At 40.7% G+C, this 55,383-nt stretch carries 71 protein-coding genes and 1 riboswitch (1 of these 72 only partly in view); of the genes, 8 read left to right on the top strand and 63 right to left on the bottom strand.

What is annotated here, in order from left to right; translation table 11 throughout:
* Positions 1–239: 239 nt before the first annotated feature.
* From C6Y06_RS20515 to C6Y06_RS03850, 36 genes are all read right to left on the bottom strand, one after another.
* Positions 240–1,550, bottom strand: coding sequence for a hypothetical protein (locus C6Y06_RS20515; protein WP_106036534.1), 1,311 nt, complete (start codon positions 1,548–1,550; stop codon positions 240–242).
* A 421-nt stretch (positions 1,551–1,971) separates the two neighbouring features.
* The gene (locus C6Y06_RS04020; RefSeq protein ID WP_106035560.1) at positions 1,972–2,772 is read right to left on the bottom strand and encodes a peptidoglycan recognition protein family protein; all 801 of its coding nucleotides are present in this window, start codon (positions 2,770–2,772) and stop codon (positions 1,972–1,974) included.
* A 59-nt stretch (positions 2,773–2,831) separates the two neighbouring features.
* On the bottom strand, positions 2,832–3,095 hold the full coding sequence (locus C6Y06_RS04015) for a phage holin (protein WP_106035561.1): 264 nt from the start codon (positions 3,093–3,095) through the stop codon (positions 2,832–2,834).
* Positions 3,096–3,114: 19 nt separating this feature from the next.
* A complete protein-coding gene (locus C6Y06_RS04010; protein WP_034324986.1) occupies positions 3,115–3,327 on the bottom strand; it encodes a BhlA/UviB family holin-like peptide in 213 nt (70 codons plus the stop codon).
* 33 nt (positions 3,328–3,360) lie between these two features.
* Positions 3,361–3,501, bottom strand: a complete 141-nt coding sequence (locus C6Y06_RS04005) for an XkdX family protein (RefSeq protein WP_073206564.1) — start codon at positions 3,499–3,501, stop codon at positions 3,361–3,363.
* The gene (locus C6Y06_RS04000; protein WP_106035562.1) at positions 3,498–3,767 is read right to left on the bottom strand and encodes a hypothetical protein; all 270 of its coding nucleotides are present in this window, start codon (positions 3,765–3,767) and stop codon (positions 3,498–3,500) included. Before C6Y06_RS04000 ends, C6Y06_RS04005 begins: the two co-directional genes overlap by 4 nt.
* A 14-nt stretch (positions 3,768–3,781) precedes the next feature.
* Positions 3,782–5,671: a BppU family phage baseplate upper protein gene (locus tag C6Y06_RS03995; protein WP_106035563.1), complete on the bottom strand. Its 1,890-nt coding sequence runs from the start codon at positions 5,669–5,671 to the stop codon at positions 3,782–3,784.
* A gap of 11 nt (positions 5,672–5,682) precedes the next feature.
* Positions 5,683–7,548 carry a right-handed parallel beta-helix repeat-containing protein gene (locus C6Y06_RS03990; protein WP_106035564.1) on the bottom strand — a complete coding sequence of 622 codons (1,866 nt, stop codon included), beginning with the start codon at positions 7,546–7,548 and terminating at the stop codon, positions 5,683–5,685.
* Positions 7,549–7,560: 12 nt separating this feature from the next.
* Positions 7,561–9,441: a phage tail spike protein gene (locus C6Y06_RS03985; protein WP_106035565.1), complete on the bottom strand. Its 1,881-nt coding sequence runs from the start codon at positions 9,439–9,441 to the stop codon at positions 7,561–7,563.
* A 2-nt stretch (positions 9,442–9,443) separates the two neighbouring features.
* Positions 9,444–10,271, bottom strand: coding sequence for a phage tail domain-containing protein (locus C6Y06_RS03980; protein WP_189282615.1), 828 nt, complete (start codon positions 10,269–10,271; stop codon positions 9,444–9,446).
* Positions 10,271–14,494 carry a phage tail tape measure protein gene (locus C6Y06_RS03975; RefSeq protein ID WP_106035567.1) on the bottom strand — a complete coding sequence of 1,408 codons (4,224 nt, stop codon included), beginning with the start codon at positions 14,492–14,494 and terminating at the stop codon, positions 10,271–10,273. Before C6Y06_RS03975 ends, C6Y06_RS03980 begins: the two co-directional genes overlap by 1 nt.
* 208 nt (positions 14,495–14,702) lie before the next feature.
* Positions 14,703–15,074, bottom strand: a complete 372-nt coding sequence (gene gpG / locus C6Y06_RS03970; protein WP_106035568.1) for a phage tail assembly chaperone G — start codon at positions 15,072–15,074, stop codon at positions 14,703–14,705.
* Positions 15,074–15,694 carry a major tail protein gene (locus tag C6Y06_RS03965; protein ID WP_106035569.1) on the bottom strand — a complete coding sequence of 207 codons (621 nt, stop codon included), beginning with the start codon at positions 15,692–15,694 and terminating at the stop codon, positions 15,074–15,076. The genes gpG and C6Y06_RS03965 overlap by 1 nt, the downstream gene beginning before the upstream one ends.
* A 13-nt stretch (positions 15,695–15,707) precedes the next feature.
* The gene (gp17, locus tag C6Y06_RS03960) at positions 15,708–16,076 is read right to left on the bottom strand and encodes a tail completion protein gp17 (protein ID WP_106035570.1); all 369 of its coding nucleotides are present in this window, start codon (positions 16,074–16,076) and stop codon (positions 15,708–15,710) included.
* Between the two features lie 2 nt (positions 16,077–16,078).
* Positions 16,079–16,489 carry an HK97-gp10 family putative phage morphogenesis protein gene (locus C6Y06_RS03955; protein WP_106035571.1) on the bottom strand — a complete coding sequence of 137 codons (411 nt, stop codon included), beginning with the start codon at positions 16,487–16,489 and terminating at the stop codon, positions 16,079–16,081.
* Complete coding sequence (locus C6Y06_RS03950; protein WP_106035572.1) at positions 16,458–16,820, bottom strand: phage head closure protein; 363 nt, start codon at positions 16,818–16,820, stop codon at positions 16,458–16,460. Before C6Y06_RS03950 ends, C6Y06_RS03955 begins: the two co-directional genes overlap by 32 nt.
* Positions 16,810–17,076, bottom strand: a complete 267-nt coding sequence (locus C6Y06_RS03945) for a head-tail connector protein (RefSeq protein ID WP_106035573.1) — start codon at positions 17,074–17,076, stop codon at positions 16,810–16,812. Before C6Y06_RS03945 ends, C6Y06_RS03950 begins: the two co-directional genes overlap by 11 nt.
* Complete coding sequence (locus tag C6Y06_RS03940) at positions 17,054–18,331, bottom strand: phage major capsid protein (RefSeq protein ID WP_106035574.1); 1,278 nt, start codon at positions 18,329–18,331, stop codon at positions 17,054–17,056. The genes C6Y06_RS03945 and C6Y06_RS03940 overlap by 23 nt, the downstream gene beginning before the upstream one ends.
* Entirely contained in the window at positions 18,331–18,918 is a 588-nt protein-coding gene (locus C6Y06_RS03935; protein ID WP_106035575.1) for an HK97 family phage prohead protease, read from the bottom strand. Before C6Y06_RS03935 ends, C6Y06_RS03940 begins: the two co-directional genes overlap by 1 nt.
* Positions 18,911–20,089 carry a phage portal protein gene (locus tag C6Y06_RS03930; protein WP_106035576.1) on the bottom strand — a complete coding sequence of 393 codons (1,179 nt, stop codon included), beginning with the start codon at positions 20,087–20,089 and terminating at the stop codon, positions 18,911–18,913. The genes C6Y06_RS03935 and C6Y06_RS03930 overlap by 8 nt, the downstream gene beginning before the upstream one ends.
* Before the next feature lie 11 nt (positions 20,090–20,100).
* Positions 20,101–21,858 carry a terminase large subunit gene (locus tag C6Y06_RS03925; protein WP_404841039.1) on the bottom strand — a complete coding sequence of 586 codons (1,758 nt, stop codon included), beginning with the start codon at positions 21,856–21,858 and terminating at the stop codon, positions 20,101–20,103.
* Positions 21,855–22,265, bottom strand: a complete 411-nt coding sequence (locus C6Y06_RS03920) for a P27 family phage terminase small subunit (RefSeq protein WP_047946330.1) — start codon at positions 22,263–22,265, stop codon at positions 21,855–21,857. Before C6Y06_RS03920 ends, C6Y06_RS03925 begins: the two co-directional genes overlap by 4 nt.
* 67 nt (positions 22,266–22,332) lie before the next feature.
* Positions 22,333–22,557, bottom strand: a complete 225-nt coding sequence (locus C6Y06_RS20545) for an HNH endonuclease (protein ID WP_404841033.1) — start codon at positions 22,555–22,557, stop codon at positions 22,333–22,335.
* 152 nt (positions 22,558–22,709) lie between these two features.
* On the bottom strand, positions 22,710–22,988 hold the full coding sequence (locus tag C6Y06_RS03910; RefSeq protein ID WP_106035579.1) for a hypothetical protein: 279 nt from the start codon (positions 22,986–22,988) through the stop codon (positions 22,710–22,712).
* On the bottom strand, positions 22,985–23,176 hold the full coding sequence (locus C6Y06_RS03905; RefSeq protein ID WP_106035580.1) for a hypothetical protein: 192 nt from the start codon (positions 23,174–23,176) through the stop codon (positions 22,985–22,987). Before C6Y06_RS03905 ends, C6Y06_RS03910 begins: the two co-directional genes overlap by 4 nt.
* 129 nt (positions 23,177–23,305) lie before the next feature.
* Positions 23,306–23,650, bottom strand: coding sequence for a structural protein (locus tag C6Y06_RS03900; RefSeq protein ID WP_106035581.1), 345 nt, complete (start codon positions 23,648–23,650; stop codon positions 23,306–23,308).
* A 174-nt stretch (positions 23,651–23,824) separates the two neighbouring features.
* A complete protein-coding gene (locus tag C6Y06_RS03895) occupies positions 23,825–24,259 on the bottom strand; it encodes an ArpU family phage packaging/lysis transcriptional regulator (protein WP_106035582.1) in 435 nt (144 codons plus the stop codon).
* A complete protein-coding gene (locus tag C6Y06_RS03890; RefSeq protein WP_106035583.1) occupies positions 24,249–24,752 on the bottom strand; it encodes a sigma factor-like helix-turn-helix DNA-binding protein in 504 nt (167 codons plus the stop codon). The genes C6Y06_RS03895 and C6Y06_RS03890 overlap by 11 nt, the downstream gene beginning before the upstream one ends.
* A gap of 14 nt (positions 24,753–24,766) precedes the next feature.
* Complete coding sequence (locus C6Y06_RS03885) at positions 24,767–24,958, bottom strand: hypothetical protein (RefSeq protein ID WP_106035584.1); 192 nt, start codon at positions 24,956–24,958, stop codon at positions 24,767–24,769.
* A 257-nt stretch (positions 24,959–25,215) separates the two neighbouring features.
* Positions 25,216–25,374, bottom strand: coding sequence for an XtrA/YqaO family protein (locus C6Y06_RS20005; protein ID WP_404841038.1), 159 nt, complete (start codon positions 25,372–25,374; stop codon positions 25,216–25,218).
* Between the two features lie 166 nt (positions 25,375–25,540).
* On the bottom strand, positions 25,541–25,699 hold the full coding sequence (locus tag C6Y06_RS20000) for a hypothetical protein (protein WP_189282613.1): 159 nt from the start codon (positions 25,697–25,699) through the stop codon (positions 25,541–25,543).
* A gap of 208 nt (positions 25,700–25,907) precedes the next feature.
* Positions 25,908–27,236 (bottom strand): replicative DNA helicase, encoded by a 1,329-nt coding sequence (gene dnaB, locus C6Y06_RS03870; protein ID WP_106035586.1) that lies wholly within the window; start codon positions 27,234–27,236, stop codon positions 25,908–25,910.
* On the bottom strand, positions 27,233–27,592 hold the full coding sequence (locus C6Y06_RS03865; protein WP_106035587.1) for a replicative helicase loader/inhibitor: 360 nt from the start codon (positions 27,590–27,592) through the stop codon (positions 27,233–27,235). Before C6Y06_RS03865 ends, dnaB begins: the two co-directional genes overlap by 4 nt.
* Complete coding sequence (locus C6Y06_RS03860) at positions 27,585–28,235, bottom strand: Replication protein O (protein ID WP_223250670.1); 651 nt, start codon at positions 28,233–28,235, stop codon at positions 27,585–27,587. The genes C6Y06_RS03865 and C6Y06_RS03860 overlap by 8 nt, the downstream gene beginning before the upstream one ends.
* Positions 28,236–28,383: 148 nt before the next feature.
* Positions 28,384–28,785, bottom strand: a complete 402-nt coding sequence (locus C6Y06_RS03855) for a hypothetical protein (protein WP_106035589.1) — start codon at positions 28,783–28,785, stop codon at positions 28,384–28,386.
* Positions 28,786–28,948: 163 nt separating this feature from the next.
* Complete coding sequence (locus C6Y06_RS03850) at positions 28,949–29,659, bottom strand: hypothetical protein (RefSeq protein WP_142394247.1); 711 nt, start codon at positions 29,657–29,659, stop codon at positions 28,949–28,951.
* 192 nt (positions 29,660–29,851) lie between these two features.
* Between C6Y06_RS03850 and C6Y06_RS03845 the strand changes: the two genes are divergently transcribed.
* The gene (locus tag C6Y06_RS03845; protein ID WP_106035591.1) at positions 29,852–30,202 is read left to right on the top strand and encodes a hypothetical protein; all 351 of its coding nucleotides are present in this window, start codon (positions 29,852–29,854) and stop codon (positions 30,200–30,202) included.
* Positions 30,203–30,206: 4 nt separating this feature from the next.
* On the opposite strand, the gene C6Y06_RS03840 is transcribed toward C6Y06_RS03845, so the two are convergent.
* From C6Y06_RS03840 to C6Y06_RS03820, 5 genes are all read right to left on the bottom strand, one after another.
* Positions 30,207–30,410, bottom strand: coding sequence for a hypothetical protein (locus C6Y06_RS03840; RefSeq protein WP_106035592.1), 204 nt, complete (start codon positions 30,408–30,410; stop codon positions 30,207–30,209).
* A complete protein-coding gene (locus tag C6Y06_RS03835) occupies positions 30,407–30,757 on the bottom strand; it encodes a hypothetical protein (RefSeq protein WP_106035593.1) in 351 nt (116 codons plus the stop codon). The genes C6Y06_RS03840 and C6Y06_RS03835 overlap by 4 nt, the downstream gene beginning before the upstream one ends.
* Before the next feature lie 53 nt (positions 30,758–30,810).
* Positions 30,811–31,461, bottom strand: a complete 651-nt coding sequence (locus C6Y06_RS03830) for a Rha family transcriptional regulator (RefSeq protein ID WP_106035594.1) — start codon at positions 31,459–31,461, stop codon at positions 30,811–30,813.
* A gap of 152 nt (positions 31,462–31,613) precedes the next feature.
* Positions 31,614–31,883, bottom strand: coding sequence for a group-specific protein (locus C6Y06_RS20540; RefSeq protein WP_106035595.1), 270 nt, complete (start codon positions 31,881–31,883; stop codon positions 31,614–31,616).
* Complete coding sequence (locus C6Y06_RS03820; protein WP_034317533.1) at positions 31,883–32,086, bottom strand: helix-turn-helix domain-containing protein; 204 nt, start codon at positions 32,084–32,086, stop codon at positions 31,883–31,885. The genes C6Y06_RS20540 and C6Y06_RS03820 overlap by 1 nt, the downstream gene beginning before the upstream one ends.
* Before the next feature lie 301 nt (positions 32,087–32,387).
* On the opposite strand from C6Y06_RS03820, the gene C6Y06_RS03815 reads away from it, so the two are divergent.
* From C6Y06_RS03815 to C6Y06_RS03805, 3 genes are read left to right on the top strand one after another with little or no spacing between them, the layout of a single operon-like run.
* Positions 32,388–32,807, top strand: a complete 420-nt coding sequence (locus tag C6Y06_RS03815; RefSeq protein ID WP_099681833.1) for a helix-turn-helix domain-containing protein — start codon at positions 32,388–32,390, stop codon at positions 32,805–32,807.
* An 18-nt stretch (positions 32,808–32,825) separates the two neighbouring features.
* Positions 32,826–33,269, top strand: coding sequence for an ImmA/IrrE family metallo-endopeptidase (locus C6Y06_RS03810; RefSeq protein WP_106035596.1), 444 nt, complete (start codon positions 32,826–32,828; stop codon positions 33,267–33,269).
* Between the two features lie 35 nt (positions 33,270–33,304).
* Positions 33,305–34,456 (top strand): site-specific integrase, encoded by a 1,152-nt coding sequence (locus C6Y06_RS03805; protein WP_106035597.1) that lies wholly within the window; start codon positions 33,305–33,307, stop codon positions 34,454–34,456.
* 78 nt (positions 34,457–34,534) lie between these two features.
* Here the strand turns inward: C6Y06_RS03805 and sufB are convergent, their stop codons facing one another.
* The 19 genes from sufB to C6Y06_RS03715 all read right to left on the bottom strand — a co-directional run bounded on the left by sufB (position 34,535) and on the right by C6Y06_RS03715 (position 51,470).
* Positions 34,535–35,932, bottom strand: a complete 1,398-nt coding sequence (gene sufB / locus C6Y06_RS03800) for a Fe-S cluster assembly protein SufB (protein WP_034659904.1) — start codon at positions 35,930–35,932, stop codon at positions 34,535–34,537.
* Between the two features lie 17 nt (positions 35,933–35,949).
* A complete protein-coding gene (sufU, locus tag C6Y06_RS03795; protein ID WP_008347017.1) occupies positions 35,950–36,396 on the bottom strand; it encodes a Fe-S cluster assembly sulfur transfer protein SufU in 447 nt (148 codons plus the stop codon).
* On the bottom strand, positions 36,386–37,606 hold the full coding sequence (locus C6Y06_RS03790; RefSeq protein ID WP_034659905.1) for a cysteine desulfurase: 1,221 nt from the start codon (positions 37,604–37,606) through the stop codon (positions 36,386–36,388). The genes sufU and C6Y06_RS03790 overlap by 11 nt, the downstream gene beginning before the upstream one ends.
* Positions 37,606–38,919: a Fe-S cluster assembly protein SufD gene (gene sufD, locus C6Y06_RS03785; protein WP_003213450.1), complete on the bottom strand. Its 1,314-nt coding sequence runs from the start codon at positions 38,917–38,919 to the stop codon at positions 37,606–37,608. Before sufD ends, C6Y06_RS03790 begins: the two co-directional genes overlap by 1 nt.
* 18 nt (positions 38,920–38,937) lie before the next feature.
* Positions 38,938–39,723, bottom strand: a complete 786-nt coding sequence (gene sufC / locus C6Y06_RS03780; protein WP_003213654.1) for a Fe-S cluster assembly ATPase SufC — start codon at positions 39,721–39,723, stop codon at positions 38,938–38,940.
* Positions 39,724–39,934: 211 nt separating this feature from the next.
* A complete protein-coding gene (locus C6Y06_RS19995; RefSeq protein ID WP_162839378.1) occupies positions 39,935–40,072 on the bottom strand; it encodes a YuzK family famiily protein in 138 nt (45 codons plus the stop codon).
* Between the two features lie 215 nt (positions 40,073–40,287).
* Entirely contained in the window at positions 40,288–40,656 is a 369-nt protein-coding gene (locus C6Y06_RS03775) for a carboxymuconolactone decarboxylase family protein (RefSeq protein WP_106036580.1), read from the bottom strand.
* 104 nt (positions 40,657–40,760) lie between these two features.
* Positions 40,761–41,582, bottom strand: coding sequence for a methionine ABC transporter substrate-binding lipoprotein MetQ (gene metQ, locus C6Y06_RS03770; RefSeq protein WP_003212678.1), 822 nt, complete (start codon positions 41,580–41,582; stop codon positions 40,761–40,763).
* Between the two features lie 14 nt (positions 41,583–41,596).
* Complete coding sequence (locus C6Y06_RS03765; protein WP_003213651.1) at positions 41,597–42,265, bottom strand: methionine ABC transporter permease; 669 nt, start codon at positions 42,263–42,265, stop codon at positions 41,597–41,599.
* Positions 42,258–43,283, bottom strand: a complete 1,026-nt coding sequence (locus C6Y06_RS03760; RefSeq protein WP_106036533.1) for a methionine ABC transporter ATP-binding protein — start codon at positions 43,281–43,283, stop codon at positions 42,258–42,260. The genes C6Y06_RS03765 and C6Y06_RS03760 overlap by 8 nt, the downstream gene beginning before the upstream one ends.
* A 155-nt stretch (positions 43,284–43,438) precedes the next feature.
* Positions 43,439–43,547, bottom strand: a riboswitch (SAM riboswitch).
* Between the two features lie 102 nt (positions 43,548–43,649).
* Positions 43,650–43,991 carry an SCP2 sterol-binding domain-containing protein gene (locus C6Y06_RS03755; RefSeq protein ID WP_003212918.1) on the bottom strand — a complete coding sequence of 114 codons (342 nt, stop codon included), beginning with the start codon at positions 43,989–43,991 and terminating at the stop codon, positions 43,650–43,652.
* A gap of 120 nt (positions 43,992–44,111) precedes the next feature.
* Positions 44,112–44,414, bottom strand: coding sequence for a thioredoxin family protein (locus C6Y06_RS03750; RefSeq protein ID WP_003213095.1), 303 nt, complete (start codon positions 44,412–44,414; stop codon positions 44,112–44,114).
* Between the two features lie 12 nt (positions 44,415–44,426).
* The gene (locus tag C6Y06_RS03745; protein ID WP_003213068.1) at positions 44,427–44,771 is read right to left on the bottom strand and encodes a toprim domain-containing protein; all 345 of its coding nucleotides are present in this window, start codon (positions 44,769–44,771) and stop codon (positions 44,427–44,429) included.
* Positions 44,772–44,899: 128 nt separating this feature from the next.
* Positions 44,900–45,136: a YusG family protein gene (locus tag C6Y06_RS03740; protein ID WP_003212882.1), complete on the bottom strand. Its 237-nt coding sequence runs from the start codon at positions 45,134–45,136 to the stop codon at positions 44,900–44,902.
* Between the two features lie 45 nt (positions 45,137–45,181).
* Entirely contained in the window at positions 45,182–45,565 is a 384-nt protein-coding gene (gcvH, locus tag C6Y06_RS03735) for a glycine cleavage system protein GcvH (RefSeq protein ID WP_003213614.1), read from the bottom strand.
* Between the two features lie 66 nt (positions 45,566–45,631).
* Positions 45,632–45,988, bottom strand: a complete 357-nt coding sequence (locus C6Y06_RS03730) for an arsenate reductase family protein (RefSeq protein ID WP_003213086.1) — start codon at positions 45,986–45,988, stop codon at positions 45,632–45,634.
* 110 nt (positions 45,989–46,098) lie between these two features.
* Positions 46,099–47,880: an acyl-CoA dehydrogenase family protein gene (locus tag C6Y06_RS03725; protein ID WP_003213312.1), complete on the bottom strand. Its 1,782-nt coding sequence runs from the start codon at positions 47,878–47,880 to the stop codon at positions 46,099–46,101.
* A 14-nt stretch (positions 47,881–47,894) separates the two neighbouring features.
* Positions 47,895–49,070, bottom strand: a complete 1,176-nt coding sequence (locus C6Y06_RS03720; protein WP_106036532.1) for an acetyl-CoA C-acetyltransferase — start codon at positions 49,068–49,070, stop codon at positions 47,895–47,897.
* Positions 49,071–49,082: 12 nt separating this feature from the next.
* Positions 49,083–51,470: a 3-hydroxyacyl-CoA dehydrogenase/enoyl-CoA hydratase family protein gene (locus tag C6Y06_RS03715; RefSeq protein ID WP_106036531.1), complete on the bottom strand. Its 2,388-nt coding sequence runs from the start codon at positions 51,468–51,470 to the stop codon at positions 49,083–49,085.
* Between the two features lie 199 nt (positions 51,471–51,669).
* Here C6Y06_RS03715 and C6Y06_RS03710 point away from each other — a divergent pair, with 199 nt between their 5' ends.
* From C6Y06_RS03710 to C6Y06_RS03695, 4 genes are all read left to right on the top strand, one after another.
* Positions 51,670–51,807 carry a YuzL family protein gene (locus C6Y06_RS03710; RefSeq protein WP_003212904.1) on the top strand — a complete coding sequence of 46 codons (138 nt, stop codon included), beginning with the start codon at positions 51,670–51,672 and terminating at the stop codon, positions 51,805–51,807.
* Positions 51,808–51,851: 44 nt separating this feature from the next.
* Entirely contained in the window at positions 51,852–52,085 is a 234-nt protein-coding gene (locus C6Y06_RS03705; RefSeq protein ID WP_223250686.1) for a hypothetical protein, read from the top strand.
* 12 nt (positions 52,086–52,097) lie between these two features.
* Positions 52,098–52,445, top strand: a complete 348-nt coding sequence (locus C6Y06_RS03700) for a spore coat protein (protein WP_060597266.1) — start codon at positions 52,098–52,100, stop codon at positions 52,443–52,445.
* A 206-nt stretch (positions 52,446–52,651) separates the two neighbouring features.
* Positions 52,652–53,515, top strand: a complete 864-nt coding sequence (locus C6Y06_RS03695) for a DUF6973 domain-containing protein (protein WP_106036530.1) — start codon at positions 52,652–52,654, stop codon at positions 53,513–53,515.
* 326 nt (positions 53,516–53,841) lie between these two features.
* On the opposite strand, the gene C6Y06_RS03685 is transcribed toward C6Y06_RS03695, so the two are convergent.
* From C6Y06_RS03685 to C6Y06_RS03675, 3 genes are all read right to left on the bottom strand, one after another.
* Positions 53,842–54,096, bottom strand: coding sequence for a YusU family protein (locus C6Y06_RS03685; RefSeq protein ID WP_106036529.1), 255 nt, complete (start codon positions 54,094–54,096; stop codon positions 53,842–53,844).
* Positions 54,097–54,167: 71 nt separating this feature from the next.
* Positions 54,168–54,998 (bottom strand): ABC transporter ATP-binding protein, encoded by an 831-nt coding sequence (locus tag C6Y06_RS03680; protein WP_008347057.1) that lies wholly within the window; start codon positions 54,996–54,998, stop codon positions 54,168–54,170.
* A gap of 147 nt (positions 54,999–55,145) precedes the next feature.
* Positions 55,146–55,383, bottom strand: partial view of a YusW family protein gene (locus C6Y06_RS03675; protein WP_170965972.1) — the 3' portion only. Its footprint extends 209 nt past the window's final position; only the last 238 of its 447 coding nucleotides appear in the window; its start codon lies beyond the right edge, outside the window; the stop codon is at positions 55,146–55,148.

Below are 55,383 nucleotides of genomic sequence, written 5' to 3'. Positions count from 1 at the left end.
ACTTAAAAATAAAAACAGGTAAGACGAACAGTCCATTAGAAAAGCCGTTAGATATCTTATGTCAAGAAATGAACTGGCGTGGGATAAGGAAAAGCAGGAATGGCGTTTCAAATAAAAAAGAAGCCCCCGAAAAGGGCTTTTTCTAATGGGTTTTTCAAAACAGATATTAGTTTTATTTATACAATTCTAAATGAATTAACTCTAAAATAATTGTTTTACATTTAATTTTTAATAGTGTTTTAAACTGATGGACCATCTGCAAATCTACATATTTGAAAACTAGCACAGCTACCACCATTAGTTAATACTAAGTCCCTAGCGGTAGCTGAGGCACTTACCAATGAGATAGTAACTGGTGATCCTTGCACTCGAATAACTGTACCACTTCCCATGTTCCCTCCACTAGTTGCTGAATTACCTATAGATGCTGCATTGGTACCATTCACAGCCACACTAAATGCACTGGCACCAGTATTTTCAGCTGTATTCACAGTGTAAATCACAAGATAAAGACCAGGTTGATTGAGAGTAAATGCATTTGTTCCATTAAACGTAATTCCATTTCCTATTAACGCTAATGCATTAAAAGAAACTAAACCACCGGGTGCAATAGTTTGAACAAGATTACTTCTTGCATCAACAGAACTAGATAAAAAAGGTCCTGTTGGTCCGATATCTCCAGTTACACCAGTGGCTCCTGTTGGGCCGATATCTCCAGTTACACCAGTGGCTCCTGTTGGGCCGATATCTCCAGTTACACCAGTGGCTCCTGTTGGACCTGTATCTCCAGTGGTGCCGGTTACTCCTGTTGGACCGATATCTCCAGTTACACCAGTGGCTCCTGTTGGGCCGATATCTCCAGTTACACCAGTGGCTCCTGTTGGACCTGTATCTCCAGTTACACCAGTGGCTCCTGTTGCTCCGATATCTCCAGTTACACCAGTGGCTCCTGTTGGTCCTGTATCTCCAGTGGTGCCGGTTACTCCTGTTGGACCGATATCTCCAGTTACACCAGTGGCTCCTGTTGCTCCGATATCTCCAGTGGTGCCGGTTACTCCTGTTGGACCGATATCTCCAGTTACACCAGTGGCTCCCGTATCTCCAGTAGCACCGGTCGCTCCCGTTTCACCTGCAGCAGCTAACAATATATAATTTGGCGACGTATCCGGCGCACCTGCTGGAGGTTCTGAAGTGACCAAATACGTGCTTCCATCATATGTCACTACCTGACCTACTCTATAGGTTGATTCTAACGCTGGATCAAATGCCACGATTCCGGTTAAACCTACACCAGTCGCTCCTGTGGCTCCAGCAGGGCCTGCTGGGCCTCTTCTTCCTCTTCCCCCTGGCGGTCCTTGAATGACACAAACACAAGGATCTTTTCCGCAGCATGGATTTTTTACTGGTTTTACTGGTTTTACTGGTTTTCCTGACCTCCCTTTCTTACAACTGTCACACTCATAATCTTCATACGAACCATACCAACTTCCTCTTTTATTATGTTCCGAATGAGATGTATAGGTTTTTCCACAATGTCTACATCTTTTCATAAGATCACCTCTAAATCATTCTATGAAAAGGATATGATATTTGTACTATCCCCTTAATACAAATGAATCAAAAATCTAGATTAATAAATCATTTTTATTTTTTGTATTATTCCCCAAAAAACATTCGTACGAAATTAAAATAAATTATTCCCCCTCCACAAGAAAAGAAATAAAGATACAAAACACAAATAGAAAAGACCTCACCCGAGGGAGATTTTTTCTAGTGTGAAAAAAACCATGAGAAATGATTAAAGACATGCGGTATATACTATATGTAAGTGGTATTGGAAACGTGATTATTTATAAATTGGAGTTATAATCAATAGACGATTTGGATTGAATATGACAGGGGAACCTCCTCTAATGCTTGTGGATAAAAAAAGACCTCGCATCATGTGAGGTCTTTTTTTCATTTTGTTACTTATTTCAATACCTTTTTAAGAGCCGCTTTCGTTTTAGGACCATAGATGCCATCGGCAGCAAGACCGTGCATGAGCTGGAACCGCTTGACTGCATCCGCTGTTTTCGGTCCGTAATAGCCATCAATCCCGTTGTTTTTTGCCTTTTTATCCGGGTAGTAGTAAACCGCCGCTAGGGCTTGTTGTACAGCTTTTACGCCTGCCCCCTTTGTAAGAGGCTTTGTAACTTTTAAAATGCCATTAGGCAGGTTGTATGACTTTTTAGCAGGCTTGGAAGCTGCTGTTTTGGATGGTGTTGCTTTTGTTGGTTTAGCAGACGGCTTTTTATTTGTGTTTGCAACTGCGATCCCGGCTTTGAAGCTGTACCAGCGATTAAGTAACCTGCGGGGACATTCTTTCCCGCTCCAATGCTTATGCGGTACAACGTTTGCCAATGGAATCCCTTGATCCTGCATTAACTGGCGAATGAGCCATTGAGCGTTTTCTACTGCCTTCTCAAAATTTTCGTCTGCATTTTCACAAATTTCAATCCCAATTGACTTCATGTTGCCCGTTCCTCTGCCGTCTCCTGCGTGCCATCCGTTTTCGTTTAACGGTAAATGCTGATAGATGACATTTTCGTCCACAGTGTAGTGCCAGCTAACGGCTGTACTAGATCGTTTAACAAAAGCTGCGTGACTTGCTGCGTCTGCGCCCTTTGACGTGTTAGACGTGTTATGAACCGTAATATATAAAGGTTTCATATAGTTGCCTGGTCTGTTGCGGTTACTCTTTGAAATATAATCTTGAATGATTTTTACCATTGTTCATCTACTCCTTAAAATTGTTTTTTAGTATTTAAAAAAGCCGCCTGGGGCAGCTCTTATTTTGTTAATCCTTTTTGTTGAAGCGCTTCTTTTTGAAGCTGACCTTTAGATGTCACATAGTTATTTTTGAACCATGCCATAAGCGTTGTCACTAATGTAAAGACCATTGAGAAGGCAAGGTACAATGTGTCAGCCAATGATGTGACTTGGTCCTCACTGATCGGCAAAACAGGTTTACCGACCATGATTAAAAATTGGTTGATTAATGCCATAAAAAGAAGCACCGTACGGATCACAGTGCCTTTGTCGAAATTTGTCATATTCAATTCCCCATTTCAGTTATTTTTGGTTTCTTTCGATTCGATCTAATTTTTCGATTACAACGTCATATTTTTCACTGAATTTTGCTAGTACGTCATTTTGTGCGTCAATTTGTTCGTTTAGCTTGTTCTCACGTTCTTTAGTTGTATTGAGGACATAAAACAGCACCCAACAAAAAAGAACCGCAAACGGTCCCTGTGTCATTAAATACTGCGCCAAATCCATTTCCATAACTCTCACCTTCTCCCGCCATAAAAAATAAGCCTATACCTTGTATGGCTCACCTGTGATCTGCTCATATTGTTCGGGGGTGATTCTCCCCGCTGCTACTGTGTTATATACCATTTCTTTTGTCCATAATTCTCTATCATAAAAACCTTTAATTCTTTCAAACCAAATATTCATGATGCTTCACCTACCGCAAGCAAATAATAAAGTTCAGCTATTTCCTTCTGCATGATCTCCATTTCTGACGGCTGCGGCTTTGGCTGCAAGCTCTCTATATACTCTTTGGATGCTGATTCACTCCATGTTTTCTTTTTCTCATCATACAGGGGAAGATATAACCCCTCTGGACGTACATCTGTAGCGTTCTTAGGCAGCTCGTCATAATCACTTATGACATCTTCGCCTATATACATGAAATTTTCGTCGTAGTAGAAAATTTGCATTGTCAATCACTCCTTTACCACAATGGAATTTCTTCGTTTATTTCAATTCGTGTCACCTTCGAATTGTCATTTGCGTTTAAACCGTCAAATTTCAACGATCCGTCTTCCGCAAGCGTCAAACGGGCTGAACCATATGATCCAACCGTAGCACCCACAAAAACGGTTGTCGCTGACGGTTTTTGAGTAAAACGCGCAATGATAGTATCGTTCGCCGGGACTCCCTCAAAAGACCCCCGAAGATGTAAAGAGTTTAGACGTATTGAGAATTGAAGTGGGTTACTAGCAAAATGTTTTGTTGTACCTGTAACAAATGTGACTTGATTCCACGTGCTACTTAAATCTTTTTCGGTTAACATTCGATCCCAACTTTTAAGTTTCCCGTCCGTATGAACCGTTCCCCACCAATGAAGGTTATCTCCACTTCTAATGATGTGGTACGTTTTACGATTGTTGCCATTGTCAATGACGTAGATATTAAACCAAGACGAATCTGTTTTGCTTGGCATGTTGACTACGTTTGTGCCTACTGCATAGTAGTAGCCGGACGGCAGCGTTAAAATGTCCGTACCATTCGGCAACAATTGACTTTGTCCGGTTTCAGACAACATAGACGGGTTAGATAACCTTGACCAACCACTCCATACATTATTATTTAAGTAGTTGGTGTAGATGTTATTGGCGTAATCCGTAGCATATACCCAACCGAAACTTGCTTTACCATTTGTTGTGTCTGTCATGTGGAAGAAACCTCTAAAAGAACGGTGATTCGGCAGGTCTTTTGATCCTGCGATAGCATAGAACGTCCCTTGACCCAATCCATTATTGATAACTTCGTCTAAGATGCTTAAAGAAGTATCCTTAATTGAGATCAATGGCATACCGTTGTCTGCGGTGATCTTAGACAATTGACCATTATTCCATTTATCTTTTTCACTCTGGGATATTTTATCTTCTTCGGTCAATGAGGACATCCAAACTGTCCAAGTTGAATCTTGATTGCGTACTCTATAGAACGATTTTTTTCCATTCGTGTCATATGCAGTCTGTAAAAGAGTGCTACCATAACTTAACACTATCATGAATGATTTATTGACCGTTGGAGGTCCATTTAAACCCTTGTTATAGATAAGATAAAAACCGGTATCGGTTATCTCGTTGTAATCTGTGGTTTCGCTTGTCCCTTTATAAATAGGCTTACCATTGTTTTGAGTCAATCTATATAATTGACCATTATTCCATTTGTTTTTTTCTGCTTCTGAAACATGGATTTCGCTATTGTTAGCATGTGCGTTTACTTTATCTTGTGCGCCTTGTTTGGTTTCAAGCGCTTCGAGATCGTCAAGTTTCTCTTTCATCCTGTCAAGCTGCTCTTGAAGCTCTTTCGTGATCTTATCAATGTTTCCTTGCATATCTTCAGTTCGGTTTTGAATGTCGGTTTCAAGTTCTGCCGCCATGCGTTCTATTTGTTTTTTCAACGATTGAAAATCATCAATATAAAATTCCGCTGCCGGGGCAATGTCCCGGTCAATTAAATTTCGATCAATCTCGAATGTAAATTCATGTACCGATAAGGATTGTCCATTTCGGTAATACAAATTTAATGACGCTTGGACCTTTCCGAAAATCTTTATCTCATTACTGTCTAAGATGTATTCGGCGATCCCTTCGACTTTATCAACAAGCGTGATATTCCGAATGTTTTTCGATCCATTTGCAAACTTTAGTACGAGTTTTCCGTCAACCGCTGACAACGGAAGTGGCACACCATCTTTACGCACTTGAAAGACTAGCTTTGCTGTGCCAATGTCCTGGGTCGAAAAAACAATTTTTGAATCGTACACGCTTTGATCATAGGCATCAACCACGAAAGGCAGCACGCCATTTTTAAAAATTTGATTCGTCATGATTTCCCCCCTCAAGTAATATTTTCGACTGTACGTATTGGATCAACGCTATTATCGTTTAATGCTGATACTTTCCCTGCACCTTTTAAACGATTTCCATAGTGTTGGATGGATGAACATTTGCTTGTTAAATACATACCGTGTCTTCCAGTCTTTCCGTTTGCGGTGTTGTTACGGACGGCGCTGTTTTTCACCCCATCCATGAACAAAATAAAGTCGTATTCATCCCCTCGCTTGCCCGCATTCATAATTGTGTTTTTATCCACCTGTACATATTCCGATTCTCCCGAAACTGATATACCCGAGAAACCGATCTCTTCTAGCGTGTTGTCATCCACTGAAACATAATCGCAATTCCCTTCCTCTACTCGCACACCGTTCCCCTGGATGTCACGTCCTGTGTTGTGGTGAACTTTTCCCCGAGTGCTGCGGGTAATCAGTACGCCGTGGTGTCCAATGTTCTCCATGTTGTTATCATCAATAACAAAATGTTTGACGTCAGAAACATGAATACCGTGCCTTGTCGTGCCGTCAATTTGATTGCCCTTAATGACCACATGATCAATCGTTTGATAGCCTTTACGACCGTACACCTGGATTGCATGATCAACCGTCATATTTATAAATTTGTTGTTTTTTATTGTGTGACGCTTTGTCTTGTTTACTCTGCCAGTCGGATTTCCGTTTTTGTCTTGCGTATAAACAGTGCTGACGCTTGGTAATAACGTTCTAACGCCGCCGGAACAGTTTTCGAATGTGTTTCCATCAACAAACACATCTTGCCATTTGTTGCCTGACACCGCCCATTCTGTGCAATCGTAAACCTTGTTATTGAGGAATCTAATACCCGAATAGAGAACACCATCAGTGCTTGTATGTGAATCAATGGCTCTAGGATAACCCCCAAGCTCTGCTGATTTTCGGATAGTACAATTTTGCATTGTGAGGTTCCTTGTCGGTGTGTGATCATAAGCTCCAAACGCACCGAAGTTACTAGAGGAACGCATCAAATCAACTTGAACCGCTGCGGAAAACCATCTGTCTCCTACATAGTCCGCAAAACCTTCAAATGTCACGTTATCAATCAAGACATTTTCATTGCCCGCACAATCAAACGCATGACCACCACATACATTTCTCAAGGTAATATCTCGCATGATAATGCCGGATGCATGAGCAAAGCCGAAAATAGAACACTGCTCTTTGATTTCATGCCCCATGCTGTCGATAGCGCCTTGACCGTCAATGATCAAGTTTCCGTGGCCGTTATATCCGGTGAAACTCTCTGTGGAATCACCATTTACAAACATGCTGCCAACAAATCCACGCTTGATCGTTGCCCCTGCTTGTAAAGTGATATGAGTGTTTTTATAAATCCTCACTCGTTCACGCAGCGTGTAGCCTCCTGGGGGAATATAAAGCCAAATGGGACGATCTTTTGACAAATCAAGTGCAGTTTGAAGAGCTTTCGTAAAGTTGCCGTATTTGTTCAGAAACGGCTGCAAAGACACAATTGAAAGCATGTCATTCACTTTCTGCTCCAACCTATCAAAGTCATATTCAAGTCGGTCGTTTAAGGTTGGATGAATGGTGGCATCTATTGCAACCCGACCATCCACGACCTCTTTCACGTCATTACCGTCGTGATTTACAATTAAGTTAATCAATCTAGCCCATAAACTATTAAGCCAGTGACCAACGCTTTTCCCACGATGGGTAATATGCTCGGCTTTGTGTGCCGTCTCGCTTTGTTGGTGCCTCTCATCTGCTCTATTCAATTCATTCAAAGCATTTTCAGTGGTGCGGGCATTGTCATTCAGCTCTTGTATTAATTTTGAATGTGGGCTAGGCGTGTGCTGTTTCTTCAAATTAAACATGTGATCACCTTCTTATGAATAGCCGACAATACCAACCGATATTTTTGAAGTATCGGGCACTTGATCCGGCTTTATTTTTTTTCCACTCTGAAAAAAGGAAATGATGAATGTATCAGTTTGATTGTCTTCATAGTCGATTGAAGGCGTGATCCCGTTTTGTTTAAGCAATGCCGAACCGTCTACAGTCGCATAAACCATTTCATAATTTTCAGGTGTTTCAAATATCAAATCGCTTCCGTCTATATACACATCACCAGCAGAAGAACCCCACGATCCGCCTTTAAAGACCAAACTAAAACCCGCATTTTGCGGGCTGCCTGTTTTTCCTTTTTCAATTAGATCGGACAATTCGTTTTTTGCTGCTTGAATTTGAGCCAATAAACTATTTTTTTGTTCCTTGATATAGCGCTCTTGGTTTCTGATCCTTCGCCTGTCTTCAAGCTGCAAATCAAACATATCCTTCTGTACATTGGTAAAAGTCACATCAGGTTTTTCTGTCAAGTCTAACGGGTTATAAGTCATGCTGACGGCTCTTACATCATCTTCAAACGTGATACCATGTTCAGGTGTATCGGCTATAACATGCAGCGTGTCACCCTTGTTGAGTTCATCCTCTAACCCTTTTAGCTCTTCAACTTCAAATTCCTCAAAATCAATTGCCACGGTCACTTCCGGGAATGGATTGACTTTTTCTTCTAAAAGAGTGTTCATATCTTCTGCCTTTGTAACTGCATCATCTTTAATTGGTTCGGCCCATGTAGGCTGCCCGTCAATTAAAAAATCCTGTTCGTTTGGATGAACGAAAAGGACCGGCTCGAATACATATTTTTCATTTTCATTTTTATATTCCCGATATGTTTCAATGACGTTGTCTCTCAATAGATACATGATTGGGGCCGCTGTCTTCTTCCCTTTTGTATTGGGATTTTTGCTGTCTTTTCCTTTGAATGTAGCAATGACTTTATGTTTTTTATGTTCAAGACCTCTAATGATTTCTATCGTTTCTTTTTTAGGTGATTGATCTTTATAAACGCTGATCGTTTTCGTCTTATCGTCATCAATCTTAAATTCCCATTTACCACCTAATTTTGAAGTTAAGGTAACAAATCGGAATCCGGTCCCAGTGAAAGAAAAAGTAAAAGTGGCACCAGGCTTATTCGTAAAATCAGCTTTCAAAGCATCGTCATAAGACCACGTACCGGTTTTGCTCTCATAACCCATAGCGCTTTCACTTATCGTGTCTTTTTCTTCTTTTTGCTTGCCGAAGCCTCTGCCCCGTGTGGCCGTGTTGTCTTCTGAAATAGTAACCGTTAGACCGTTTATATTCGCTCTAGTATCAAGCGTTTTATTGATTTTCTTTCCTATTTTCTTGTATATATAAATCTCGTAATTATTCACATCAAGCTCGATTTTGTAATTTGAAATAATCGTGTCTATCAGTTCAATAGAAAATGCATCGCCAAACCCTTCATTTTTGACAGGTTTGATGTCTTTCGCATCATCCATAATTTTGAACGTGAATTTACTCCCTTTCAAGGCATGAGCAAACGCCTTTTCAAGTGTTAATTCGCCTTGAATAACCTCATCTACTCTGTTTTTTGATAGCAAAAAAGCATAAATATGAGTAGCTGAAACACTTTTAGACAGTACATCACCATCTTGAGTTTTTGAAAAATTTCGGATAACGTATTTTTGCCGCTTGTGTACCTTTTCATCCACAATTAGAAGGTTTCTCCCGACCAATGCCTCAAAAGATATAGGATCAATAAAGCCCGCTTCAATCTGTAATTCCATTGTTTTTTTGCCGTCAGTTCCATCCGTTATGCGGGGGCTGCTGCTGACTATTTCATATTCTTGTTTTGTTCCTTTATCTTGGACAAATAGTTGGTTCATGCTTACCCTCCTTTGTAGTAAAAATGAGTAATAAATTCAATGTCGATATACGTTGCACCCGTAATCACAAAGTCATTCTTACCTGGCATGAGTTCAGGAAAGCGACCTCTTCTTTCCACAGCTTGCGAGCCTTTAAAAACATACTGCTTTATCACGTTCAACAAGTTGTTTTTTGATTGAGTGCCTACTAATGTAATAAATTCGCCTGTTGTTTTGTTCTCAATTTTTATGTCTGAACCAGCCAAAAACATATTGACTGTATACTCATGATCAATAGGTGACAATCTCACATCACCATAGTTATAAACAGAAAAAGCCCTTTCTTTAAATCGAAAAGGCTGCTCTCTATAACGTTCAAAATTTCTTCCCATGAATCTCTCACTTTGCAATTCTTGTGGTGATCGGCTGTCGTGTACTGACTGGGAACACCCTTCAATGGCCGTAAGCGTGATTGTAAAAGTTCCACCCGTTTTTCCCTGCTCCTGACCAATGGTATATGCGTCATCACACACAACAAGCCATTTCCTTTCGGGCCGAAACGTGCATATGATTTCGTATGGATCAGGCCGGCCAAGATATTCATATACTTCCGATCTTACTAGATAAAAATGTTCTGCGTTTGCTGCGTCTATTGTAAGATCAACAAGTATTTTTCTTTCTTTCAAACGTGTAAAACGACTCTTTCTTTGTGTCTGAATACCGTGGCGGCTCGAATTTGTAAAGTTTTTTCTATCGAATGATGGTGCTTCGGGTTCAAAGGATGTTAGAAAGACATTGGGGAAGACATCATTTAAACGCTCCCCGTCAATAATAAGATCAAATTCAATCATCACCATCCCCCCATCAATACCGCTTTATCTTGAAGCTGCTTCATGCCGATTTTATTCATGACTTTCGCAAATGTTTTTTCGCCAACCTTGATGACACCGCCAGTGCTGACAATTTCACGTAAAAGCTCGTTTTGTTCTTGTAATAATGCGTTTGTTGTATCTTGTCTTGATGTCATCGGCTCCAAATTCATCCCGCTTGGTGCAGACTGTGGATTGACACCTAATTCAGCGCCAGCACGGGCCCAAATTGCTAGGCTTCTTTCACGATATGACGGGTCTGTTGTAATGATATGTTCGTCATATCCTCTTTCGTTCAGTGCAGCTAGTTTGGTGCCTCCTGCTCCTGGGGAAACGCCGCCCGCTGCGTAGCCAATATATTTCCCGCCTTTACTCATATTCACAAGACCAGGGTGTCTGTTGATCCCTCCGTATCGACTATTGAGATAATTTATCGCAGCTAGTATTTGATGAACAGGATTTCTTATATCTGTGAACCCTTTTTTTGCGTGCGCTGCAAATGTAGAAGGGATAAACTGCATAAGCCCTTGTGACGGATGACCCGCCTTTGCGTTGCTATCCCAATTGTTAACGACGGTCGGGTTTCCTCCTGATTCCTTCATCGCAATTGTCTGTAAAGCTCCTGCGAAAGAAGGAGAAATACCCGCAATTGAAATGGCTTGAGCCACCCATCTTTTCACGTTTTCAGTAGCGTTACCGCCACCAAAGAAAGAACCAATGGAACCTATGAGAGAATCAACACCACTGAATGCAAGTTTTGCAATGGCTTCTACCGGGCTGCCGCTCACATTCGTGAACCACGAAGGGAGTAAACCATCATTCAAACCGAATTTTTCAGTAGCCTTATTCCAAAGGAATTTCGGTCCTTTCATAATCCAATCAAAATAGTCTCCTACACCATTTTCATAACCAGGCATCCCATGACGTTTTAACACACGTTCCGTTTCTCTGTTTGGAAGAACGGATGACCCTTTTCTTAAATAGCGCAGCTCTGGACCGGAATTTCCTGACACATAGGTTCCGACTCCTGGCTCATGAATTAATTCACGACCCTTTTCACTCGTAACAGCAAGCCCGCCCGGGTGCCCTGTTGCTGGCGTGCCTTTTGCATAAGCTCGGTTTTCTAAATACTTACCCTTGCCGTCTGTGCCTAACTTTGGTGGGTTAGATTTTTTCTTTTTCTTATCTCCTCCACCGAAGAGACCTTGAATCCAGTTCCAAGCACTATTAACAATATCCATCATTTTTTCCCAACCGGTTTTTACTTCTCCGGTTTCGGTATTGATTTCATCAGCGTGGTCGCCTGCTTGTTTTTTCGCTTCTTTGACCACTTTTTTATGCATGTCCTTCGCTGTTGAAACAGAATCGTCACGCTGTCTTTTCGCCTCTTTAATAAGTTTGTTCGCCTGTTTCGTAGAAATTGATCCCGTTTCATCACGTTCACGGACAACGGCAGCAACCGTTTTATTATATTTATCATCAGCCTCTTTCACTGCGCCTTCTTTTGCTTTGATGCTGTTTTTAATGGTGTCCGCTGCTTGTCTCGCCGTGATACTTTTAGATTCGGTTTGTAATTTACTCATAATGGCCTTTTGTTCGACTTCGCTTTTACTCATTGTTTTAACGGCTGTTGTCATCATGCTTTTTTGAATGTTATTAATCGTTGTTTTTTCTTTTTGAGTAAGGTTTCTTTTCTCTGAACTCGCTTGGGTTAAGATCGCTTTTATTTTCGCTTCGCCATCACTCACGGATTTTACTTGCTCATTCTGTTTCTTTTTAACATTGTTTAAAATGGCTTCCTGTTCTTTTTGAGAAAGGCTTTTGCTGCCAGCCATAAATTTTCTAAGTGATTCAAAACTTTGATTCCCTTTCGTTTCAATGCTTTGTTTTATCTGATCACCCATCGTATTGAAATTTTTCACGATGTTATCAGCTGTTTCTTTTGAAACCTTTTGGCCTGACCAGTTCAATTGGTTTAATTGTGCGGTTGCTTGATCATTTAATTTTTTATAACCGAGAACCGATTTCGTGGTACTTTCAGATACCTTTTCCCCGAAGTCCTCAAGGGCGGGTATTTGCTCTTCTTTTAAATGCTTATATAGTTTATAACCGCCTTCGGCTAATAAAGACACACCCGTCACAGCTAAACCGACCGGGCCGCCAAATGCAGACATACCCACCCTTGCAACGCTTGCGACTCGGGCGACATTACCAAGGCTTTTAACCACACCTAGCGCCTTTACGCCAAATCCGGCAAATCTACCAGCTGTTTGAGCTGTCCCGGTTCCAAGGCTAGATGCAGCAGTCGTGGCAACTCGGGCGCCTCCCCTAAAATTAAATAAAGATTGTGCGCCTTTTGCGATCTCCGGTGCGAACATCGTTGCAACGCCTAACAATGAGCCCCACTTACCACCAAAGGACATCATTGCAGTACCGGCAAGGCCTGACGCTCCACGTAAACCACGAAGCCCCCTTGTGTTCCTCGTCACGGCTGCATTACTGATATTCATTTGTGCAGCTGCGGCAGTATTTGCCGCGGCAAGTTGTGACGTAGATGTTCTTGCAAGTGCTGCCTCTGCCCTGTATCGACCAAACGCAACCGCCCCCCTGCCTAATGCTCCCGTAACGGTCCCTATGCTGGAAACAACCAAACCCAGGGCAATGATAACAGGAGGAAAAGCAGCAGCCAATAAACCAGCAATGACGATGGTATTTTGCATTGAAGGTGTTAAGCCTTGAAACCATTTTGTGAAACGATCAACCGCATCGCCAGCCTTATCCAGTGCCGGCTCGATTTTTTCTAGCAAAATTTCACCAATCGGCAAAAGGTTTGACATCAATTTGCGGAAGGCCATAACAGCACGATCATTGAAATTATCCTTTATCGCTTTTCCTGCTTTTTCTGTTGCGCCTTCCACTTCCCCGAGCATGTCTTTTGTCGGGTCTAAGGATGTCACGACTTTCCCCCGTAAATCCTCCCACATGGTACCGAAAAGAGCGACACCCGCCGCATCCCTGTCGAGTGGGTCTTTTACGGCCGCAATCGCTGAAACAGTTGCCATGAATGCTTTTTGTCCTTTTTCTCCACCTTCTGCAATGGCCGTACCCATCTTTTCAGCATCAAGGCCAATATCTTTAAAGGCGTTAACGGTACTTTTGGAACCGTCCTGCGCACGAATATTAAACTCTTTTACTGCGTCACCCACTTTATCCATGTTCCAAGCACCATTTTTAGCACCTTGCAACATGATGTTAAACATGCCTTCAATGGAAATACCCGCTGAACTAAATTGGGATGAATACTCGCTCACAGTATCAAGAAGCTCGTTGGAATAGTCCCCGCCTTTTTGTGCGGCTACTGTGATAAAATCAAATGATTTCGCCACGTCCACACCGTAATTATCCATGAGTGCTTTGGCCGCTCTCGTGCTTTCCGGGATCTCGTACTCAAACACATCTTTTAAAATATTAGCTCTTTTAGTTGCTAATTCAAGTTGATCCCCTTTGAGGTTTTGAAGGTTTTTACGTGTATCAATGACACCTTGATTTACTTCCTCCATCGACTCACCGAAGCCAGATAGCCACATTTCTCTTGTGACTTTGTTCACCTCGGCTGCTTCTTTCTTGGTTAAGTTGAGGGAAGCAGCAATCTTCCCTTGTGCCTTTTCAACATCGGCCGCAGATTTAACAGCCATCACGCCAAGTGCGCTAACAGGTGCCGTAATTGCGGCAAAACCTACTTTTCCGATTGTTGACATCTTGTTTCCAGTTGATTGAAGACGTTCACCATATTCTTGCAAGCTGTTTCCGGCTCTTGTCCAAGCTGAATTTTGTGTATTTATTTGTAAGGTAGTAGATCGAAGAGCACGCTCAAGCTGATTATGGTTGGTTACTTCTCTATTAATTACTGTCGCCAGCTGCAAGGCTTCTTTTGAATTTTCACCTTTTTCCCTGGCTAACACTTCATACTTTTTCTTTAACTGCTCGATCTTGCTTCCTTGTAATTCATAAAGCTGTGAAAGGTCTTCTTGTTTGCGTCTAAGTTTTTCCGACTCGTCCCCAAAGTGTCCAAATTGGGAAGCAGTAGCCTTCATGCTACTTCTAACAAGGGCCATTTTTTCTGCTATATTTTCAATGCCCGCAGATGTCCCGCCATCGTCAAAGCCTAAACGCATAATCATATTTGTCACTTCACTGGCTGCCATGCTCTCCCTCCTTAAAACACTTTATCTATAGGCACGACTTTCGGTTTGCTTTCTTCTTCCTTGATTTCACTTTCCATTTTTGGCAAGTGCTCAAGAAGCTCAATATAAAAAGGGTAATCCATCTCATCAATTTGAGGGACGGACCACCCTTGACGCATTAGCTGCAAATATTGCGTTTTAATATTCTCGTACGCTTTTTCAAGCGTGATCAGTTTTGTTCCATTTGCTCTTTCATCAGCTTTTCCACTAGCTTTCCCAGGTCGTTTTCGGACTCTCTCGCCTCAATTTCTTCCCTGGATGGATAGCCTAAAAGCCCAACCCCGATAATATCGTATAAAACATCACGGAACCCAATGGCGTTTAAACCTTCATCAAGTTGCTTTTTCGTGAACTGTTTTCCAAACACTTCCCAAATTAAATTGAGTTGTCGTGCTTCGATATCCCCTGGATCAATATCATCTTTTTTGGCATCCAGTTCGATTTCAAGGGCCTTGCGTTTATATTTTAAAGACACAAATTCTTGATAAAATGTTTGATCATTTTGATCAATACGCAGCGTGATTTCTAATGGCTTCGACATTAAGCAGCACCCCCACTAGATTTAGTTGTATCTACTTTAGAAGAAGTAGCACCGCTCGTTTCTTCCAGCTGCGTAATATCAAATACCTCATCAAAGAATTTTTCACGATATTTTTCATAACCTTTTACGCTGCTGTCTCCTGTGATTTTGAAGACTTTATCACTCCGCTGAACAAAGGTTCCTTCGATACTTTCTTTTTGCGCTTCCGGCTTGTCCTCTTTGGTTTTCCAATCAGTGGATGGGATCGAGAAACGGCCTTTTACTAACCACACATGACGAACATTGCCGTCTTCCTTCGTTCCCGTGAAGCCCAATGCAATATATGGCGGGATAGCGTCTTGTTTCCATGCAATAACACCATCTACAATCTTTTGGCCGGTAATGTGGGCCAATACATCCTGCGGGATTTCAGTTGTTTCAATTGTCACTTTTGTTTCACCTGTAGATGAAAGTACAATGATAGGGCCATTATCAGCATAAACCGTTGATGAATCGGTGCTAGTGTCTACTTTTGCTGCGCATAGTGGCGCAAAGGGTTTTACCTCTCCATATTCAAAAGACTTTCCGTTTTCGGTTAAATCGGCATAAACAAGGTTTTCTAAACCTACAATGACTGACATGCTTTTTCCTCCTTTAATGTTTCACAATTGTTCTATATAAAAAAGCTCTTCTGAAAGCATTTCTTTCTATCTCGTTGAAAGAAGAAACCGTGATTCTTTTACATCCCAGGGCTTTCATTTTTTGATCTACGGCTTGTTGAATAGCCGATATGCTTTCGTTCGCTTGAATCCAAATATTCACTTGTATGTCGATCTCTGAATGAGTTGCCTTGTTGTCCGAGTATTCGACATCTACATTGTCCATTTCAGCAACCAGGATATGCGGGAATTCCGCTTTAAATTCGAGAGGGAAGTCTCCTGCGAAAACTCTTCCATTCGTCATTGATTGAATGGCCGGATCATCTAGCAAATGTTTCGTCACAATTGGTTCAAAATCAATCATGATTATGTTGCTCCTTTTTGCAATTCCTTTAATACGGCTTGATTGATCGCATCTTTTTTAACTCTATAGGCCCGTGTTCCAAAGGGATTCCCCTTCACAAAATGGCCGTTCTTTGCGACATAGCCTTCATGATGGAATCTTGCACGCCAGGCGGTTTCCTTACCAGGTCCCACATCATATGAAACCGCATCAGCATAAACACGCTCTTTTTTGGGTGTTTGTCTTACCTTGATGTCGTCCCTAATATGAACATGGTCAATATCAGAAACGTTTACTTCTTTTTTCATTTGTTCCGCAAGAATTTTGGCGCCAGCTCTCAAGGCTTTCGGTTGTGCTTTTTTTAAGTTCGCCCCAACTTCTTGAAGCCGTTGGATGGCCTCATCAATTCCCTCCGCTTGTGCTGCGATCCTCATGATCCCACCCCACACATTCAATCACCATTAACTCCTTATATTGGAGATCAGGCATGATTGATTTAATTCTGTACGTTTTCCCCGCAAAAAGAACACGCATAGTTCCCGTTTTATCCGTTGTTTCTTTGTGTCTTATACGGAAAAATACCGTGTTTTGTTGGCCTTGTGCTGCTGCTTGGATGACCCAATTTCCTTTCGGCTGTAGAATTTCAGCCCAAGCCATCCGGTGCGTCACCCATTCTTGAACAGGTTTCATTGTTTCAGGATTCCGACCAGGCACGCTGTGTTGAATATGAATTTTATGGCGCCTTCTTCCTGGATTATGTGCCATCTTCTTCACCCCTTGTCATATCCGCTTGGATAATAAATGGTGATAATGCGTTCAATGCTTGATCAATGTTCTTTTCGACACGATACTCAAACAGTATGCCGGCAAGAAGAACAATCAAATAGTCATCTTCGCCACCTGTGGCGTTCCTGACGTAATTTGTCGCAGCTGTTAAATAGAAAGACAGGGAAGTATCTTCTTCCCCGTCATCAAGCCGTAAATGCTCTTTTAATTGATCATTCAGTCGGTGTTGAGCCATCCGGGTTCAACTCCATGTGGAAAATAGCAGGCTCAAGAGGTGACTGAACTAATTGGCCGTCATTCAGATTCCAAATTTTAAGCCCGATATGGTTTGTATCTGAATATCTTTCAGTCAACTTTGTCACTTCCATTGAGCCGATGACATCTTGCACACGGAATTTTGAGAAGTCACCGAAGAAGAAACGTGGGATTTCAGGATTGTCACCATCAACATAATCAGAAACCTCCACAGGGAATTTCAGAATCATTTCACCAAATTTTCCTTCAATGCTTGATTCACGAAGTAACGGGCGGCCCTCTTTGTCTTTTAATGTTTCGATATGGGTTAAGCCCGCTCTATTTGTTAACCATCTAGCTTGCTTTAAAATAGCCGTCGGCAATGTATTCTTTAATCTGACAAAACGATTATAAGGATCGGTTTCTGTTGTTGTGAACTTCACCGCTTTCTTGAACAATGAACCTGGATTATCAGCACCATTGAAGAAGAAACTTGCCTCTTCCTCCACATAGGCTTTTTTGAGATCGTCAATGATAACTTGTTCAATTGGAAGGTCAGTGCGTGCAAGTAATTTTTTCGTAACTAGAACCAGCGCATCCGTTTCAGATGGATTAAGTGCATACTCTTCAAAAGAAATGTCTGTTTCAGGGATAGGCTCATTTCTTCCTCGTTCATCCTTGTGTCGATTGGCTTTCGACTTTTTAACTAAGATTGGGAAACCTTGCGTGCCAGTTGTTTTATACAATGTACCGTATTTTCTCAATGGGTTTTCTTCTTGTGCATACGTTAAGATTTCAGATGCCAGGACATCAGGTACAAAAATATCATTACCATTTGTTTTCAGACCCATCGCTCTAGCTTCAGAAGTAGAAATTTGACCCGCTACAAATTGTGCAAAACCCTTTCTTACTTCTCTTTCCTTTGCTTCTTCTCGGGATCTTGAAGAAAGAGAAGTCATAATAGAATCAGCAAGGGCAGAACGTTTTTCCTGCTCTTTGTCTTTAGGTGTTGCGCTGCGGTCTTCTTCATTTGTTTGGGTGGTGTCGCCTGTCCCGCCATCTTTATTGTCATCTGACTTATCAAGCTCTTTTTTGATTTCAGCAAGCTCCGCAGCCAGTTCATCAACTTCTTTTTGTAATTCTTCAATTGAAGTATCCGCAGCCGCAGCCCCTTCCCCTTCGATTGTTTCACGAATTTCCGTCATTCTGTTTTCAATTTGCTTTCTGCGATTTCCAAGGATTTTTTTGATGTTCATTATTGTAAAACCTCCTGTATTTTATTTATAATTGCTTGTTTCTTTTTTGATTGTTCTCGCTCTTCTTTTGCTTTCTTTAGAATGTCTCCCGATCTTACTGCGGCTTCTGTATCTTCATAAGCAGGAAGAGACACGACACTAATTTCGTAAAGCTCGACTTCTTTGATTGTTCTCACTGCTGGCTCCGCTTCGTAATCCCACTCGTCTTTTGTGACTATAAAACCAAAACTGCATTGATCAATGTCGCCACGCCTCATGCTTTTTTTAAGGTCTTCCACCCAAGTTGTTTCAGGTGGTGTCACTTCAAATCTAAGGCCCCTCTCATCTTCCTCAAGCATCAGGGTGCCGCTCTTCACTCGGCCTAGAACACAATCCCAATTATGATTAAATAAGGCCCGCACATCTGAATTTGAATCAAGCGCCTTTTTGAATGCTCCTGGTGAAATAATTTCCGTGAAGCATCCTGCAATATCTGCCGGACTATCAAAAACAGCACCATATCCAACAATTTGGGACGGTGCTGCTTCTTCGCCGGACTCTCGAACCTCAAGCCCTTTTATTGAAAATGTGCGTTTTTCTTTACCCATCATCCTCACCACCTTTCAAAGCGTTTGCCGCTTCCTCATGAAGACGATCAATGCCGACCAAATCTTTACTTACATAGAGTTTTGAGGACTCCTCTGTATTGAGTGGGTCCCATCCAAGCATTTTGCGGGCATCGTCCGGCGTGGCGATCATCGTTCTGACTAAGTTGTATGCGATCTCTGTTTTTGTTTTAATGCCTACAAAATCTAGTAAATCGTGACGGAATTTAATTTTTAGGCCGCTATCTTCTCCAAGTAGTAAAGCCGTCAAATGCTCTTCAATGTTTTTAAAAATTGGCTTCAAGCAGCTGGTGAATAATTTCATCATGGCTTGTTCCATATCTTTTTCTTCTAATTTATCTAGCAGCTCTTTATCAAGGCCAAAGTATTTCCCCAAATCTTTTTTGTAGATACTAAGATATTGCAGGGTTTTTTCATCATCCACAGGGGACTCAAGAGCCTCTATTTCATAACCTTTACCCAATGGAATGAGCTTTGTTTTTCCTGAATCCTTAATGTCTTCAAGTTGATCAAGAATCTTTTTGACTGTTTTATTTTGGTTTGCATTCGTTGGTGATAAGTGCGCCTCAAGTTTGAGTAAAAACGCCATTAATCCACCTTTTTTATATTTGTCGGTCAATGCCTTTTCAGCATTCATGACACCTTCTAGCGTTTCTCGGGCTAAATCAAGCAAACCGACACCTTTCAAATGATTCACACCGATGTTTTTTATATGTCTAATCATGTACCTCGGAATACTTTGACCGCCTAGCGAATATTTTTCATATCCGTAATTCGTCATTTCAGCATAAACATTGTCTAAGATGTGCAGCTGCGCACCTTCATGAAAAAGGAACACTTCACCTCTGAGAAGATATACATTGACTAGCAGTTTTTTAAATTCATAAGAAGTTAAATAGTCATTCGGGTTGTTTAGCTGTTTCAAAACTTTTGCAGCCTGGCCCGTGTATATGTCTTTGCCTGTCTCATCTTCTACAATGAAATTTGCAAGTGCAACTTGATCACTTATTAATTTCAAAAGATAATAAGTGTCACTCGAACTTAGGATGTTGTCATCATTCACGTATGTCCCAAAATTAAAAAAAGAATTGTTGAATAGATCAACACTCCTTTTTGATGAAAAAAGCTGTTTAATTCTTTGAACAATTCCCACGCATTCACCCCCTAACGGTATAATTCATCTAGCATCGATTCGTAATCCTCACTGTTATAATCTTCCATCATCATCATTGTTTCTTTGTGCGCTGTGAGGAAAGCCGAAAAGCCGTCGATCTTATTTTTGCTCTGTTTCTTCGATGGCCGTTTTAAGCCCTGGTAATTCTTTTCGGCCACCACGTTCTCAATACAATAGATAAATAGTGGATTGTCTGTTTTAATTCTTCCTTCGTACATAAGAACTTCGGCGTCGTCCCACGGGCTATTTAAAACGGCTCCATATTGTTTAACTTCTACACATGTAAAACCCTCTGCCTCTAACGACTCAATGATTTTTTCAGATAGCGCCGGATCATAGTTTACTTGAATGACATCATACATTTGCGCACATTCAATCATGTAACGAATGACCATGTCATAATCAATGGACCTACCAGGACAAAACGTCAAAAAGCCTTTTTCGGCCATTTGCCGATAAGGTATGTTTTCAGTCTTTTCACGCCCTTCAATGTTATGGTCAGGAATAAAATACATTTGTTTGACCACAAGTTTTGAACGGCCGGAATCATCGTGCGTTGGTATATTAATTGACACACAAGTCAAATCAGTTGTTTTTGACAAGTCAAGCCCCAAGACAACCTCGGCGCCGGAATAATCCCCTATGTCACGTATGATTTCCCCGTTATCATCAAGTATCATTTTTCCGACAATATCTTTATCAAAATAAGCGCCTGTGCTTCTCACAAAAATGTTTAAGTATTTAGCTAAAAATTCATCTTTACGCTCGGCGCTTTGTTGAGCGTTCTTAAATTCACTTTCCAAGAAAGAGGGCTGGACGCTCACTCCCCAGTTCGGATTTACTTTCTTCCAAACGTTGCGGTCATCCCATTTATCTCCCTTGTCAGGTTCCGTTATGAAAGTGAAATAAGAAGTGTCTTCGTCATCCTCTTTTGTTGAATTTAACAACCCTTTTGCGTACTCATAAATTTGCAAACCAACAGACGTTGTCCCTTTTCCAGCTGTAGAAATAATGAACATAAGTGGTTGCAAGCGTGATCCCATTCCTGATTTAAGAATGTCATACATGTCCGCATTGTCCTGGGCATGTACTTCGTCTAAAAGAACAAAATGAGGGCCCTTTCCATCAAGACCTTTAGTATTTTTGGATAAGGGAACAAGGCAGTTCGCATATTCCACACCATCAATTGAAAAACGGTACCAAATCGCATTTATCTTTCCTTTTTGCCCTTTATAAATTTGAGTGACAGCATCTAGGTCTGGGCTATTTATGATTGTGGATGCTATTTGCTGTGCAGCAATATTGGCTTGGTCTGAATCCGTTGCAGCTGTATAACATTCCGCCCCTAGTTCACCATCACCATATAATGCATAAGTGCCTGACCCACTCGCTAAAACCGTTTTACCGTTTTTCCTCGGCACTTGGACATATGCAGTTCTAACCGCTCTGACTTCACGGCCTTTTTCATCTCTCGTATAAAATCCATAGATGTTCGTATATATAAATTTTTGCCACAGTTCCAATGTTAACGGCTTCCCAGCTAGTTCACCTTTGGAATGTTTACAGAAGGTTTCAATAAAATCCATTGCTCTATTAGCAGCGTCCACATCTAACCAAATATCTTTCCGCTTTTTCCACCTCAAATAACGCTCAACGGCTTTGATGACCGCCTTACAATGTTCTTTTTTGTTGCTTAACACCTGTTTTGCATATATATCAGCGTAGTTTACGCCTGGTTCAATCACTATTTTTTAGCCCATTTCTGCGCAAATGCTTGTATTTTATCAGTGCTTTTTGGTGTAGAACCGTTGACCATTTTTTGTAACTTCGGTGTTAATCCTAGCAACTCTAAGAGCTTACTTATCTTACTATTCCAGTCGGCAACCTGTTGAGCTAAAGGATGCTTCATTTCGTTTTCGTGGCCAGCTTTATTTATATACATGATTGTTGCCTGAAACCCGTCATTACGCCATTCTTCATACATCACTGTATAAACAACATAAGCATCTAAATAAGTTTCGATAAGAGGCGTAAGGGATGTCGAATAAGTTCCAATTGCTTTTAAAAGACCCACGATTTTCTCATGTTCATCTTTACGAATTTTGTTCAATTTTCTTGTTTGTGCTGCCCGTGCTTTTTTATCATCCATTTCCATTTTTTAGCCCTTACCCCCCCTCGAAAATTTTGTCTTTTTACACGCAAGCCTCCCCCTATCCTGTCCCCTAGCCAAAGTATTTTTCGAAGATTGAAGGGGGGGCTTTGCTCATTTTGTTCTCTTCCTCTGCGTGGCACTTGTTGCAAAGAAGAGTGAGGTTTGTTTCCTCAAGTTTCAATTCAGGACTTTTTGAAATTGGTTCGATATGGTGAACGTGAGCAGACTTTCCAAACACAAATTTATTACACTTTGTGCATTTGCCTTTATATCTCTCGTAAATGAATTGCCTCATAGACTGCCAAGCATCCGATCTATAAAAGGACTTGTTGACTGATTGAAAGGCATTACGTTTCTTTCCTTTCGGCTTCCTCTTTCTCCGGTGCTGGTCACAATAATATCTTCCAGGCTCTAAGAGATTTCGGCATCCATCATGAATGCAATATCTCACACTTCATCAGCTGCGCTTAATAATTCAATGATCGTTGGTTTGTTCATTGCTGGCTTTACTTCAATGCCTCGATCCGCAGCAAGTTTCATAAGTTCCTCTTTCGTAAGATCATCAAGCGTCGGATCGTCTTCATGTTGCTGTTCTGTTTCTTCAATCACAGGTGCTTCATCTTCTTGTATTGATCCATTCATTTGATGTCTCGGGACAAACACAACCTTATGATTCTTTTCATCCCACATGATCTGACCTTCTGACGTTTCTTTAATAGGATTCATTGTTTCTGCCCCCTTTTATAAATGACATTGCCAATCTCTCCAATGGGCTTTAGTCCATAATGCGCCCGCACTTCATTGAGTGTTAATATCCCTAAACGAAGATTTCTTTGAAAGTCATGCTCTTCTTGATTTCCCTCATCATCCGTTGACTTTGCAAAACTCAAACTTGTTGGTTTTGTAAATGACATCGCAAATCTCTCCTTTTTTATTTGATCTAAGCCGCCCCCGTTTGTTAGCCGCCATTGATTTTGTAAACAGACAGGGACGCTTTAGATAAAACAGAAAAACACCGCCATGAAAGACGGTGCTTCAATCAATTACTTAATATAAAATTCAGATGTGAAGAATGTACCGATTGTTTCAACATGATTACCATGTTTGTCGTAACGCTCTACATCAACCTTGAATCGATACGTACCTTTCTTGTTATCAAGCGATTCCTTGATACTGAACTCATCGTACCGTTTTTCACTTGGGTTGAGTTCGTTCGGGGAATTTGTTTTAATTGTCTCCCACTTTCCATTAACCTTTCTTTGCGGAATAAGGTTCGGACCAGCAATAAAGTCATTGTGGTTTTGTACCGCAATTCGCACGACCTTATCCTCTCCAATTTTGTGATTGGCTTTTGTCGGGTTCGCCGACACTCCAAATCCTGACGCCATAATCTATCAACTCCTTTTTAAGTTTAGTGAATGAAAAAAAACGACCTCCATCGGAAGCCGTTCTCAATCTATCGCATAATACAATATTACAACTTTTTTTCTGTCATGCAGCGCAAACATAAGGCCAAAAATTCACCAGTTATAGGCCAATAAAAAGCAAAAATAAAAACACCTCTAAACAGGTGCTTTAAATACAACTTCATTGAGAGCGAAAGCCAGGTCTAGGAAAGTCTTTGCTTTTAACCTTGTATACGACCTTGCACTCATGCCGATTTCATTGTAAACCTGGTAATCAAAAACGGGTTCTTGTTGCATGTAACGTTTTATAATGATCTGCCTCTCGTTATATGGAAGACGATTGACCGCTCTTTGCACCTTCTCAAGAAAGGCATTTCGTTTCTGCTCCCATTCAATACGTTTAATGGCTGTGCTTTCAGTGGACGAACGGAAAGCGTTGGTTGTGGCAGGCGGCACTATGCTGAATCCTCCTGTTATCTTCGGCAGCATATCGTCCGGGACCTGGAGAAGATACAAACGATAGTTGTCGAGAATCCTTTCAACTCTTTTTCTCGTTTCCTTTTTATCAATTGCAGGCGGTTCACCCAACATCAGCATATCCCCTTTCTCCCGCTCTTAATTCTGCTACCTTTTGAGCGATCTTTTTCCGTGCCCTCTCTATATGTTTTTGGACTGAACCTTTTGCTATGCCATGAAGTGCGGCGCATTTACTGAAAGATAGGTTATGACCAACAACGGTTATGAATATCTCTTTTTCCTTCTGCGTCAGTGTCGACATGGCATAATCGAGTAAATCTATTTCATTTTCGCTTACTGCATGTGGGTCAGATTCGGGAACGTGGTATGTTGAATAAAGGAAGTCAAGGACTTCTATTGTTGTGAATATTGTGCGTTCATAATAGGAACGGCGATCCATGCCACGTCTTGCATTGGGTTGCCTTTCTGTTTCCATCCACTCAATCGCATACTCTAGGTCAGAAATCATTGAACGGTACGTTTTCATTTCTCCTTCGTCTGTAGATGCTGCCATACTTCTTTTAGTTTCCTTTAACGCTGCTTTATATTCCTTGATTAAATCTTTCAAAATACCACCCCCTTTTATTTGCTTTTAAATGCCCCGCCACGCCCTCTTTTATATGTTGGACGATAAATACCCATGAGCGACTTTATATCTTCTTCTGAAAGCTCCTGCGTGCGATTTCGAGTACATTTGTTCGCAGGAACGTCAGTTCTTTTTATTGGCATAGATTTATAACCCGCTTTTATAAAAGCAGCTCTCAACGTTTTCATTCCATTCCTCTCCTTAATTTCTAGTTATCCTGTTTCGGGTTATAACCGTTTAGTAACTTAGTCAATAAAACGGGCGGAATACTAGCCTTATTCATTGTGTCGTAGCACCATCTTTCCAATTTCCTAAGAGCCTGTAATTCTTCCGCTGTTAGTTTTTGCATACAAATCTCTCCTTTTCTGAAAATAAAAAAAGGGACACCAATCACACAGCGTTTTGCTGTAATGATCAGTGTCCCCCGGCTTTCCGGTAGAACGGTTTATTTGAATAACTCGCCTTCGTTAAAGTTAACACGAGTTACTTTATCATCATGTGTAACTATTTTTGTTTCGCCATGAGACGGCAGCGGCGCATATCTCGCTCTTCCATCAGAGAAAACCAACACAATGGACTCTTTTCCTGTGCCTAAAGTCTCAATATCTATAATTTTACTTGGAATGTCTTGTAATCTCAAGTCTTTCATTGCCTCCTTAATTTATATTCATGACCGCTAAAACAGAAATTGATCCGAAAACGATATAAAAGAGTAGTAGCCGTTTTTTCATTTTCCCGCCTCACCTTGTTACTGAACGTAAATCGTTTAGTCAAATTTCTTGGGGCACGTTAAGCAAATATTGTTTTTCTAGTTCCTGGTCACTCATTTCCTCGTAAAACTCCCGTGAATATCCTCGCCCAGCAACGGTTAGCCATCCAATATAAAATTGTCTTTGTTCTTCGGTTAGCCGCTCTTTCTCATTGTTCATATGCCCGATTCCTCCAATTGAATTTTTGTATGATAGTTCTTCAAATGCTCATTCATTCTCGAATGAAATTTCGGTTGTAAGTAAAAGAAAAGTTTTTCATCTTGGTCCGTCCACTTTATTACTGCCTTTTCGTAAACAAGAAATTCGATTAGCAATATCAAGGCGTAATAATTGAATGTCATCGCCTCGTTATACCAATCTTTGACCGTCATGACGATTGCCTATATTCCAAATTGACGAATTGGTTATATTCTTTGACGAACGCTAGTGACACAGTACCAACGGGACCATTCCGCTGTTTTGCTATGATAACTTCAATTATGTTTTTATTCTCTGACTCTTTGTCGTAATAATCATCACGATAAAGGAAGGCGATCACATCAGCGTCTTGCTCGATCTGCCCTGATTCTCGAATATCTGACATCATAGGGCGCTTATCCTGGCGTTGTTCAACCCCACGTGAAAGCTGACTCAATGCTATAACAGCAATGTCCAATTCCCTTGCCATCTGCTTGAGCATACGGCTAATTTCTCCGATTTCTGCTGTTCTATTTCCTCTGTGGACTGGGTTTCCGACGATCAATTGCAGATAGTCAATAATGATCATCATGTCCTTGCCTTCAAATTCCCTTCTCATCTTGCGAGCCTTTGCCCAAATGTCATTAATCGTCATGCCCGGTTGATCAAATATTCTAAGAGCGGCACTATCTAAAACCCCGTTCACCTTACTTAATCTGCCCCACTCATCAGCGTTTAAATTACTCGTGCGAATAGATTGAGCATTAATATTTCCTATGCTTGATTGCATCCGTTTTATTAATTGCTTACGTGACATTTCAAGCGAAAAGATGCCAACCGCTCCGCCTTTATTTAAGTTGAGCGGGTTTTCCATGAAGTTACTTGCGACATTCAAACAAAAGGCGGTTTTTCCTACGGATGGACGAGCGGCGACGATGATAAATTCTTGCTTCTGAAAACCCGACGTCATTCGATCCAATTCAATAAAACCGCTAGGCATACCAGTTACATCACCTTTAGGGGTTTCTAACTCCTGATAGATTTCAACAAGATCATTATTGATAGACCCATCATCATCCGTGCCAGCCGCATCCTCTAAACTCATGAGAGAGCTAATACCTTCTTGAATGACTTGACTTGTGTCCTCACTTTTGGATGATTCTTTAAGATCAGCGGCTATTTTTGCAATCTCTCGCTTTTGCCAGTATTCAATGATCACATTTTCAAAGTAGGACTGTCTTGCGGTGGTGGCTGCCGTGTTCATCAACCCGGATAAGTATTCTCTACCGCCTATACTTTTTATATTTTCACGCCCAACATGTTCAATAATTGCGACTAGGTCAATAGGTTCGCCCTTTTTATCAAGCTCTTGAAAGGCTTTGAAAATGGATTGATTTTGTTGTCTGTAGAAATGCAGCGGCTTGAGCTGCGAATATTTAATCAAATCCGGCTCTTGTAAGATTGCGCCTAGATATTGCTGTTCCGCTTCATCGTTGTAATAAAATACCGCTCCTGTCATGATAGATCACCTATCCCAAGTACCTTTCGTATCTCTGCTTTATGCCGCTCGATCTGCTCTTGTTCTTCCTCGGTTGGTTCAGCCTTGTCCATTTCAGCAAGATAGTTTTGAGTTTCCTCGGCGTTCGGTATGGCAGCAGATCGGTCTTTTCTCGCCTCTTTCGCTTTGATTAGATCAGCAACTTTAGGCGGAAACTGATTGTATTTCACATAAACGATCAAATTCGCCTCGATCTTCTCGTAATTCTCGGGCTTTAAGATTCTTGCCCATGCGTCTAGCTTTGTTTGATCAAACTCGAAATGGTCGTAATATGTCTTGATTAGTTTTAACAATTCAAGTGTCTCTGCTTTAGTCATCTGTCAAATCAAACTCCTTTTCATTCACAGCCACTTTTCTCTTTGCTGCTTCTCTATCGCTTTTAATTTTTACGGTCAATTTATCGAATTGCTTTCTTAGACTTGCAGGACTTAATATATTCGATTTCCAAAAACTATCTTTTTGCGTCCAGTTAATCAAATACTTCACCTGTGCATCCGTCCGCTGGTCGATCTGTCTAATCAACCTAAAATCACTCGCCCATTTTTCAAGGTTTGGTTTCTTAGCTTGCGGATTATTTTCAAGTATTTTTTGATAAAGCAAGTTGGCATTCTCAAGGTCACAAGGTTCGTACTTGTGACGAGAATTATTTATCTTCTTTTCATTCTTATCATTCTTTACATTCTTGTTTGTGGTCATTTGATGGTCATTTGATGGTCTTTTGATGGTCAGACTGTTGTCGTTTTCGGAAGCCCCATCTTGATAAATAGCCCAATTATCAATGCTTACAATGCTGAACTTGTTGGTCTTTTTTATTGTTAAATATCCCATTTCTTGAAGCTGTTCCAACCAACGAAAAATTGTCTTTTCTCCCTTTACCCTGTCCTTAGATTTAAGACCGGTATTGTACATGTCCATCAAAGCAAAACGACCTGTCACAAAATCACCTGGCTTTAGCTTCACTGTTTGTCTACCCACTATCTGATCATGTTCTGTATGCGAAGCCTCTGTTAGACATATTAGCCATAACCTTAATAACTGCGGATCATTGAAAATTGGGTTACTTCTAATCTTCCTATGCAACTTGATCCAACCGACCATATCAATCACCTTACTTTAGAAAATTTACGTTCTTGCTGTATGCTGCTTCGTCCATCAAGTAGCGGAAACCCGCAACGAATCCAGTTACAAAAGCATCTTCAACCTCAAGACCTGCTTTTGCTGCGTGCACTGAATCAAAGTCTTTCAATAGTTTTTTTGAGTTAGACAACAATCCTTCTAGGTTCTCATACAAATCATCTACGTTTTCTTGTGCGTGTACTGTGGATTCAGACCACTCAATGTCAGTATTAAGCGGCCCTTGTGAATCGTAAAGGGTTTTAGCCGCAACAAACTTTAGAACGGCCACCATGCCCGCATCATACATATGAGCTTCTTTTTCATCTTGACGTCCGATATGCTCTAACTTCGCTCTCGCTTTGAATACCTTTGAAGGTGTCCCCATTAATTTCATTTTAAAAATCCCCTTTTTATCTAAAATTTGATTATTGTATTTTTTTGTTAATCATGTTAAAGTCTATTCAATATCGGGAAGTGTAGGAGCTTCCCGATACCCTTCCTTACTTGCATAACCCTATAATGATGACAAGTAAGAATTTAGGCTGATCCCGAGTGGGTCAGCTTTTTTGGACGGCTATGTCTAAACGAAACTTGTCCAAACGTTTTATGGCTGTTTCTATATTGTCGTGTGATAAAATCGAAAAGAATTCGTCGCTTTTTTCATCTTCTAACACCCATTCATGAACAAAATAACAAAATGTATTAAAATCAACTTCTGCAGGAATAGAGTCCATGTAGCTCTTTATTTCCTCCGCTCTTTCTTTGCTGTGGTCAATCGATAGCAATGACAAGAATTCATTTTTAGTCATAGGGAAAAATGAGAATTTGATAAGTTGAGCAATGTCTACAAAATGTTCGGGACGTAAGAGAATTAGGTGTGTCACTTTGTACATCAACTCATCGACTTTTCTAACTTTTTTCTTTTCGTAATTCTTTTCATAAACCTTTTCTAATTTTTCAAGCAAATAATAAATTTTCCATAGACGATTTCGATAATATAAAATGACTTCTTCCTGTTCATTTAATTCTCTTTGAATATGTTTAGCCCAAACCAAAGCATTGAATTTGCTGTATTCCACCACTGGAAGAATATCGTCCCACTCAAACACATCTAGTAACTTGGGCCCCAATAATTCAATGGCTTCTTCTTTTGGCACTCCTGCCATAATCTCTTTCAAATTGGCCTGCATGACCTTTTTAACACCGTGTGAATACATGCTTTCATACTTTTTAATAGCAGCGGTTAAGAGCGGTTCAATCTCTTTCACCTCTGTGTAAACCTTCTTTAGTCTCTTATTCCAAGTCGTGATTGTTGTCATTTGTTTTGTCCTCCTAAAATGTATTTCTGCCCGGAGCGGCAGCGGGTATCACCTGTGAATAGAAAATATTTCAATTCTATCTTTTTGCTAAACTCTTACACTGGTATAATGTTCCTATCTGTTTAGATAGGGGGTGAAACTATGAACGATATTCAATTAACCAAAGATTCAGATGCGTTAATTTGCATACTTTATAAAAAGTACAAACAAGACATTAAAAACGGATCGCCCAAAGCAGATGCAAGGGTTTTCGGTAGCTCAAAAGAGATTTATGAGAACCTAACTCCCAAGTGGTCCTACGATGATGTAGATGATACTTGTTCATCTCTTCACCGTGCAGAACTTGTTTCCTGTTGGTATGCCGATGATGTTGCATATCGTGTTGAACTTACAGACAAAGGCATTATCTACATGGAAAACAGATTCAAAAATGGAATAGATGGAGTTATAGATCACATTGGTAAATTAAAAGGTCTCGTACCATTTATTTAAAATGTCAATTAGAGAATTTCGATTTTAATTTTTCCAGTGAAGTTTCCCTAATATACTTTTCTGAAAAAAGATGCTTACCACATTTAGAATGGTATTTCATTGGTTCATCGAATTCTCTAATGCCAGCTTCCTTCATCCATTTTAATTTTTCTTTTGAAATTTCAACCTCTGTTGCCGCAGGGGTTGTTTTATTTTGCTTGTCGCTCATGCTGTTACCTCCTGTGTTTCGATATTATCCAATGAAATTGCATGTTCTATCGGAATATATGCCCCTTCGCCCTGTGCTTTCAATTTTGCCTTGACGTCTAGTATTTCTTCTACTGACGCTTCTCTCAACCGCAAGACGCAGGGAACACCGTTCACATCGAATCTACTAATAGCAGCGCCGCGCTCATGATGAACCTGTTCCACAACTTCAAAGATAGTACCGTTGTTGTTGCTTTCCGATTTATAGAATAGGACGAAACCTTTAAGTCTAATAACAGATCGAATGTTTCGGATAAAGCTCTCACGATCTACTGGCTCGGGACAAATGTTTTCTATCAACAATTCCATTTGCTTTACCTTCTTTCTGAAAGAATTTTACGGCGCATTTTTGCGCTGTGAGATTATATCAGCGGTCTCCAAACGCTGATCCATGAAATAGCTTCCTCAAAGTCTAGTTTTCTTAAATCCTTGTATGTGGGTACTGCGAAAGCGTCCCTAAAATTGCGGTGAATGCTTGAGAACATACGGCGTTTTACTTCTTCTTCTTCTCCATATCGCTCGATAAGCTCATATACACGTTTGTTGATTCGCTTTTGAATCACGGTTTGCTGATACGCATTTATAGATAAATTGTTTTCTAGTTTGCCAATCCGCTCATCTGTTTCGTTCTGTCTTTGCTCAAGTCGAATCATCTGTTGAAGCTGCGGGCTAAGATTAGAAAAGTTTTGTAAGTTTTGTTCCATCTGATTAAATTGGGTCACGTAAGCAGCGGTGAACAATACACCTTTCTCGCCTGTCATTTTGTTGGCGACCATTTCACAACCTTTTTTAGTTAAAAGGTAATGAGGTCTTACTTCGCCTTTGTTATCCTCATAAGTTGAAGAAACGAAGAAATCTAACGAACGCAATTTTGCGTCGGTTAAAATCGTGTCAATATAACCTTTAATTGTTCTAATTAAATCCGAGTGACGCTTTCCAGTCATTTCAGCTACTTCCCGACTATCGACTAGATATTGTCCATTCTGCTCAATTACTTGTAAATTGTTATTCATGTTGTTCCTCCTATCGAAATAATGTCTTAATTCATTTGATTCAAAACTTACCCGTACATAAGAAAGAGTGGCCATTCAACAAAACGAGTTGCAGCGAATTTGAAAATTCTTCAATTTGCGCCTTTCCCCACTTTCGGGGAACAATCGAAACTTTATCCCCTGGATTGTTCTTTGAGCCAAGTTATTAAAAACTGTTCGCATTCTTTTGCAGGAAAAAGCCATTTTGTGCCGACTCGATATTTTGGAAACCTCGAATCGTAAAAAAAGGTTTCTTTTATGAAGTTGAGACTCATGTTTGTTTGCTTACACAGTTCTTTTGTGTCCCAAAATGTAACCCTGTGTTCAATCGCTTCAAGTCTTTTTGAAAGCTCTTTTGACACCTGTTCTTCTAAAAGGTTTTGATCAATTTCAAAAGTGATCATTAATCCCATCCACCCCTCTCGGATATCCCTAATATTTTGCAAATGTGTTTAGCGTGTTCTTGTGCTTTTCTTCCCGTTTTTTTACCGTTGATGATGTCGCTGATATAAGGGGCAGACACACCCAACATTTCTGCTAACTGCTTTTGCGTCATACCTTGCACATACATTTCTGACTTAACTCTAGCGGCAGTGAGAAATTGCATTAAAGTCTTACCTCCTTCCAAAAAATATAAAAAGCTAATTAATTAGCTAAATCTTATTGACCTTTTTATGCGTATAGTTTAATATATACCCATAGCTAAATAAGACTTTAAAAAGCCTGTAATTGTACATTTCATTGCTCCCCAGCGTCTAAAATGTATTTTCCGTAGGTCGTATTTTTTATTGCCTTTTAGCTAACTAATTAGCTTATGTCACCAATATTAAACTATAAGCATAAATTAATCAAGAGTTTTTTATGCTTAAAATTTAATTTTGTTTGACTAGCTCATAAGGATGGTTGATATGACGGTTTTTGACATAGTAAAAGAGTTGTGCAACGAAAGAAAAATTTCTATTAATGATTTAGAAAAATCGCTTGGTTATTCAAAAAACACTTTATACAGGTTAAAAACTCAAACCCCCGGAGCTGATAAACTCCAAAAAATTGCTGATTATTTTGACGTGTCAACGGATTACCTTTTGGGACGAACCGAAGTTAAAAGAAATGTTGATTTAACGGAAAAAGATGAGAAGGACATACAAAAGGAATTGCAAAACATTATAAACGGACTTGAAGGAAATAGTTATGCTGCCTTTGACGGTCAAACCATTGATGACATGGAAGAAGAAGATAAAGAGCTTTTAATCGCAAGTCTTGAGAACACTTTGAGAATAGCAAAAAAAATAGCAAAACAAAAATACACTCCTAAAAAATATAGATAAGGAATGATATTTTAAATCATGGGCGTAATTACTGAAACAGTTTCAACATTACAAAATAAATTTAAGTCATCTGATCCCTTTTTCATTGCTAATAAACTAGATATTATTGTAATTCATGAAGATTTAGGGAATACCTTGGGTTACTATAGCAAACATTTTCGTACGAAATTCATTCACATTAATGAAAAGGTAAGTGAGAAAAGTGGTTTCTTTGTTTGCGCTCACGAACTAGGACACGCCTTGCTTCATAGTGATTCTAATACTCCATTCTTGAAAAAAAACACTTTCTTTTCAACAGAAAAAATTGAACTGGAAGCAAACTTTTTCGCAATGCATTTATTGTTTTCTTCCGTTCAAAGGGGTATTACTTTTTGTGAATTCAATGAATATGGCATTCCGAAAGAACTTGTACAAAATTACCGTAGTATTTTTTTAAACAAAAAATCGAACAAATGTTCTTGAATGCATCTGAAAATAAAAGCAGGGAGTGAATTATCTTGGCTAGTTTCAGACAACATGAAAACGGTACTTGGGAATTTAGAATTAGATATAAAGATAAAAGAACGGAGAAGTATAAAGAGAAATCAAAAAGGGGCTTTAAAACAAAAAAAGAAGCTAGGATCGCTGCGGAAAAAACAGCGCACGATCTTGAATATGTTGGTTTTGATTCAACAAACGAAACAGTCGGGGGGTACTTTCCCGATTGGTTAGAAATATATAAAAAACCATCCGTAAAAAAAACAACCTACTCTTTACAAGAAAGAACTATTAGAATCAATATTTTACCTAGATGGGAACATTATCGTTTAAGAGACATTGAACGGAATGAATATCAAAAATGGTTAAATGAATTGATTGAAAAATATAGCGAAGGAACTATTAGAAGAATTCACAGTATAATGAATTCAGCTTTAAATGAAGCTGTACATGATTTTAGAATTCTTCGAGAAAACCCGTTGGTAAACATAAAAATACCTAAAAAGAAGGAGCAGAAAAAAACATTAAAATACTTTACCCTTTCACAAACTGAAATATTTTTAAATCAAGTAAAAACACCTGTTAAGAATGCAAAATATTCACATTCAATTCAGTATTACGTCCTTTTCACTTTAATTGCAAGAACAGGTTTACGGATCGGCGAAGCTCTCGCATTAACATGGGATGATATAAATTTAAAAAACGCAGAGTTAACAATTGATAAAACCCTTGTATATCCCTTGAACACTCAACCTTACATTTCAACACCTAAAACACAATCTAGTTACAGAACAATAAAACTTGATGATCATACAGTGTCGTTATTGAAAAAACACCGAGTTAACAGACACGAAGTCGTTTTAATGTACAACAATTATATTCAGCCTGAAAATAACATTGTCTTCTTTCAGCATGAAGGTAAGTGGTTAAAAACAAATGTTGTGAGAGAGTATTTTAAAGAAGTCTGTAAAAGAGCAAATCTTCCCGTTCTGTCTCCACATACATTGAGACATAGTCATGCTGTACATCTTTTAGAAGCAGGTGTGAATATTAAATATGTATCGGAACGGTTAGGACATTCTAGCATAAAAACAACCGCAGATACGTATCTCCATGTCACCAAAAAAATTGAAGACCAAGCAATGGAAATGTATCTGCGGTATGTTCATTAATTAAATTTTGTGGGTGTTTTGTGGGTGCTTAATATAAATACATTACCTAAACACCTTTAATCCCCGGTATATCAACGGTTAACCTATACTACCTTCCATTTCAAACTTAATCAAACGGTTCATTTCAACGGCGTATTCCATTGGCAGTTCTTTTGTGAATGGTTCGATGAAGCCCATGACGATCATTTCCGTTGCTTCTTCTTCAGAAATTCCGCGGCTCATCAAGTAGAATAGCTGTTCTTCTGATACTTTTGATACCTTCGCTTCGTGCTCTAATGAAATGTTGTCGTTTAAGATTTCATTGTAAGGGATTGTATCAGATGTTGATTTGTTATCCATGATGAGTGTGTCACACTCGATGTTTGAGCGTGCACCCTCTGCTTTGCGTCCGAAGTGAACGATTCCGCGGTATGTGACTTTACCGCCTTGTTTCGAAATCGATTTCGATACGATCGTTGAAGATGTGTTTGGTGCAAGGTGAATCATTTTTGCACCTGCATCTTGGTGCTGACCTTTACCTGCTAGGGCAATACTTAATGTCATACCACGAGCGCCTTCACCTTTTAGGATGACTGCTGGGTATTTCATTGTCAGCTTAGAACCGATGTTTCCATCAATCCATTCCATAGTTGCATTTTCTTCACATACTGTACGTTTCGTCACAAGGTTGAAAACGTTGTTTGCCCAGTTTTGAATCGTTGTATAACGGCAGTAGCCGCCTTTTTTGACGACGATTTCAACAACCGCACTATGAAGTGAGTTTGTTGTGTAAACTGGTGCTGTACAGCCTTCTACGTAATGCACATGTGCGCCTTCATCAACGATGATGAGTGTACGCTCGAACTGACCCATGTTTTCAGAGTTGATACGGAAGTATGCTTGAAGTGGTGTATCTACTTTGACGCCCTTTGGTACGTAGATAAATGAACCACCAGACCATACAGCCGAGTTAAGCGCAGCAAATTTGTTGTCAGTCGGAGGAATGACTTTTGCCCAGTGCTCACGGAAGATGTCTTCGTTCTCTTTTAATGCGCTGTCTGTATCTTTAAACACAATGCCTAGATCTTCAAGGTCCTGCTTCATATTGTGATACACAACTTCAGATTCATACTGAGCAGATACACCTGCTAAATACTTTTGCTCTGCTTCTGGGATACCAAGCTTATCAAAGGTTTGTTTGATTTCTTCTGGTACTTCATCCCAAGAACGCTCAGAGCGCTCAGATGGCTTTACGTAGTACGTAATTTCATCAAAGTTTAATGCATTTAAATCTCCGCCCCATTGTGGCATCGGCATGTTGTAAAAGTGCTCAAGAGATTTCAAACGGAAGTCGAGCATCCACTGAGGCTCTTCTTTCATACGAGAAATTTCTTCAACGATCTCTTTTGTCAGTCCGCGCTCTGAACGGAAAATGGAAACGTCTTTATCAGAAAAGCCGTATTTATATTCACCAACATCTGGCATTTTTTTAGCCATCCATTTTCACTCCAATCTTATGATTTGCCGTTATCTTCGGCAGATGCGCCTTTTTCAAGCGCCTTCCAGGATAATGTTGCACATTTGATGCGGGCTGGGAATTTTGCCACTCCTTGCAGCGCCTCAATGTCACCAAGATCAATGGAATCGTCGTATTCTTTTCCTAGCATCATATCGGAGAAAATCTGAGACATTTTCAAAGCTGTTTCAATATCTTTCCCTTTAATCGCCTGCGTCATCATAGAGGCAGATGCCATCGAAATAGAGCATCCTTCTCCTTCAAATTTCGCATCAATGACTTTTTCGTCTTCGATTTTCATCGTGAGACGAATGCGGTCACCACACGTTGGGTTGTTCATATCGACGACAATGCTGTCGTTTAACACACCTTTGTTTCTCGGATTTTTATAATGATCCATAATCACTTGTCTGTACAGTGTGTCTAAGTTTACATTAAAAGACATTCGTAAAATACTCCTTTGTCTTACGGAGCGCTGCGATGAGCTCGTCAATCTCTTCTTCTGTATTGTACAGATAGAAGCTTGCTCTTGCAGTCGCTGATACACCAAGCCATTTCATGAGCGGCTGTGCACAGTGGTGTCCAGCACGAATGGCGACACCTTCCGTATCCAGAACAGTTGACGCATCATGTGGATGGACGTCGTCTAAGTTAAACGTCACAAGTCCAGCTCGGTGCTGCGGTCCATAAACTGTCGCACCGTCAAGCTCCTTAAAGCGCTCAAGCGCATAAGTGGCAAGCTGATGCTCGTAACGGCTGACTTCTTCCATACCAATGTCATTTAAGAAATCAATCGCTTTTCCTAGTCCAACTGCTCCGGCAATAATCGGTGTTCCCGCTTCAAATTTCCACGGCAGCTCTTTCCAAGTAGAATCATACAGATCCACAAAGTCGATCATTTCACCGCCAAACTCAGCAGGCTCCATATTATTCAAAAGGTCCTTCTTCCCGTAAAGTACACCGATGCCAGTCGGTCCACACATTTTATGCCCAGAGAATGCGAAAAAGTCACAATCTAGATCCTGAACATCAATTTGCATGTGCGGCGTGCTTTGCGCACCATCGACGACAATGATTGCCCCATGATCATGGGCAATTTTAGCGATCTCTTTAATCGGGTTGATGGTTCCTAATACGTTTGAGACATGTGTGACAGCGACGATTTTCGTTTGATGTGTGACCGTTTGCTTCACATCTTCAAGCGATAGCGTGCCGTCTTCCTGTAACGGAATGTATTTCAATGTGGCGCCAGTTGCTTTTGCTGCTTGCTGCCAAGGGATGATATTTGCATGGTGCTCCATGTGCGTAATGACAATCTCATCGCCTTCTTTGAGGTTTGCTCTAGCATAGCTGATCGCCACTGTGTTTAGTGCAGTTGTTGTCCCTCTAGTAAAAATAATTTCTTGGACAGATGAAGCACGGATGAATGCACGAACTTTCTCTCTCGCACCCTCGTATGCGTCCGTTGCTTTTGTGCCAAGGGTATGAACACCCCGGTGGACGTTCGAGTTGTAAGACCGGTAATACTCATTCATTGCATCAATGACCACTCTTGGTTTTTGAGAAGTCGCTGCACTGTCCAAATACACCAAATCATGTCCGTTCACTTGCTGATGAAGGATTGGAAATTGCTCACGAACGTCTTTGATATTCATTATTTTACTTTCCTTTCAATCACAGAAACGAGCTGCTTTTTAACTCCTTCAATCGGCAGTTCTTTGACGACTGGATTTAAGAAGCCATAAATTACAAGTCTTTCTGCATCTTCTTTGGAAATCCCGCGGCTCATGAGGTAATAGAGTTGAATTGGATCGACACGTCCAACAGAAGCAGCATGCCCTGCTGTGACATCATCTTCATCAATTAATAGAATTGGGTTTGCATCACCGCGTGCTTTCTCACTCAGCATGAGAACACGTGATTCCTGCTCGGCATTTGACTTCGTTGCGCCATGCTCGATTTTACCAATTCCGTTAAAGATAGAGGATGCTTGATCCTTCATCACACCATGCTTCAAGATATACCCTTCAGAGTTTTTACCGAAGTGGATGATGCTTGTTGTAAAGTTTTCCGTTTGATTCCCGCGGCCGACAACAACTGATTTTGTATCACCGAATGTCCCGTCGCCCATAAGCTTTGTGATGTTTTCAGACACGACGTCTCCATCATTCATCAGGCCAAGCGCCCATTCGATTTTACTGTCACGGCCACTTGCCATACCGCGTCTGTTCACATAGACTGTGACACCTTCTGAAAGGTTATCTACTGCGCCGTATGTGACGCGGGCATTAGCTCCCGTGAACACTTCGGACACGATATTGAAGATTGCTTCTTCAGGTTTTGCTGTACTAATGTAGTTTTCTACATATGTCACTGCACTATGATCGTCTGCTACGACGATGACATGATTGAACAAAGTCGTGTCGTCATTTTCATGCAGGTAGATGGCTTGAATTGGCGCTTCAAGTTCTACATTTTTTGGTACATAGAGGAAAGCTCCGCCATTGACTAAAGCAGCATGTAATGCTGTTAGTTTATGCTCATCTACTTTCACTGCATCCGTCATGAAGTATTTCTTCACTAGATCACCATGTTCGCGAAGCGCTGTATGAAGATCAGTGAAGATCACGCCTTTGTCTTTCGCTTCTGTTGAAAGAGACAAGTATGCTGGCGTTTGATCACGCTGAATGTAGACTGTCTTATCCGTGTCCTCTAAATCAATGAGAGATTTCACTTCTTCAGGAAGCTCTTCTAATGATCCAAATGGCGCACTTTCGACTGTGTGCTGTTTGAAATTGGTTAAATTCCATTTAGAAATATTCGTTTTGTCAGGCTTTGGCATTGGAAGGTCTTCTGCTTTTTCAAGAGCCTGTAAGCGAAGGGAACTCATCCATGCCGGTTCCTGATGCTTCTCGGAGAAGCTTTTGACATAATCTTGATCTACTGATAATTTCGTTTCTAATGTCATCAATAATCCTCCTAACGCTTACGCTTCTTGACCAACAGTTTCGTCTTCAATTCCTAACTCTTTTTTAATCCAGTCATAGCCTTCTGCTTCTAGACGTTGTGCAAGCTCTGGTCCGCCAGATTTCACGATACGTCCTTGCATCATGACATGAACGTGATCTGGTGTGATGTAGTTCAGTAGACGCTGATAGTGAGTGATCATTAAGCAACCGAAGCTTTCGCCGCGCATTCTGTTAATTCCTTTAGAAACCACTTTCAACGCATCGATATCAAGACCAGAATCGATTTCATCAAGGATCGCAATTTTAGGTTCAATCATCATTAATTGAAGAATTTCATTGCGTTTTTTCTCTCCGCCTGAGAAACCTTCGTTTAGGTAGCGTTGCGCCATGTCTGGGTCCATTTCAAGGAACTCCATGTTTTCGTCCATTTTGCGGATGAATTTCATTAGAGAGATTTCATCGCCTTCTTCTCTGCGAGCGTTAATAGCAGAACGAAGGAAGTCCGCATTTGTCACACCACTAATTTCAGATGGGTATTGCATCGCAAGGAAAAGACCTGCTTGAGCGCGCTCATCTACTTCCATTTCAAGTACATCTTCGCCATCAAGCAAAATGCTACCTTTTGTTACTTCATATTTAGGGTGACCCATAATGGCAGCAGATAAAGTTGATTTACCTGTACCGTTTGGTCCCATTACTGCGTGGAATTCTCCACCTTTTATCTCGAGGTTTACACCCTTTAAGATTTCTTTCCCTTCAATCTCAACGTGCAAGTCCTTAATTGTTAATGTCGAAGCAGTCATATATCGATACCTCCAAAATAATCATTATTCTCAATTTATTCTCATTCTAATTTTATAACAAATTAAAACTGAATACAACACATTCACGATATGCGTGAGAGGATGCTCTCAAAATTCTAACAAAAAAAGCCGGTAGATAAAAGGATTTATGTCGAAAAGACTGTTTTCATAAAGAAAGGACGGGAATCTGTTCTCCCCGTCCCTTAGCTATTTAATAGCCTCGTATATTCATTTTTGCGAGCTGTCTTTTCTCATCTCGATAGGACTGCTCTCGTTTATATTCCACTTTCATCCGTAAGTCATGGTCTCTTTCGTACTCTGCATAGCTCATGCCATGAGCCTTATGCATGGCCTTTTCCATCTCGGCGGTATAATCCAATCCCAGTGTACTATGGTCCGAACAAATAATAAACCATTCCCTTCTTTGAGTGTAGCTTCATTGTATCAAAGACATGTGGCTTCACTCAAAAGGGATATGACGCGCTATGCTGGCATATTTTCTCACACAATCGGCTGAGAAGGACTCAACTCCCTGATATGGATAAATGCCATCTTATCCTTCCCTTAATGCGTCTGTCCTCCAAATTCGTCAATACATTGCTGAACAACTGTGATGCCTTGACTTAGTGCAGCACCGCCGCCGAACGCTGCCGCCACACTGACGACCTCTAGCAAATTCTCTTCTGTCGCGCCTTGGTCGAGCGCTCCCTTTGCATGATAAATCATGCAGTATTCATCCTGTGCATGAATACTGATGCCAAGGGCAATCATTTGTTTTTCCTTTTGCGTTAATGAATCGCTCTGAAAGCACTGCTCCGTGAATTCATTGAATTTCTTCCCAAACACCGGCATTTTCTTCTGAAATTCACCCATTGCCGTTTTATAATCAGTCAGTGATTGCTGCATGGATCCGCTCATATGCTGTTCATTCATCTTCATTCCATCCCTTCAGGTCATTTGTACATTTTTATTATGAGCGAGATTTGAAAAAATACACAAAAAAACCTCGCTTTGATGAAAGCGAGGTTAACACATTGTTATTCAGATACCGGTAGTACAGCACCGTCATATTTTTTGTCGATGAATTCTTTGATTTTATCAGAGTGAAGAACTTCCATTAATGTCTTGATCTTATCTGATTTTTCTTCACCTTTGCGAACCGCCACGATGTTTGCATATGGGTTGTTCTTTGTTTGCTCAAGTTCAATTGAATCTTTTTTCGGATTCAATTTATTTTGAATCGCATAGTTGACGTTAATAAACACAGCATCGCCTTCACTGTTTTCATAAGCTTTCGCTGTTAGTTCAGGAGCGATTTTTTTGAACTTTAGGTTCTTCGGGTTTTCTTTGATGTTCTTTACTGTTGCGTTGATTGTATCAACTTTAGGATCAATCTTAATGACACCAGCATTTTGCAATAGTGCAAGCATACGGCCTTGTTCAGCTACGTTGTTTGTCATGATGATCGTTCCGCCGTTTGGAATATCTTTTACTGATTTGTATTTCTTAGAGTAGATACCGAAAGGCTCAAGGTGAACCGCACCAGCACTAACTAGGTTGTAATCTTTGTTTGATTTATTTTCTTCATTTAAGTAAGGGATATGTTGGAAAAAGTTTGCATCCACTTCTTTTTCAGCTAACGCTTTGTTGTACATTTTATAATCACTAAGTACTTTCACTTTTAGATCGTAGCCTTTTTCTTTTAGAAGTGGTTTTGCTTCTTCAAGAATTTCGGCATGTGGTGTTTTTGAAGCGGCAACCGTAATGGTTTTGCTATCACTTGCGTTATTAGATGAACCGCATGCAGCTAAGATGCCTGCAAATGCTAGAAATAGTGCACTTAAAATCAATTTCTTCATGAATAAATCCTCCCTTAACGTTTATCAATTTTATTTGTAATCAAATCACCGATTATTTGAATAATAAAGACGATGATGAGAATAAACACAGTAGCTACAAGTGTGACATCTGTATTACCAGATTGGTATCCTTCCACATAAGCAAGGTCACCAAGTCCGCCTGCTCCAATTGCACCTGCAATCGCAGTTGAGCCAATTAAAGCAATCGCTGTTACGGTAATACCTGAAATGAGGGCTGGCAATGATTCTGGCAGCAATACTTTGAAAATGATGGTCGACGTTTTCGCTCCCATTGACCGTGCTGCTTCAATGACTCCTTTGTCTACCTCACGCAGTGCAATTTCGACAAGACGTGCATAGAATGGAGCTGACCCAATGACAAGGGCAGGGAGTGCTGCATTTGGACCTAGAATTGTATGCATTAAGAATTTCGTGAACCCTAATAAAAGAATAATTAAGATGATAAAAGGAATCGATCTGAAAATGTTGACGACTGCACCGATGACAGCATTGATCGGTTTATTTTCCCAAAGACCGCCTTTTCCTGTAAGGAAGAGCAGGAGTCCTAGGATAATCCCGATTGCAAAAGCAAATGCCAATGAAATGAGTGTCATGTACACCGTTTCACCCGTTGCATTCCAAATCACATCTAGGTCAACGTTCGGAAACCATTTCTCAAACATGTGTCATCACCTCAATTTCAACCTGTTTACTTTGGATATAGGCGATGGCTTTTTCAACCTCGGTCTCTTCTCCATTAATATGGATAAAGAGTGTTCCAAACGCGCCTTCCTGCGTTTGAGAAATCTTTCCTTGAAGGATGTTTACATCGACATTGAAGGATCGAATGATTTCAGTGATGAGCGGTTGCTCGGCAGAATCGCCAATAAAGGACAACCGTACGACCTGACCTTCTTTTACTCGCTCTAAGACGTGTTCGATTGTTTCTTTCGCTTCCTCTGGTTCAGCAAGCTGCTGTACAAATCGCTTCGTCATCTCTTCCTTCGGCTGTCTGAAGACGCGTAATACTTCGCCTTCTTCGACAATGCGTCCATTTTCCATGACCGCGACGCGATGACAAATTTTGCGAATGACGTGCATTTCGTGTGTGATGAGCACAATTGTCAGCCCTAAACGTTTATTGATATCCGCTAAAAGATCAAGGATAGAATCCGTTGTTTGCGGATCAAGCGCTGATGTTGCTTCGTCACAAAGAAGAACCTTTGGATCATTTGCTAATGCTCTCGCAATCCCCACACGCTGCTTTTGTCCGCCGCTAAGCTGAGACGGATACGCATTTTCTTTTCCTTCTAAACCGACTAATTTAATCAGTTCATTCGCACGCTCTCTCCGTTTCGATGTAGGTACACCTGCGATCTCAAGCGGGAACATAATATTTTGTCTCACTGTTCTTGACCAAAGTAGGTTAAAGTGCTGGAAAATCATGCTGATTTCTTGTCTTGCTTTCCGAAGTTTCGCATTCGATACTTCATTGATCCGGTTGCCTGCCACTTCAACAATTCCTTCTGTTGGCAGCTCCAGACCGTTTAATAGGCGAATAAGCGAGCTTTTTCCGGCACCGCTATACCCGATAATTCCGAATATTTCACCTTTATCAATATCTAAGTTGACGTCTTTTACTGCGTCAACATTTCCACTTTTTGAGTAGTACGTTTTTGATACATTCTGTAAATGGATCACAGTCTGCTCACCTGCTTTCTTGCTGAATCTATAGGTTGCCATCACATACGTTCATTTATTCTTCGTGCTGTCATGACTCTAGCCTGTTGCCAGATCAGTAAAAAAGACCTAACTGCAACGCAAGCAGAAAGGCCTTTTATTTCAAATACGCCTTTCTCTCATCTTTCAAAGCGTTGCGACTTTGAGTGAATTGGCACCAATTTCAGCTATGCTGACGGTTGCCGGGTTTCATAGGGCACGTCCCTCCACCTCTCTTAATAAGAGAAAATATGTTGTTTTATGTGATGTTCATGTTTTTACTAACGTAGAATATCATGCCACCCGAGATATGTCAACGCTGTAAATCGCTAATTTCCAAGTAAACGACTAAGTTATCATTTTTCGAAAAAAACCGTTCGTCAGCCAAAGTACCGCCTCTAGTCTTAGGAGCGCACGGAATGACCCTTTTACTTTCACTTGTCCCCTGCTAATTAACTGCTGTAAGGACATATCTCCATCTAATAATTGAAGTATTTCTTTTCTCTCACCATAAAAGATGAGATCCGATAACTCAATTGCAGGTAGTTTCTTCACTTCACCACGCTCATCCACAATCAATGTACAAGAGTCAGTTTCCGCCTCAAATGTAATCTTCAAGGATGATGATGAGAGCAGCGGTTTTAGCAATAATCGCTGCCCTGTGTTTCCATGGGTTTTCACTTTTTCCACATGTATAACCTCCCTGTCATTTGGTTATACATAACATTTCTCTACAAACATTCGCTTGTCCTTTATAAATAACTCGACAAATTTTCAGATGAATTGCTTGAAATATGACAAAAAACCGCTTTATTTAGCGGTTTCAATCATTTCATGAAGATATGGTACGGAGTGAAAGGCATAGCCTTTTTGCACCAGCTCACCTTTTTTAAACAGTAGAAAGCAAGGAACGCTTTCGATCTCAAAAGCCTTCGCAAAGCCTGGTGAGTAGTTTAAGTTATTTTCATAAAAAGGTACATCCGGCTGCATGGTGTCTACGACAGCCAGCATTTTCTTTGCCAGCTGACATGTTCCGCAAAACGGTGTATATAAGTATAAAAGAAATAAATCGTCCTTTATCTCCTTGAATTCGTGTTCTTCAATCTCTTTCATATACGTCCACCCTCATAAATATTTCGAATGAACATCAATGTTTGCAGCTAATAGGATAGATGCAATGTGGGCTGACGGTGAAGCGGCCACTTCGCGGTACGTTCTGTCGACAAAAAGATGAAATGCTTCAGGGAATTCTTTTCGAAATTGCTTCCGCAGTTTGTCGCCTGCATCGTCACTGTCTGCTAATATGTAAACGTCTTTCCCCAATAATTCGTCTACGAGCTGATCCAGCTTCGATGTACTGATCGTGCCATTGGTGCAAATGATGGTAACAGGTTCACTTATGACTTCTTTTAGCTTTTGTTTGTCTGTTTTACCTTCTACAATGATGACCTTTTCTACCTCTACATTCATCACGATCACCCGGCCCTTTTGACGTTGTTCACTTCTCCCTTAGATTACAATTTTTCATTCAGGTTGTAAAGATTGGGCGCTTGCACTAAAAAGACTGCAGCTTATGCTCACTGCAGCCTCATCTGTGATTAGCACCAGCCATTTTCATCATCACAGTCTACATATTTTTCTGTTCCGTGGGTCAATGTATCCGTCAGACGATAAAAACGATTTTGCTCATAGGAATAACCTGATTTTAACTCATATTGGTTTTCACTAATCATCGTGCCAATCTCTTCATTTTGATGATACAGCACCATGCCGCTTTCTTTGAATCGTCCAGTGACATGATCTGTTATATCCACATGTTCTTTTTGAAAAGACAAATTGGACACCCCCCCATAAAGGTAGAGTGTCCAATTTCACGTGAATTAGTCTTCTTTTGTCATTTCTTCATATTGCTCAGCAGTCATCAAGTTCTCAATTTCAGATGTATCAGCTGGCTCTACCACGATCATCCATGCTTTTTCGTATGGAGAGTCGTTGACGAATTCAGGGCTGTCATCCAGCTCATCGTTCACTTCGACGATTGTACCGTTGATCGGTGCGTAAAGCTCAGAAACTGTTTTCACTGATTCTACACTTCCGAAAGGCTCGTCCGCTGTAATTTTGTCTCCTACTTCAGGAAGCTCAACGAACACGATATCGCCTAGCTCAGATTGAGCAAAATGCGTAATACCGATACGCACCTTATCTCCTTCTACTTTGACCCATTCATGTTCTTCTGAATAACGTAAATCTTTTGGTGTGCTCATTCAATACCCCTCCAGTCTTTTCTTTCAATCTATATTGAAGATACCACAATCTGAATGAAAGTTACATCATTTCCAGACGCTTTTAAATGTATCTTCATTAAATCCAACTGTGACTCGTTTACCGTCTGTTGTAATCGGGCGCTTGATCAGCATTCCGTTAGATGCGAGTAATTCTAGCTGCTCGCCTTCTGACATTGCAGGAAGTTGATCTTTCAGCTGTAGCTCTCGGTATTTCTGTCCGCTTGTATTAAAGAACTTCTTCAGCTCTAAGCCACTTTTTTCGTAAAGCGCTTTTAATGTTTCTTTATCAGGCGTCTCTTCGACGATATGTATGCTGTTGATATCTTTATTGTGTTCTTCCAGCCATTTTTTTGCTTTTCGGCATGTACCGCAAGATGGGTATTCATAAAAATCTAAAGCCACTATTTTCACCTCCTGCAAGTAGTGAGAACATTTTATCACAAAATATTTTAAAAACCTAAATGTATGCTTACAAAAAGGTGCGGAGTGATACCCGCACCTTTTCAGCCGTCTTATACGATATATTTCTCTGCTTCAAAGATTCGTTTCGCCACTTCGCGCTTTTTGGCGATGACATTGATCGGGGTGAATCTTGTCAGTTTGCGAAGAGCTGACAGACTCATGCGGAGTGCATCTCCTTCTTCCATCGCGATCAAGGATTCTTTTGCATGAGCTTCAATTTTTAAGAAGGCTTCCTGCGTGAAAATTTGTGTGTAAGCAAGCTTTTGAGTATTCTTATCTAGCCCTGATGCAGCGATTGCCTTTTCAGTACGCAGAATCGCCGATTCAGCAGCAAAAATTTCATTGACGATATCCGCTATGTTCACAAGAATCTCTTGCTCTTTGTCTAATGCTTTTCCATACTTCATCGCCGCCATTCCAGATACCATTAAGGCGATCTTTTTCGCATGGGCGAGCAAGTATTTTTCTTGATCGAGCGGCTGATCACCTGGCTCTTCCGGCATCATCATCATGAGCTCTTCCTGTAAGGTTTGCGCCTTTTGAAGCAGCGGAAGCTCTCCCTTCATCGCTTTCTTCAAGAATGTGCCTGGTACAAGCAGACGGTTGATTTCGTTAGTCCCTTCAAAAATACGGTTAATCCGCGAGTCACGATAGGCTCTTTCGACCTCGTATTCTTGCATGAATCCATATCCGCCGTGAATCTGCACGCCCTCATCCGCTATATAGTCTAAAGTTTCAGAGCCAAGTACTTTACAAAGAGAGCATTCAATCGCATATTCTGCAATGGACTGGGCAATTTGTTTGCCATCCTTTTGCTCTTCTTCACTTAATAGACCCATGCGCTGTTCAAATAATCCGACTGTGCGGTAAACAGCACTTTCCATCGCATAGAGCTTTGCCGACATGTTGGCTACTTTTTCACCAATTAAGCTAAATCGAGAAATTGGCGTTTGGAATTGCTTACGTTGGTTTGCATATTCTGCCGATAATTGAATGACACGTTTTGACGCACCAACTGTTCCGACAGCCAGCTTGTAGCGTCCGATATTCAAAATGTTAAAGGCAATGACATGACCTCTGCCAGCCTCACCTAGTAAATTCTCCTTCGGCACTTGAGCATCTTCGAGAATTAACGTTCTTGTCGATGAACCTTTAATGCCCATCTTTTTCTCTTCAGGTCCCGTTTTGACACCTGGAAAATCCTTTTCTACGATAAAAGCAGAGAAGTGTTCACCATCAATTTTCGCATATACGACAAAGACGTCGGCAAATGCGGAGTTTGTGATCCACTGTTTTTCCCCATTCAGCACATAATGAGTTCCGGCTTCATTTAAGACCGCAGTTGTCTTTGCTCCAAGGGCGTCAGAGCCTGATCCTGGCTCAGTGAGGGCGTACGCTGCAATTGTTTCTCCAGAAGCGAGTCCAGGAAGATATGTTTCCTTTTGCGCTTGATTTCCAAACAGCACGATTGGCAGAGACCCAATGCCGACATGGGCGCCATAGGAAAGCGAGAAGCTCCCTGCTCTGGAAAATTTCTCGGTAATAATGGCTGAACTGATTTTATCTAATCCGAGCCCGCCGAATTCTTCAGGCACGTCAGCTCCTAGCAGCCCAAGCTCTCCAGCCTTTTTGAGAAGCCTGACAGAATGCTCAAATTCATGGTTTTCAATTTGATCTATATATGGAACAACGTCTTGTAAAATATAATCCTCTGTTGTCTTTCCAATCATTTGATGCTCATCAGAGAAATCCTCTGGTGTAAAGATATGCTCATAATTCGTCTCATCAATTAAGAAGCTTCCACCCTTTTTTACCTCTTCCATTGCTTTCATTCTGTTTTCCCCCTTTAGATCAATTCAAAAATTCCTGCTGCTCCCATGCCCCCGCCGATACACATTGTGACGATGCCAAATTGCTCGTTTCGCCGCTTCATTTCATGAATGAGTGACAGTGTCAGTTTTGTTCCTGTACAGCCGAGCGGATGCCCTAGCGCGATTGCCCCGCCATTGACATTCACTTTCTCTTCATCAATCCCTAAATGACGAATAACTTGAATGGCCTGAGAGGCAAACGCTTCGTTTAATTCAAACAGCCCGATATCCTTCAGCTCAAGTCCAGCGATTTTCAGCGCACGCGGAATGGCTTCAATTGGACCGATTCCCATCACCTCAGGCGGTACACCGCCAACAGCAAACGCCCGAAACTTGGCGAGCGGCTGAAGGGAAAGTGAGGATGCTTTCTCACGATCCATCATCATCACACACGCAGCACCGTCACTTGTTTGTGAAGAGTTTCCTGCGGTCACCGTGCCTTTTGTCGAGAAAGCCGGACGCAAAGTAGAAAGAATCTCTTCCGTTGTCCCTGCTCTCACGCCTTCATCCTGTGAAAACTTAAATTGATGTTCTTCTAATTGATATTGCTCCCCTACCCGCCGCTCTGTTACATCAACGGAGACAATTTCATCTGAAAATTTCCCTTCCTGCAATGCTTTGGCTGCCTTTTGATGACTTCTTACCGCAAAGGCGTCCTGATCTTGACGTGTGACCTGATACTTTTGCGCCACCTGCTCTGCCGTGTGCCCCATGCTCATATAGTATTCAGGCGCTTGTTCTGCCAATTGAGCATTCGGACGAATGGAATGACCCATCATCGGCACCTGTGACATCGATTCGACTCCTCCAGCTAAGATCGTTTCTGCCTGGCCGAGCATAATCCGTTCACCCGCATAAGCGATTGACTGAAGACCAGATGAGCAGTAGCGGTTGATGGTGATGGCAGGTACTGTATACGGAAGCCCTGCTAACGCCCCAATATTCCGAGCCACATTTAACCCCTGCTCTGCTTCTGGTGTTGCACACCCGATGATCAAATCATCTATCTGTCCGTCGTAATTACCGGCACGCTTTAATGTTTCTTTTACACACAATGCGCCCATATCATCAGGCCGAACATGTTTTAACGATCCTTTTTTCGCCTTCCCTACTGGTGTTCTCGCGCCAGCGACAATGACTGCTTCTCTCATTTTGACTCCCCCTTAGTTACGTAAAGGTTTTCCTTTGACGAGCATGTGCTGCATGCGTGCTTGTGATTTCACTTCTCCTACAAGACTTAAAAACGCTTCCCTTTCAAGCTCTAATAAGTATTGCTCCTCTACCTCTGTTCCAAATGGCAGTTTTCCGCCGGAAATGACATGAGCTAATTTTTTGACAATGGTCATGTCATGCTCTGAAATGTATCCAGACAGTCTCATATTTTCAGCAGCCAATATCATTGCTGCATAGCCTGTTTCTCCCATGACGGGCACCTTCTGCTTGAGCGGTGCACGATAACCCGCTTCATCAAGAGAGAGCACCAGTTGTTTCGCATCATAGATCAGGTGGTCCCCGTTCATACTGATTCGGTCACTCACGCGGAGCATGTTCATATCCCGCGCTTCCTCAGCCGAAGTAGATACTTTAGCCATTGCTATCGTTTCAAATGTTTTCAGCGTGGCATCTTGTATAGCGGTCTGTGTCGGCTTAGCTGACCCTTGCAGATGGCGAAGGTATAATTCTTTGTTTCCACCACCGCCCGGAATCAGTCCAACTCCAGCCTCGACAAGACCCATGTATGATTCGCTAGACGCTTGAATAGCTGCTGCCGGCAGACAAACCTCTGTTCCGCCTCCGAGTGTCATGCCAAACGGTGCAGCAACGACTGGACGGTCGCTATATTTCACCTTCATCATTGCCTGCTGGAAGCGGCGGATCACAAAGTCAATTTCAAAGAAATTATCGTCCTGAGCTTCCATTAAAATCAGAGCAAGATTGGCACCAACACAGAAGTTCTTCCCTTGGTTTCCGATGACAAGCCCTCTATAATTCTGTTCCACCTCATCGACAGCGCGATTGATCATGTCAATGACATCTAGTCCAATGGCATTGCTTTTGGAGTGAAATTCGAGCAAGGCGACATCATCACCGATATCAATTAAGCTCGCACCAGCATTTTTGAAAATCACGCCGTTCTTCTTTTTCAATTTCGCTAAGGAAATATTCTTGTCGTTTCCTTTTTCCTGTTCGTAAGCCCCATTGTGATAAAACGCACGCTCTCCATCAGCATTTTCTTGATAGAATGTGTCGTGTCCTTCTGACAGCATGTCTTGCACCCACTGCGGGATGGTGTGACCTTCTGCTTCCATGCGCTCGGCTGCTTTTTTCACACCGATTGCATCCCACAGCTCAAATGGACCGTGCTGCCAGCCAAATCCCCATTTCATTGCGTTATCGATCGACTGAATATCATCCGCAATTTCGCCTTTTAACTGAGCTGAATAAAAGAGCACAGGTGCCGTCATGTTCCAGAGCAATTGTCCTGCACGACCATCTTGATAAATAAGCGCTTTCAATTTCGCTTTCGTTCCCTTTTGCTGCTTCGCCATCTCAATGCCTGGATCTTTCAGCTTCGTTCGTTCTCCGTATGTGAGCGTCAAAGGATCAATTTCTAAAATGGCCTTTCCATTTTTTTGATAAAACCCTTGCCCTGCCTTGCTTCCAATCCATCCTTTTTCAAGCATTCTTTCAATAAACTCAGGCAGCTGGAAAATATCTTTTTCCTTACCTTCGACTTGGTCATATACGTTGCGGGCTACATGGAAAAACGTGTCGAGTCCTACGACATCAAGTGTACGGAACGTCGCACTTTTCGGTCTTCCAATGAGAGGTCCTGTGACCGAATCCACCTCTCCAATGGTGTATTTGTTTTCAAGCATTTCACGCACTGTCACAAGGAGTCCATAAGTACCAATACGATTGGCAATAAAGTTCGGCGTATCTTTCGCTTCAACGACGCCTTTCCCAAGTACATCCTCGCCAAACGTTTTCATAAATTGAAGTACTTCTGGATCTGTTTCTTGAATAGGAATAATTTCTAAAAGCTTTAAATAACGAGCTGGGTTAAAAAAATGTGTGCCTAAGAAGTGGCGTTTAAAATCCTCTGATCGGCCTTCTGCCATTTTTTCAACCGAAATTCCGGATGTATTACTTGATACGATACTGCCTTCTTTGCGGTGTTCGTCGATGAGAGAGAATACGTGCTTTTTGATGCTGAGCTTTTCAGTAACGACTTCAATAATCCAGTCAGCGTCATGTAATAAGGAAAGGTGGTCTGTGAGATTTCCCGGTGTGATGTATGATAGGTTTTTTGCTGAAGTAAGAGGTGCTGGCTTTTGCTTTAATAATTTTTTCATCGCTTCTTGACTTAATCTATTCCGAACACTAGGGTGATCAAGCGTTCGCTTTTTTGCCGTTTCTTCCTTTGTCAGTTCGTTTGGCACAATATCTAGCAATGTGACTGGTATCCCGATATTGGCTAGATGCGCAGCAATGCCTGAGCCCATGACACCTGAACCAATGACAGCTGCCTTGCGAATATGTTTGCCCATAAATATCCCCCTAAACATTTTGAATGAACAGTCATTCATTTTTTGTGCAAAAAAAAGCAATGCCTCTTTCTTTATCTTAAAAGATTTTCCGAAACAGTTCAAGAGCGGATTTCAAAATTTTACACATTCTCATGTGCCTTATTTTACGGCGTATGAATTAAAGAGGAGAGGGCATTGTAAGAATGGAGGTGATGTCCACATGTCTCGTTTGAAGAAAAATCCATCGAAAGCAGGCGTAAGTGCTGCAAGTGTAAAAGGAAACGCAGGTCCATCACAGGAAGCAGACCTAGGCGGAAAAAAGACCAGTCAAAATCAGCAATATAAAAAGAATCAGTAAGGAAACAAAATTGTAAGGAGGAACACACCTTGAACAATCAGCAAATGAATATGCCCCCGCAAGTCATTTCAGTAAAGGATTCCTTGTACTTAGAGGATATGCTGAATTGGAACTTGATCGCTATGAAAAAGGCTCACTTTATGGCCGAGCATTGCCAGGACCAAACATTGAAACAAGAATTAAACCAAGTGGGCCAAATGCACCATCAGCATTACACACAAATTCTTCAGCATTTAGGCAGCTCAGGGCAAGGCCAGTCTACTGGCTTTATGCAATAGGAGGAAAAAAACATGGAACAACAAAACCAACAAAAAATCGGGAATCCTCAAACTCCGGTTCCCACGACAACAAACATGAATGATCGTGATTTTATCACAGATCTGCTGTCGACTGAGAAATATATGACAAGTGGATATAACACAGCGCTCAATGAATTCAGTCATGAATCTCTTTACCAAGATATTCAGCGAATTGCGCTTGAAACACAGAAAACACAAAGACATTTATATGATGTCATGTTCAGATATGGCTGGTATTCTGTTGAAGCGGCTGACCAGCAAAAACTCCAGCAGGCACACCAGAAATTCCAGCAAACACTGACAGATCAATCTCCATACGGTTCATCACCAATGTCATAAGAAAAAACTTCCAGTAAATGAAGATGGATATTCATAAAATAATGGATCCGATTTTATCCGGATCCATTATTTTGAAATGACAATTTATACATAATAAGATTAAATATTCCTGAATTTTTATATAATACTAGAAATTAAACTATCTATTCCACCTAATATATTCTATAATATAGAACATATTATAGAAAAAAGGAGTTTAGGAATAAATGTACAAAAAAAGCTTGTTAATAATATTTTTTTCTTTGGTTTTATCAACATTATTTATTAAGGAAAATATTGCAGTTGCAGAAGTAAATTCTTTAGATAATAAAAAAGTAATTTCTTCACTAAACAAAACTGCACAATCAAGGGCATCTACAAAATTTTTCTATGAAAGTATTAGAAATAACATAATGACATATTTTGATATGTTCGAAAACAGAGAGATCAACGAAAAAGAATTAGAAAAATTAATTAAAGAAAACATTTCCCCAGCCTTAAAAAATTCTGACGATCAAGTTGCTCTTGAATTAAGTGAAGAAAAATCAAAAATAAATACAATATCTATAAAAAGCTCCTATGTTGAATATTCATTAGGTAAATTAGGTGCTAATGCTAAAGAAATTAATCTTTTTGCAAAACACCCTCATAATGCTGCCAAAACTAAAAACATTGCAGATGTCGCTTCAAGAGAAGCTGCAAAACGATATTCTAAGTATACGCTATGGCAAGGGAATGGGGACGCTTATAGACACGCTTTATGGAATGCCATAATGACTAAAAATATCAGTAGGAATTGGGCTTACCAAGTAGGTTATGCACACGAAAATTTAAAACCCGGTGAAAAGGCTCCTGATTTGGATACAAAAATGGATATCACGAACAATTATAGAGGTAGACTTGATGGAACTACATATAAAGACTATAATGATGTTCAGTTAACTCAAATTGTTGCTGATACAGTATCTAAAGGAAAAAAAGTTCGCATACGAACTTACACTTCAGGTAAAGCAGATAGAATTTTAGATGGTGTTAAAACAAAGTATGTAAATAAATTTGTTGAAACAACTTCAGGTGGAAGAAAAAGATAGTGAAAAGATGTGACCTATATGAAGAAAATCCTTATAGCTATCACTTTATTACTAGGTAGTTTAATTTATTTAATATTTAGAATAACAAAACCCAAATTATACTTAAATGATTTTTCATACGAAGTAGATAATCCGATTAGCATCAAATGGAATTACATCCTCATAGACACTGGGTTTGTAAAAGATAATCCAAACTCAGTTTATGAAATTTGGATTACACCTATTTACATTATAATTATATTATCTCTTCTCCTTTTGTTTTTTGGCATTAAAAAAAAGTAATTTCACCAAACTACCTCTTCGTGTGGGGTAGTTTTTTATTTATCTTAAAATTTACCTTTATTGGCGCGGTGAGCTTCGTTCAACTGTTTGATTCGTTGAATCGTGTGTTTGATTTCTTCTTTTGCTTCTGGATACGTTTCATTAAAGTGCTTTGCTAGAGGCGGCATGCTTTTTGCGATATGAGAGTAGATCACCCATTGTTTCACATCTTGTTTCAGTGCGTCTGTTGATTCGCCAAGGAGTAGCTCAGTATATTTCTCAAGCAAGCCTTCCAGCTTTTCATCTAGTTCATTTCCCATTGATCTTCCGCTCCTTTTTCAGAAAAAAGCCTGACTCTGTACGTAACAGATGTCAGGCTTTTGACATACGATTATCTTGCAGCAAGAAATGTCTCGGCTTGTGCCTGCTGTACAATACAACGTCCTCTGCCGTGCGGAATACATAATGGTGTTCCGAATAAAGGATCTGTTGTCACTTGGCAGTTCATATCAAAGACATTTTTCACGAGATCACAGTTAATGACGGTTTCCGGTCTTCCTTCTGCATAAATCGACTTGTCTTTAATGGCAACAAGGTGATGCGCATATCTGCATGCGAGATTCAGGTCATGAAGAACCATGACAATCGTGCGCTGCTCTTTTTCATTTAAGTCAAACAGAAGGTCGAGAATTTCAATTTGATGCGTCATGTCTAAATACGTCGTCGGCTCATCTAACAAAATGATATCCGTCTCCTGCGCTAACGTCATCGCAATCCATGCACGCTGCCTTTGTCCACCTGATAATGAATCGACCGTTCGATCAGCGAGGTCTTCCATCTTTGTTGACTTCAGTGCACGATTCACTGCTTCTTCGTCTTGCTTCGACCACTGCTTCAGCCAATTTTGATAAGGATATCTACCTTGCTTCACTAGCTGATGCACGGTTAATCCTTCTGGCGCTTCTGGTCCTTGTGGAAGAATGGCGAGCTGTTTCGCTACTTCCTTTGTTGGTAATTTGGCAATGGAATGACCTTCAAGCAGGACAGAACCACCCATTGGCTTCATAAGACGGGCCAAAGAGCGAAGTAGCGTGGATTTACCGCATCCATTGCTGCCAATAAATACTGTGATTTCACCCTTAGGGATTGATACATTTAGTTCATCTATGATCATTGTTTCTCCGTAGCCTAAGCTTAAACCTTCAGTAGAAATGGCACTCATTCCGCTCAAACGCTCCTTTTCTCATCCAAATTTTTATATTGAATATCGTCTATATATAGACGCAAAAGATCACTTATCTCAATTTAGTGTATCAGATTTAAGTGATTTTGAAAATCATTTTCAATTAAAAAATGAGAAAGTTCCGTTTTACTTCTTCTTTTGGAATGTACGTTTGGTCCCATCTTCAAGCTTCATATCGACCTGAATTCGCTGATAATCATCGTCTAAATTAAAAGCAGCTAATAGCTCATTGACATACGTTTCATTGATCTTCGCACTAGGAATCGACATATCATTTAGCTTCATCTTCATCTCGCGTAAAGCTTCTTCACCTTCATAGCGGACACCGTTCATATGATCACGAATCAGTGCTTCTTCTTTGCCT

The organism is Bacillus sp. MZGC1, from assembly GCF_002998605.1.
Classification (GTDB): Bacteria; Bacillota; Bacilli; order Bacillales; family Bacillaceae; genus Bacillus.
Note: the sequence above shows the minus strand (reverse complement) of the source record. Positions and strands in the feature narration are given on the sequence as shown.

Excerpts from the sequence above, each read along its gene's own strand:
- metQ (WP_003212678.1), bottom strand. The coding sequence starts at position 41,582 with ATGAAGAAATTGATTTTAAGTGCACTATTTCTAGCATTTGCAGGCATC.
- C6Y06_RS03975 (WP_106035567.1), bottom strand. The coding sequence starts at position 14,494 with ATGGCAGCCAGTGAAGTGACAAATATGATTATGCGTTTAGGCTTTGAC.
- C6Y06_RS03920 (WP_047946330.1), bottom strand. The coding sequence starts at position 22,265 with ATGGAAATGGATGATAAAAAAGCACGGGCAGCACAAACAAGAAAATTG.
- C6Y06_RS03820 (WP_034317533.1), bottom strand. The coding sequence starts at position 32,086 with ATGCAATTTCTCACTGCCGCTAGAGTTAAGTCAGAAATGTATGTGCAA.
- C6Y06_RS03995 (WP_106035563.1), bottom strand. The coding sequence starts at position 5,671 with ATGACGAATCAAATTTTTAAAAATGGCGTGCTGCCTTTCGTGGTTGAT.
- C6Y06_RS03830 (WP_106035594.1), bottom strand. The coding sequence starts at position 31,461 with ATGAATAACAATTTACAAGTAATTGAGCAGAATGGACAATATCTAGTC.
- C6Y06_RS03680 (WP_008347057.1), bottom strand. The coding sequence starts at position 54,998 with ATGAGTGCCATTTCTACTGAAGGTTTAAGCTTAGGCTACGGAGAAACA.
- C6Y06_RS03810 (WP_106035596.1), top strand. The coding sequence starts at position 32,826 with ATGGGCGTAATTACTGAAACAGTTTCAACATTACAAAATAAATTTAAG.
- C6Y06_RS03775 (WP_106036580.1), bottom strand. The coding sequence starts at position 40,656 with ATGAATGAACAGCATATGAGCGGATCCATGCAGCAATCACTGACTGAT.
- C6Y06_RS03935 (WP_106035575.1), bottom strand. The coding sequence starts at position 18,918 with ATGGGTAAAGAAAAACGCACATTTTCAATAAAAGGGCTTGAGGTTCGA.
- C6Y06_RS03765 (WP_003213651.1), bottom strand. The coding sequence starts at position 42,265 with ATGTTTGAGAAATGGTTTCCGAACGTTGACCTAGATGTGATTTGGAAT.
- C6Y06_RS04020 (WP_106035560.1), bottom strand. The coding sequence starts at position 2,772 with ATGGTAAAAATCATTCAAGATTATATTTCAAAGAGTAACCGCAACAGA.
- C6Y06_RS03985 (WP_106035565.1), bottom strand. The coding sequence starts at position 9,441 with ATGAACCAACTATTTGTCCAAGATAAAGGAACAAAACAAGAATATGAA.
- C6Y06_RS03845 (WP_106035591.1), top strand. The coding sequence starts at position 29,852 with ATGAACGATATTCAATTAACCAAAGATTCAGATGCGTTAATTTGCATA.
- C6Y06_RS03710 (WP_003212904.1), top strand. The coding sequence starts at position 51,670 with ATGTCTCGTTTGAAGAAAAATCCATCGAAAGCAGGCGTAAGTGCTGCA.
- C6Y06_RS03855 (WP_106035589.1), bottom strand. The coding sequence starts at position 28,785 with ATGAAATTAATGGGGACACCTTCAAAGGTATTCAAAGCGAGAGCGAAG.
- C6Y06_RS20545 (WP_404841033.1), bottom strand. The coding sequence starts at position 22,557 with ATGAGGCAATTCATTTACGAGAGATATAAAGGCAAATGCACAAAGTGT.
- C6Y06_RS03700 (WP_060597266.1), top strand. The coding sequence starts at position 52,098 with ATGGAACAACAAAACCAACAAAAAATCGGGAATCCTCAAACTCCGGTT.
- C6Y06_RS03990 (WP_106035564.1), bottom strand. The coding sequence starts at position 7,548 with ATGTTTAATTTGAAGAAACAGCACACGCCTAGCCCACATTCAAAATTA.
- C6Y06_RS04000 (WP_106035562.1), bottom strand. The coding sequence starts at position 3,767 with ATGCAAATTTTCTACTACGACGAAAATTTCATGTATATAGGCGAAGAT.
- C6Y06_RS03685 (WP_106036529.1), bottom strand. The coding sequence starts at position 54,096 with ATGGGAAATGAACTAGATGAAAAGCTGGAAGGCTTGCTTGAGAAATAT.
- C6Y06_RS20000 (WP_189282613.1), bottom strand. The coding sequence starts at position 25,699 with ATGAACAATGAGAAAGAGCGGCTAACCGAAGAACAAAGACAATTTTAT.
- C6Y06_RS03895 (WP_106035582.1), bottom strand. The coding sequence starts at position 24,259 with ATGTTGGGTGAACCGCCTGCAATTGATAAAAAGGAAACGAGAAAAAGA.
- sufD (WP_003213450.1), bottom strand. The coding sequence starts at position 38,919 with ATGACATTAGAAACGAAATTATCAGTAGATCAAGATTATGTCAAAAGC.
- dnaB (WP_106035586.1), bottom strand. The coding sequence starts at position 27,236 with ATGACAGGAGCGGTATTTTATTACAACGATGAAGCGGAACAGCAATAT.
- C6Y06_RS03905 (WP_106035580.1), bottom strand. The coding sequence starts at position 23,176 with ATGTCATTTACAAAACCAACAAGTTTGAGTTTTGCAAAGTCAACGGAT.
- C6Y06_RS03910 (WP_106035579.1), bottom strand. The coding sequence starts at position 22,988 with ATGAATCCTATTAAAGAAACGTCAGAAGGTCAGATCATGTGGGATGAA.
- C6Y06_RS20540 (WP_106035595.1), bottom strand. The coding sequence starts at position 31,883 with ATGATCACTTTTGAAATTGATCAAAACCTTTTAGAAGAACAGGTGTCA.
- gpG (WP_106035568.1), bottom strand. The coding sequence starts at position 15,074 with ATGTCGAAGCCATTAGAAATCACGCTGCGTATTGATCAAAATGATCAA.
- C6Y06_RS03695 (WP_106036530.1), top strand. The coding sequence starts at position 52,652 with ATGTACAAAAAAAGCTTGTTAATAATATTTTTTTCTTTGGTTTTATCA.
- C6Y06_RS03715 (WP_106036531.1), bottom strand. The coding sequence starts at position 51,470 with ATGGGCAAACATATTCGCAAGGCAGCTGTCATTGGTTCAGGTGTCATG.
- C6Y06_RS04010 (WP_034324986.1), bottom strand. The coding sequence starts at position 3,327 with ATGGAAATGGATTTGGCGCAGTATTTAATGACACAGGGACCGTTTGCG.
- C6Y06_RS04015 (WP_106035561.1), bottom strand. The coding sequence starts at position 3,095 with ATGACAAATTTCGACAAAGGCACTGTGATCCGTACGGTGCTTCTTTTT.
- C6Y06_RS03950 (WP_106035572.1), bottom strand. The coding sequence starts at position 16,820 with ATGGCACATAATCCAGGAAGAAGGCGCCATAAAATTCATATTCAACAC.
- C6Y06_RS20515 (WP_106036534.1), bottom strand. The coding sequence starts at position 1,550 with ATGAAAAGATGTAGACATTGTGGAAAAACCTATACATCTCATTCGGAA.
- sufU (WP_008347017.1), bottom strand. The coding sequence starts at position 36,396 with ATGTCTTTTAATGTAAACTTAGACACACTGTACAGACAAGTGATTATG.
- C6Y06_RS03725 (WP_003213312.1), bottom strand. The coding sequence starts at position 47,880 with ATGAAAGCAATGGAAGAGGTAAAAAAGGGTGGAAGCTTCTTAATTGAT.
- C6Y06_RS03885 (WP_106035584.1), bottom strand. The coding sequence starts at position 24,958 with ATGAAAACGTTGAGAGCTGCTTTTATAAAAGCGGGTTATAAATCTATG.
- C6Y06_RS03980 (WP_189282615.1), bottom strand. The coding sequence starts at position 10,271 with ATGATTGAATTTGATCTTATTATTGACGGGGAGCGTTTAAATGATGTC.
- C6Y06_RS03955 (WP_106035571.1), bottom strand. The coding sequence starts at position 16,489 with ATGAGGATCGCAGCACAAGCGGAGGGAATTGATGAGGCCATCCAACGG.
- C6Y06_RS03840 (WP_106035592.1), bottom strand. The coding sequence starts at position 30,410 with ATGAGCGACAAGCAAAATAAAACAACCCCTGCGGCAACAGAGGTTGAA.
- sufB (WP_034659904.1), bottom strand. The coding sequence starts at position 35,932 with ATGGCTAAAAAAATGCCAGATGTTGGTGAATATAAATACGGCTTTTCT.
- C6Y06_RS03940 (WP_106035574.1), bottom strand. The coding sequence starts at position 18,331 with ATGAACATCAAAAAAATCCTTGGAAATCGCAGAAAGCAAATTGAAAAC.
- C6Y06_RS03835 (WP_106035593.1), bottom strand. The coding sequence starts at position 30,757 with ATGGAATTGTTGATAGAAAACATTTGTCCCGAGCCAGTAGATCGTGAG.
- C6Y06_RS03945 (WP_106035573.1), bottom strand. The coding sequence starts at position 17,076 with ATGGCTCAACACCGACTGAATGATCAATTAAAAGAGCATTTACGGCTT.
- gcvH (WP_003213614.1), bottom strand. The coding sequence starts at position 45,565 with ATGAGCACACCAAAAGATTTACGTTATTCAGAAGAACATGAATGGGTC.
- C6Y06_RS19995 (WP_162839378.1), bottom strand. The coding sequence starts at position 40,072 with ATGCATAAGGCTCATGGCATGAGCTATGCAGAGTACGAAAGAGACCAT.
- gp17 (WP_106035570.1), bottom strand. The coding sequence starts at position 16,076 with ATGATTGATTTTGAACCAATTGTGACGAAACATTTGCTAGATGATCCG.
- C6Y06_RS03815 (WP_099681833.1), top strand. The coding sequence starts at position 32,388 with ATGACGGTTTTTGACATAGTAAAAGAGTTGTGCAACGAAAGAAAAATT.
- C6Y06_RS03965 (WP_106035569.1), bottom strand. The coding sequence starts at position 15,694 with ATGTCAGTCATTGTAGGTTTAGAAAACCTTGTTTATGCCGATTTAACC.
- C6Y06_RS03745 (WP_003213068.1), bottom strand. The coding sequence starts at position 44,771 with ATGAATGTAGAGGTAGAAAAGGTCATCATTGTAGAAGGTAAAACAGAC.
- C6Y06_RS04005 (WP_073206564.1), bottom strand. The coding sequence starts at position 3,501 with ATGAATATTTGGTTTGAAAGAATTAAAGGTTTTTATGATAGAGAATTA.
- C6Y06_RS03865 (WP_106035587.1), bottom strand. The coding sequence starts at position 27,592 with ATGACTAAAGCAGAGACACTTGAATTGTTAAAACTAATCAAGACATAT.
- C6Y06_RS03900 (WP_106035581.1), bottom strand. The coding sequence starts at position 23,650 with ATGGCGTCAGGATTTGGAGTGTCGGCGAACCCGACAAAAGCCAATCAC.
- C6Y06_RS03790 (WP_034659905.1), bottom strand. The coding sequence starts at position 37,606 with ATGAATATCAAAGACGTTCGTGAGCAATTTCCAATCCTTCATCAGCAA.
- sufC (WP_003213654.1), bottom strand. The coding sequence starts at position 39,723 with ATGACTGCTTCGACATTAACAATTAAGGACTTGCACGTTGAGATTGAA.
- C6Y06_RS03750 (WP_003213095.1), bottom strand. The coding sequence starts at position 44,414 with ATGAAAGAGATTGAAGAACACGAATTCAAGGAGATAAAGGACGATTTA.
- C6Y06_RS03720 (WP_106036532.1), bottom strand. The coding sequence starts at position 49,070 with ATGAGAGAAGCAGTCATTGTCGCTGGCGCGAGAACACCAGTAGGGAAG.
- C6Y06_RS03705 (WP_223250686.1), top strand. The coding sequence starts at position 51,852 with ATGAATATGCCCCCGCAAGTCATTTCAGTAAAGGATTCCTTGTACTTA.